Annotated in this window: 55 protein-coding genes and 2 pseudogenes (2 of these 57 running past the window's edge); 19 read left to right on the top strand and 38 right to left on the bottom strand. The window is 71.3% G+C overall.

Translation table 11 applies throughout. From position 1 onward, the window contains the following. The 7 genes from BM339_RS31860 to BM339_RS31830 all read right to left on the bottom strand — a co-directional run. Positions 1 to 95, bottom strand: the start of a protein-coding gene (locus tag BM339_RS31860; RefSeq protein ID WP_075023268.1) for an amidase. 1,339 nt of this gene lie to the left of the window's left edge; only the first 95 of its 1,434 coding nucleotides appear in the window; it begins with the start codon at positions 93 to 95; the stop codon falls past the left edge of the window. A 95-nt stretch (positions 96 to 190) separates the two neighbouring features. Beyond that, positions 191 to 1,525 carry a flavin monoamine oxidase family protein gene (locus tag BM339_RS31855; protein ID WP_143118683.1) on the bottom strand — a complete coding sequence of 445 codons (1,335 nt, stop codon included), beginning with the start codon at positions 1,523 to 1,525 and terminating at the stop codon, positions 191 to 193. After that, the gene (locus tag BM339_RS31850; protein WP_075023266.1) at positions 1,509 to 3,800 is read right to left on the bottom strand and encodes a N,N-dimethylformamidase beta subunit family domain-containing protein; all 2,292 of its coding nucleotides are present in this window, start codon (positions 3,798 to 3,800) and stop codon (positions 1,509 to 1,511) included. The genes BM339_RS31855 and BM339_RS31850 overlap by 17 nt, the downstream gene beginning before the upstream one ends. Before the next feature lie 13 nt (positions 3,801 to 3,813). Then, positions 3,814 to 4,653: a carbohydrate ABC transporter permease gene (locus tag BM339_RS31845; protein WP_075023265.1), complete on the bottom strand. Its 840-nt coding sequence runs from the start codon at positions 4,651 to 4,653 to the stop codon at positions 3,814 to 3,816. Beyond that, complete coding sequence (locus BM339_RS31840) at positions 4,653 to 5,588, bottom strand: carbohydrate ABC transporter permease (RefSeq protein WP_021592324.1); 936 nt, start codon at positions 5,586 to 5,588, stop codon at positions 4,653 to 4,655. The genes BM339_RS31845 and BM339_RS31840 overlap by 1 nt, the downstream gene beginning before the upstream one ends. Next, positions 5,567 to 6,847 carry an ABC transporter substrate-binding protein gene (locus BM339_RS31835; RefSeq protein ID WP_075023264.1) on the bottom strand — a complete coding sequence of 427 codons (1,281 nt, stop codon included), beginning with the start codon at positions 6,845 to 6,847 and terminating at the stop codon, positions 5,567 to 5,569. The genes BM339_RS31840 and BM339_RS31835 overlap by 22 nt, the downstream gene beginning before the upstream one ends. After that, entirely contained in the window at positions 6,844 to 9,618 is a 2,775-nt protein-coding gene (locus tag BM339_RS31830) for a family 78 glycoside hydrolase catalytic domain (RefSeq protein ID WP_075023263.1), read from the bottom strand. The genes BM339_RS31835 and BM339_RS31830 overlap by 4 nt, the downstream gene beginning before the upstream one ends. A 277-nt stretch (positions 9,619 to 9,895) precedes the next feature. On the opposite strand from BM339_RS31830, the gene BM339_RS31825 reads away from it, so the two are divergent. After that, complete coding sequence (locus BM339_RS31825; RefSeq protein WP_021592327.1) at positions 9,896 to 10,492, top strand: TetR/AcrR family transcriptional regulator; 597 nt, start codon at positions 9,896 to 9,898, stop codon at positions 10,490 to 10,492. Between the two features lie 115 nt (positions 10,493 to 10,607). Here BM339_RS31825 and BM339_RS31820 read toward each other — a convergent pair whose 3' ends face one another. Both BM339_RS31820 and BM339_RS31815 read right to left on the bottom strand, forming a co-directional pair. Beyond that, on the bottom strand, positions 10,608 to 11,600 hold the full coding sequence (locus BM339_RS31820; RefSeq protein WP_021592328.1) for a C-terminal binding protein: 993 nt from the start codon (positions 11,598 to 11,600) through the stop codon (positions 10,608 to 10,610). After that, complete coding sequence (locus BM339_RS31815; RefSeq protein ID WP_021592329.1) at positions 11,593 to 12,270, bottom strand: GntR family transcriptional regulator; 678 nt, start codon at positions 12,268 to 12,270, stop codon at positions 11,593 to 11,595. The genes BM339_RS31820 and BM339_RS31815 overlap by 8 nt, the downstream gene beginning before the upstream one ends. Before the next feature lie 107 nt (positions 12,271 to 12,377). On the opposite strand from BM339_RS31815, the gene BM339_RS31810 reads away from it, so the two are divergent. From BM339_RS31810 to BM339_RS48040, 5 genes are all read left to right on the top strand, one after another. Continuing rightward, the gene (locus tag BM339_RS31810; RefSeq protein WP_075023262.1) at positions 12,378 to 13,169 is read left to right on the top strand and encodes an SDR family NAD(P)-dependent oxidoreductase; all 792 of its coding nucleotides are present in this window, start codon (positions 12,378 to 12,380) and stop codon (positions 13,167 to 13,169) included. A 1-nt stretch (position 13,170) separates the two neighbouring features. Then, positions 13,171 to 14,064, top strand: coding sequence for an amidohydrolase family protein (locus BM339_RS31805; RefSeq protein ID WP_021592331.1), 894 nt, complete (start codon positions 13,171 to 13,173; stop codon positions 14,062 to 14,064). Beyond that, entirely contained in the window at positions 14,061 to 15,119 is a 1,059-nt protein-coding gene (locus BM339_RS31800) for a Gfo/Idh/MocA family protein (protein ID WP_075023261.1), read from the top strand. Before BM339_RS31805 ends, BM339_RS31800 begins: the two co-directional genes overlap by 4 nt. Positions 15,120 to 15,133: 14 nt before the next feature. Then, entirely contained in the window at positions 15,134 to 15,592 is a 459-nt protein-coding gene (locus BM339_RS31795) for a VOC family protein (protein ID WP_075023260.1), read from the top strand. A 176-nt stretch (positions 15,593 to 15,768) separates the two neighbouring features. Beyond that, positions 15,769 to 16,158 carry a cupin domain-containing protein gene (locus BM339_RS48040; RefSeq protein WP_177287832.1) on the top strand — a complete coding sequence of 130 codons (390 nt, stop codon included), beginning with the start codon at positions 15,769 to 15,771 and terminating at the stop codon, positions 16,156 to 16,158. Positions 16,159 to 16,232: 74 nt separating this feature from the next. On the opposite strand, the gene BM339_RS31785 is transcribed toward BM339_RS48040, so the two are convergent. From BM339_RS31785 to BM339_RS31735, 11 genes are all read right to left on the bottom strand, one after another. Beyond that, positions 16,233 to 17,675 (bottom strand): aldehyde dehydrogenase family protein, encoded by a 1,443-nt coding sequence (locus tag BM339_RS31785; protein WP_075023259.1) that lies wholly within the window; start codon positions 17,673 to 17,675, stop codon positions 16,233 to 16,235. A 34-nt stretch (positions 17,676 to 17,709) separates the two neighbouring features. Continuing rightward, positions 17,710 to 18,147, bottom strand: a complete 438-nt coding sequence (locus BM339_RS31780; protein WP_021592336.1) for a limonene-1,2-epoxide hydrolase family protein — start codon at positions 18,145 to 18,147, stop codon at positions 17,710 to 17,712. A 53-nt stretch (positions 18,148 to 18,200) separates the two neighbouring features. Then, entirely contained in the window at positions 18,201 to 19,412 is a 1,212-nt protein-coding gene (locus BM339_RS31775; RefSeq protein ID WP_075023258.1) for an amidohydrolase family protein, read from the bottom strand. A gap of 87 nt (positions 19,413 to 19,499) precedes the next feature. Next, entirely contained in the window at positions 19,500 to 19,913 is a 414-nt protein-coding gene (locus BM339_RS31770) for a Zn-ribbon domain-containing OB-fold protein (protein ID WP_021592338.1), read from the bottom strand. Then, positions 19,910 to 21,124, bottom strand: a complete 1,215-nt coding sequence (locus tag BM339_RS31765; protein ID WP_021592339.1) for an amidohydrolase family protein — start codon at positions 21,122 to 21,124, stop codon at positions 19,910 to 19,912. Before BM339_RS31765 ends, BM339_RS31770 begins: the two co-directional genes overlap by 4 nt. Positions 21,125 to 21,239: 115 nt before the next feature. Next, complete coding sequence (locus BM339_RS31760; protein WP_075023257.1) at positions 21,240 to 22,463, bottom strand: acetyl-CoA acetyltransferase; 1,224 nt, start codon at positions 22,461 to 22,463, stop codon at positions 21,240 to 21,242. A gap of 18 nt (positions 22,464 to 22,481) precedes the next feature. Continuing rightward, positions 22,482 to 23,660: a thiolase C-terminal domain-containing protein gene (locus BM339_RS31755; RefSeq protein WP_075023256.1), complete on the bottom strand. Its 1,179-nt coding sequence runs from the start codon at positions 23,658 to 23,660 to the stop codon at positions 22,482 to 22,484. Continuing rightward, entirely contained in the window at positions 23,657 to 25,270 is a 1,614-nt protein-coding gene (locus tag BM339_RS31750) for an AMP-binding protein (protein ID WP_075023255.1), read from the bottom strand. Before BM339_RS31750 ends, BM339_RS31755 begins: the two co-directional genes overlap by 4 nt. Positions 25,271 to 25,447: 177 nt before the next feature. Beyond that, positions 25,448 to 25,720, bottom strand: coding sequence for a hypothetical protein (locus tag BM339_RS31745; protein ID WP_143118682.1), 273 nt, complete (start codon positions 25,718 to 25,720; stop codon positions 25,448 to 25,450). 226 nt (positions 25,721 to 25,946) lie between these two features. Further along, a complete protein-coding gene (locus tag BM339_RS50210) occupies positions 25,947 to 26,756 on the bottom strand; it encodes an IclR family transcriptional regulator (RefSeq protein WP_075023254.1) in 810 nt (269 codons plus the stop codon). Continuing rightward, on the bottom strand, positions 26,744 to 27,025 hold the full coding sequence (locus tag BM339_RS31735; protein ID WP_235206245.1) for a helix-turn-helix domain-containing protein: 282 nt from the start codon (positions 27,023 to 27,025) through the stop codon (positions 26,744 to 26,746). Before BM339_RS31735 ends, BM339_RS50210 begins: the two co-directional genes overlap by 13 nt. Positions 27,026 to 27,194: 169 nt before the next feature. Between BM339_RS31735 and BM339_RS31730 the strand changes: the two genes are divergently transcribed. Both BM339_RS31730 and BM339_RS31725 read left to right on the top strand, forming a co-directional pair. Then, positions 27,195 to 27,926 (top strand): TetR/AcrR family transcriptional regulator, encoded by a 732-nt coding sequence (locus BM339_RS31730; RefSeq protein ID WP_024933978.1) that lies wholly within the window; start codon positions 27,195 to 27,197, stop codon positions 27,924 to 27,926. After that, positions 27,923 to 28,723: an SDR family NAD(P)-dependent oxidoreductase gene (locus BM339_RS31725; protein ID WP_021592347.1), complete on the top strand. Its 801-nt coding sequence runs from the start codon at positions 27,923 to 27,925 to the stop codon at positions 28,721 to 28,723. Before BM339_RS31730 ends, BM339_RS31725 begins: the two co-directional genes overlap by 4 nt. A 13-nt stretch (positions 28,724 to 28,736) precedes the next feature. Here BM339_RS31725 and BM339_RS31720 read toward each other — a convergent pair whose 3' ends face one another. The 9 genes from BM339_RS31720 to BM339_RS31680 form a co-directional block, all read right to left on the bottom strand. Next, the gene (locus tag BM339_RS31720; RefSeq protein WP_075023253.1) at positions 28,737 to 29,075 is read right to left on the bottom strand and encodes a 2Fe-2S iron-sulfur cluster-binding protein; all 339 of its coding nucleotides are present in this window, start codon (positions 29,073 to 29,075) and stop codon (positions 28,737 to 28,739) included. Between the two features lie 10 nt (positions 29,076 to 29,085). Continuing rightward, positions 29,086 to 30,414, bottom strand: coding sequence for an aromatic ring-hydroxylating oxygenase subunit alpha (locus BM339_RS31715; protein ID WP_075023252.1), 1,329 nt, complete (start codon positions 30,412 to 30,414; stop codon positions 29,086 to 29,088). A 157-nt stretch (positions 30,415 to 30,571) separates the two neighbouring features. Next, the gene (locus tag BM339_RS31710; RefSeq protein WP_021592350.1) at positions 30,572 to 32,101 is read right to left on the bottom strand and encodes an AMP-binding protein; all 1,530 of its coding nucleotides are present in this window, start codon (positions 32,099 to 32,101) and stop codon (positions 30,572 to 30,574) included. A 21-nt stretch (positions 32,102 to 32,122) separates the two neighbouring features. Beyond that, complete coding sequence (locus tag BM339_RS50205) at positions 32,123 to 34,732, bottom strand: flavin-containing monooxygenase (protein ID WP_075023251.1); 2,610 nt, start codon at positions 34,730 to 34,732, stop codon at positions 32,123 to 32,125. Positions 34,733 to 34,868: 136 nt separating this feature from the next. Then, positions 34,869 to 36,281, bottom strand: a complete 1,413-nt coding sequence (locus BM339_RS31700; protein WP_075023250.1) for an aldehyde dehydrogenase family protein — start codon at positions 36,279 to 36,281, stop codon at positions 34,869 to 34,871. Next, positions 36,278 to 37,753: an APC family permease gene (locus tag BM339_RS31695; protein WP_075023249.1), complete on the bottom strand. Its 1,476-nt coding sequence runs from the start codon at positions 37,751 to 37,753 to the stop codon at positions 36,278 to 36,280. Before BM339_RS31695 ends, BM339_RS31700 begins: the two co-directional genes overlap by 4 nt. Before the next feature lie 42 nt (positions 37,754 to 37,795). Next, positions 37,796 to 39,160, bottom strand: coding sequence for a glutamine synthetase family protein (locus BM339_RS31690; RefSeq protein WP_075023248.1), 1,365 nt, complete (start codon positions 39,158 to 39,160; stop codon positions 37,796 to 37,798). Continuing rightward, positions 39,157 to 39,927 (bottom strand): SDR family NAD(P)-dependent oxidoreductase, encoded by a 771-nt coding sequence (locus BM339_RS31685; protein ID WP_021592355.1) that lies wholly within the window; start codon positions 39,925 to 39,927, stop codon positions 39,157 to 39,159. Before BM339_RS31685 ends, BM339_RS31690 begins: the two co-directional genes overlap by 4 nt. Continuing rightward, positions 39,914 to 40,666: a gamma-glutamyl-gamma-aminobutyrate hydrolase family protein gene (locus BM339_RS31680; protein WP_075023247.1), complete on the bottom strand. Its 753-nt coding sequence runs from the start codon at positions 40,664 to 40,666 to the stop codon at positions 39,914 to 39,916. The genes BM339_RS31685 and BM339_RS31680 overlap by 14 nt, the downstream gene beginning before the upstream one ends. 132 nt (positions 40,667 to 40,798) lie before the next feature. Here BM339_RS31680 and BM339_RS31675 point away from each other — a divergent pair, with 132 nt between their 5' ends. Next, positions 40,799 to 41,482 carry a FadR/GntR family transcriptional regulator gene (locus tag BM339_RS31675; protein WP_075023246.1) on the top strand — a complete coding sequence of 228 codons (684 nt, stop codon included), beginning with the start codon at positions 40,799 to 40,801 and terminating at the stop codon, positions 41,480 to 41,482. A gap of 425 nt (positions 41,483 to 41,907) precedes the next feature. On the opposite strand, the gene BM339_RS31670 is transcribed toward BM339_RS31675, so the two are convergent. The 3 genes from BM339_RS31670 to BM339_RS31660 all read right to left on the bottom strand — a co-directional run bounded on the left by BM339_RS31670 (position 41,908) and on the right by BM339_RS31660 (position 44,476). Further along, positions 41,908 to 42,753, bottom strand: a complete 846-nt coding sequence (locus BM339_RS31670; protein WP_021592358.1) for a universal stress protein — start codon at positions 42,751 to 42,753, stop codon at positions 41,908 to 41,910. 153 nt (positions 42,754 to 42,906) lie between these two features. Continuing rightward, positions 42,907 to 43,470, bottom strand: coding sequence for a DoxX family membrane protein (locus BM339_RS31665; protein ID WP_075023245.1), 564 nt, complete (start codon positions 43,468 to 43,470; stop codon positions 42,907 to 42,909). Between the two features lie 139 nt (positions 43,471 to 43,609). Beyond that, a complete protein-coding gene (locus BM339_RS31660; RefSeq protein ID WP_021592360.1) occupies positions 43,610 to 44,476 on the bottom strand; it encodes a universal stress protein in 867 nt (288 codons plus the stop codon). Positions 44,477 to 44,541: 65 nt separating this feature from the next. Here BM339_RS31660 and BM339_RS48030 point away from each other — a divergent pair. From BM339_RS48030 to BM339_RS31635, 3 genes and pseudogenes are all read left to right on the top strand, one after another. Next, a pseudogene (locus BM339_RS48030) lies at positions 44,542 to 45,852 on the top strand (glycoside hydrolase family 65 protein); the annotation flags it as partial. Positions 45,853 to 45,964: 112 nt separating this feature from the next. Beyond that, a pseudogene (locus BM339_RS52715) lies at positions 45,965 to 46,156 on the top strand (hypothetical protein); the annotation flags it as partial. Between the two features lie 18 nt (positions 46,157 to 46,174). Next, the gene (locus BM339_RS31635; RefSeq protein ID WP_021592362.1) at positions 46,175 to 46,441 is read left to right on the top strand and encodes an Hsp20/alpha crystallin family protein; all 267 of its coding nucleotides are present in this window, start codon (positions 46,175 to 46,177) and stop codon (positions 46,439 to 46,441) included. Positions 46,442 to 46,515: 74 nt separating this feature from the next. Here BM339_RS31635 and BM339_RS31630 read toward each other — a convergent pair whose 3' ends face one another. Then, positions 46,516 to 47,379, bottom strand: coding sequence for a universal stress protein (locus BM339_RS31630; RefSeq protein WP_075023243.1), 864 nt, complete (start codon positions 47,377 to 47,379; stop codon positions 46,516 to 46,518). 238 nt (positions 47,380 to 47,617) lie between these two features. Beyond that, entirely contained in the window at positions 47,618 to 47,974 is a 357-nt protein-coding gene (locus BM339_RS31625; RefSeq protein WP_083598233.1) for an acetate--CoA ligase family protein, read from the bottom strand. Between the two features lie 252 nt (positions 47,975 to 48,226). Here BM339_RS31625 and BM339_RS31620 point away from each other — a divergent pair, with 252 nt between their 5' ends. The 6 genes from BM339_RS31620 (at position 48,227) to BM339_RS31595 (ending at position 51,899) form a co-directional block, all read left to right on the top strand. After that, positions 48,227 to 48,562 carry a hypothetical protein gene (locus BM339_RS31620; protein WP_075023241.1) on the top strand — a complete coding sequence of 112 codons (336 nt, stop codon included), beginning with the start codon at positions 48,227 to 48,229 and terminating at the stop codon, positions 48,560 to 48,562. Between the two features lie 129 nt (positions 48,563 to 48,691). After that, on the top strand, positions 48,692 to 48,913 hold the full coding sequence (locus BM339_RS31615) for a hypothetical protein (RefSeq protein WP_075023240.1): 222 nt from the start codon (positions 48,692 to 48,694) through the stop codon (positions 48,911 to 48,913). Between the two features lie 19 nt (positions 48,914 to 48,932). Next, complete coding sequence (locus BM339_RS31610; RefSeq protein ID WP_075023239.1) at positions 48,933 to 49,784, top strand: universal stress protein; 852 nt, start codon at positions 48,933 to 48,935, stop codon at positions 49,782 to 49,784. 202 nt (positions 49,785 to 49,986) lie between these two features. Then, a complete protein-coding gene (locus tag BM339_RS31605; protein WP_021592368.1) occupies positions 49,987 to 50,661 on the top strand; it encodes a CBS domain-containing protein in 675 nt (224 codons plus the stop codon). A 48-nt stretch (positions 50,662 to 50,709) separates the two neighbouring features. After that, entirely contained in the window at positions 50,710 to 51,318 is a 609-nt protein-coding gene (locus BM339_RS31600; RefSeq protein WP_021592369.1) for a CBS domain-containing protein, read from the top strand. Positions 51,319 to 51,374: 56 nt separating this feature from the next. Continuing rightward, entirely contained in the window at positions 51,375 to 51,899 is a 525-nt protein-coding gene (locus BM339_RS31595) for a CBS domain-containing protein (protein ID WP_075023238.1), read from the top strand. 58 nt (positions 51,900 to 51,957) lie between these two features. Here BM339_RS31595 and BM339_RS31590 read toward each other — a convergent pair whose 3' ends face one another. The 4 genes from BM339_RS31590 to BM339_RS31575 form a co-directional block, all read right to left on the bottom strand. Next, positions 51,958 to 52,818 (bottom strand): universal stress protein, encoded by an 861-nt coding sequence (locus BM339_RS31590; RefSeq protein ID WP_021592371.1) that lies wholly within the window; start codon positions 52,816 to 52,818, stop codon positions 51,958 to 51,960. Positions 52,819 to 52,873: 55 nt separating this feature from the next. Continuing rightward, positions 52,874 to 53,707 carry a universal stress protein gene (locus tag BM339_RS31585; protein WP_075023237.1) on the bottom strand — a complete coding sequence of 278 codons (834 nt, stop codon included), beginning with the start codon at positions 53,705 to 53,707 and terminating at the stop codon, positions 52,874 to 52,876. 113 nt (positions 53,708 to 53,820) lie between these two features. Next, entirely contained in the window at positions 53,821 to 54,810 is a 990-nt protein-coding gene (locus BM339_RS31580; RefSeq protein WP_021592373.1) for a transketolase family protein, read from the bottom strand. Next, the gene (locus BM339_RS31575) at positions 54,807 to 55,670 is read right to left on the bottom strand and encodes a transketolase (RefSeq protein WP_021592374.1); all 864 of its coding nucleotides are present in this window, start codon (positions 55,668 to 55,670) and stop codon (positions 54,807 to 54,809) included. Before BM339_RS31575 ends, BM339_RS31580 begins: the two co-directional genes overlap by 4 nt. A 90-nt stretch (positions 55,671 to 55,760) precedes the next feature. Here BM339_RS31575 and BM339_RS31570 point away from each other — a divergent pair, with 90 nt between their 5' ends. After that, on the top strand, positions 55,761 to 56,069 hold the beginning of the coding sequence (locus BM339_RS31570) for an IclR family transcriptional regulator (protein WP_024933975.1). The gene runs 483 nt beyond the window's last position; the window shows 309 of its 792 coding nt (coding positions 1–309); it begins with the start codon at positions 55,761 to 55,763; the stop codon falls past the right edge of the window.

Raw genomic sequence — 56,069 nt, 5'->3', positions numbered from 1 at the left:
CGGTCGAGCGTCTCCTCGACCAGCTCGCCCGGGGTGATCTCGTTCCGGCGAACGAGTTCTGCTAGGCCGGTTGCGTCGATGAATGCGTCAGGCATGAGGCCCTCCCGTGACCGATCTGAAGTGCTCCGAGCTATGTTCAAGTGACCTGGTCATATGTACAGATTCAGCATCGGGCGCCGCCCCTCGGCTGTCAAGAGGCGCCGAGGGCGGCGATGACCTCGGCCGCGGCCCGCTCCCCGGACCGCACCGCCCCCTCCATGTAGTTCATCCAGACCGCGGACGTCTCGGCCCCCGCCCAGTGGACGCGGCCGACCGGCTCGCGCAGATGCGGGCCGTACCGCGTCCACCCGCCCGGCCCGAAGTTGCCGCCGAAGCAGCCCCGCGTCCACGGCTCGCTCGTCCAGTCGGTCTCCACGTACCCCGACGGACGCACCGCGCGTTCGCCGAAGTACCGGCCCAGGACCTCCAGCACCGCCTCGCGGCGCGCCCCGGAGGGCAGCCGGGCCAGGGCCCTCGCGTCGTCTCCCTGCGAGAAGGCCACGAGCACTCCGTGAGCCCCGTCGGGGGGCGAGTTGTCGAACGTGACCGTGACGGGGCCCCGGTCGCGCATCAGGCCGCCGTTCAGTCCCTCGTCCCGCCAGAACGGGGCGTCGTAGAGGCAGCTGATCTTGATCGTCGATCCCGGCGTCATCCGCCGCTGGAGTTCGGCGCGCGCGGCCGGCAAGGGCGGGTCGTACTCGATCCGGCCGCCGAGCACGGGCGGGACGGCCACGATCGCGCGGCGGGCCCGCACCGTGAGGTCCCGGGCGGACACCTCCACGCCGTCCGGCGTCTGCCGGACACGGTCCGCCGGGGCGGCCAGGCGCACGGCGCGGGCGCCCAGCACGCCGGCCAGCCGTACCGCGAGTTCTTGCGCGCCGCCCGCGAACCTGCGTTCCTGCGCGCCGCCGGCCACCTCCGTCAGCAGGTCCACCGAACCGGCCGACCGGATGTAGGCCAGGACGTGCAGCAGCGACAGCTCGGCCGGCTCGGCCGCGAAGACCGCCGTGATCAGCATGCGCATGACGCCGTACGCGTCCGGCTCCCCGCTGTCCCGGAGCCAGTCCTCGAAGGTCGGCGCGTCCCATTCGACGGCGTGCGCCGCCGTCCAGGGCGCGTCCGGCGGCAGCTCCGACGCCATCCGTTCCAGCTCGGCGAGGAGCCGCTTGGCGCGCTTGTACGCGAGCCGGCCGCCCGCCAGGTCGATCCGCGTCCTCCCCGCGTGGTAGGTGGCGAACGTGGCGACGCCGAGATCGCCGGCCAGGGCCGCCAGGCGGTCCTGCGTGGGCCCGATGAACTGCCCGCCCGCCTCCACGGCGCCGCCCGGGGCGGGGCGGGTCCAGGTCCGGCCGCCCACCCGGTCGCGCGCCTCGATGACCAGTGGGCGCAGCCCCGCGCGCCGCAGGTCGCGGGCGGCCACCAGCCCCGCCAGCCCCGCCCCTATGACGGCCACGTCGGCCGTCTCGTCCCTACTCAGATCGTCCACCTCCACGAAGGGTGTCGTGATCGGACCCGCTCAGGGGCCTGCCGGAAACGAAGGCCCTGAGCACGTTGTCGGTGATGCGGGAGATGTCGTTGTCGTAGCCGTCGTGGGCGAGGGCGCCGCACCACGCGATGGAGCCCGTCGAGAAGACGGCGCCCCCGTTCGGATAGGGCACCAGCACCAGATCGGCCTTGACCGGCCAGTCGGTGGCACCGACCGGGATGTCCGCGGGGTCCGTCTCGTAGGACGAGGAGTGGTCCGAAGGCGACGACGAGGCCAGCACGACCGCGCCTTCGGGGGTGCCCAGGGCGATGTCCGCCCGATCGAGTTCGTATCCGGCGGCACCGTGCTCCTGCACGAGGGACGGGTGGTCTCCGATCAGATCGTGATCGTCGTCGATCCCCTCGAAGACGAACGCCACGCCGGGGTCGCGACTCCGGGCACTGCGGCGGTAGGGCGCCGCGCGGTCGTAGCCGGCGGCCGTGAACCCCACTCCCACGAGCCGCTGCGGCGGTCGCCCGCGGTGCCGCCAGATCCCGCCCGGCTCACCGGTCGTGCTGTGGTGTCCCTCGCCGGGACCCGCCGCCCACGCACGGGCTCCCGCGGTGCGGCGGACCTCGATGACGTGGGGCTCCTCCGGCGAGTACGACGTGACCCAGTAGAACCCGTTGCCCCCGAGGTACATGACCCGTCCGCCGGCCCTCAGATACGCCTCCAGGGCGTCGAGCATCCGTTCCGACCAGTACTCGGGGTGCGTGCCGACGATGACGACCTTGTAGGGCGACAGGAGTCTCGCGCCCTCGCGGTGCAGGATCTCGTCGGTGAGGACGTCGGTCCTGTGCCCCTTGTGGCCGAGCCAGTGCGTCAGGTGCAGATCGGCCGGGAGCAGGTGCGGATAGCTGGGGACGTCCTGCCATCGTCCCGGGACGTCGGGGAACTTGAGCCGCACCTTCGGCCGCATCGTGAGGTTCGGCCGCAGCCGCGACGAGTAGCACGTCCCGCTGCCGTCGTCGTGGACGTCGTACAGGCTGAGCAGCCTCATCTCGAGCTCGCCCGGCCTCAGCGGCTCGCCCCGGTCCTCCCAGAACTGGGTGGCCGCGAGGTTGGCGTAGGCGAGATAGGTCGTGGTGGGGACGAGGTAGGCGATCTCGGAATCCGCCGTGCCCGGCCTCGGGCGGACGAAGAACGGAACGTGGTCCTCGGCGGTGGACGTCCGCAGCCGGGCGGCGTAGACACCGCTCGGCAGGTCCGGCGGCACCACGAGTTCGACATCGGTCTCCCAGCCCGCGTCGGTGAGGTCGTCGTCGTGGAAGTGGATCGCGCCGTACTCCTCGGGGGCGCGGTGGAAGGCCGTCTCCCGGCCCGTCCAGTTCCACCCGGTCATCGCCCGGGCGGGCGTGTTCACCGTCCGGCCGTGGAACTGGTTCGGGGACAGGTCGATCACGTCCCGCGTGCCGGGCCGCGGCGAGAAGTCCCACGCGGCGACGAGGCCGTCCGCACGCGCTCCGGAGCCGCCGGCGCGCGCCGACGCCTCGATCGCCTCGGCGCCGAGCAGGACGCCGTAGAGCCGTGGTGCGTCGATCTTGCCGTTGAAGACCGCCGCGACCCGGGCGCCCGCGTCGTGACCCGCGATGATCAGGCGCGCCCGGCTCGGCGCCACCGTCGCCACCGGGTGTTCGGCCGCGGTCGTGGAACCGTCGTCCGGCCACCGCACCAGCGCGGTCTGGCTCACCCGGACCCGGCCGGTACGGGAGTCATAGGACGCCGAGACCAGGTACCACCGGCCGGCTCGCAGCGGCCGCCCGGTGCCGGCGCGCACGACGGTCTCCCCGTCACCGGCCCAGAACTGGACGTCGCCGCCCGCACCGAGGAAGAGCCCGTACCCCCGAGCACCGTCCCATTTGGTCAGGATGCCCTGGACGCCTTTGCCGGGCTGCGTCGGAAACACCCAGGCGTGGAGCGTGACGGCGTCGCTCAACCGCAGCAGGGGATGGTCGGCGACCTCGACGTACGACCCGAAGTCCAGCGGCTGTTCCCGGCCCGGGTACTCGGCGGCGGCCGGGCACTCCACCTCCTCCTCCAGGAAGCCGGGGCCGGCGGGATTCTCGTCGCCGTGCAGGAGCCGGACCAGGTCGAACCGGAACCTCGGGGCGGTGCAGCTGACCTTGAAGGCCACGGTCTCGCCCGGGGCGGCGGTCATGGGGTCGCTGTACCCGACGATCTCCGCGCCGCGCAGCTCACCGTCGAAGGTGATGCGGTCCCTCACCTCTTCGGACATGCCGTTCCTCTCCTCACCCGCGCAGGGTGCTGACGTAGCCCTTCATGACCGCGCGCTGCGCGAACGCGTAGCCGGCCAGCACCGGCGCGAGCGCGATCAGCGTGCTGGCGAAGATCAGCGGCCAGTCGGCGGAGAACCTGCCGACCAGGGAGTAGACCGCCACGGGGAGCGTCACCCGGTCGGTGCCGCCCACGACCACCAGCGCGACGAAGAAGTCGTTCCAGACGAACAGGCCGGTCAGCGCCGCCACGACCCCGGTGGCCGGACGGACCAGTGGGAAGACGATCCGCACCAGGATCAGCAGGGAGGAGGCACCGTCCACCCGGGCGGCCTCCTCGTAAGCCGCCGGCAACCCCCGGATGAACCCGGCGTACAAGAAGACGGCCAGCGGCGTCTGCAGGCCCAGATAGACCAGGATCAGGCCGGCGCGCGTGCCGGCCAGCCCCGTGTCCACGAGGAACACGTAGAGCGGGATGACGCCGAGTTGGATCGGCATGATCATCGCGAGCATGAACAGCCCCGACAGCAGTCCGGACAGCCGGGACGTCCGGCGGGCCAGCGCGTAGCCGGCGGGCGCGGCGGTGAGCACCAGCAGCAGCACCACGACCGCCGTCGTCAGGACGCTGTTGAACAGCGCCTGGCCGAACGAGACCGTGCCCCCGCCCGCCTGCTCCCATGCCTGGGCCAGGTTGGCGGTCGTCGGGCTCGACGGCGGCGCGAACGACGAGCCGGCCGCCTCCCCGGGCGTCTTGAACGCCGTCGCCACGACGAAGTAGACCGGCGCCAGCACGGGGACCGCCGCGATCCACAAGCCGGCCTCCCGGAACGCCGTCCATCGCGTGTATCCGTGCATCACCGACTCCTGGAGCGCAGCAGGCGGACCTGGACGAAGCAGACGGCGAACACCAGGGCGACCAGCAGCAGGGCGACCGCCGCGCTGTAGCCGTACCGGCCGGTCACGAAAGCCTGCTTGTAGACGTGGGTGCCGAGCGTCTCGCTGGCTCCGGACGGCCCGCCGCCGGTGAGGGCCATCACCTGGTCGAACGCCATGAACGCGAGGATCGTCGACAGGACCGTGCCCACCGTGACCGAGGGAAGCAGCAGCGGCAGCGTGACGTGGCGGAAGCTCCGCCAGGCCCCGGCGCCGTCCACCGCCGCAGCCTCCAGCACCTCGGTCTGGACACCCTGGAGACCGGCCAGGTAGATCAGCATGTGGAAGCCGGAGAACTGCCACACCATCACCAGGACGACCATCGGCAGCGCGGTCGAGGGGCTGCCCAGCCAGGGATGCGCGGCGGCACCGAGGCCGCCCGCCCGGAGCGCCTCGTTGAGCGGGCCGGCGGCGTCCAGGATGTACTTCCACACGTAGGCGACCACGAGCGGGCTCACGACCGCCGGGAGGAAGAACAGGGTCCGCAGCACGTTCCGCGTCCTGAGCGAGCGGGACAGCCCGAGTGCCAGGCCCAGCCCCACGGCGTTGACCCCTGTCACGTAGAGAACGGTCAGCACCACGGTGTGGAGCAGCACGCCCCGCCCCTCCGGCTCGGTCAGGAACTCGCGGAAGTTCCCGAGCCCGACCCAGGCGGGTGACGTCAGGCCGTCCCAGTCCGTGAACGCGTAGCCCGCGCCGACCAGCGACGGTCCGAGCAGCAGCCCGGAGCAGAGCAGGGTGGACGGCACGAGGAACAGCAGGGGCACCCGGCGGGCGGCGCGCCGTCCGCGGAGGCCCGCACCCCGCCGGGCAAGGCGCGCCCGGTGCCCGGCCCTCAGGGCGCCGTGGGCGTCCACGCCGAGTCCATTCCCTTGAGGACTCCCTCGGGGCCCTCCTGGCCGAGGAGCAGCTTGGTGATGCCGCTGTCCAGGCGTGTCCCGACCTCCGGGTTCGGCCAGTTCTGGTCCATGATCGGGGCGGTCCTGCCCGCGGTGAGGTAGGGGGTGAGCGCGGTGCCGTAGTCCGGCACGCCCGGATCGTCCTTGCCCGCCGGTATGCCGGGGACGCTGTCGTCGATCTCGCTGTACCTGACCCGGTTCTCGGCGTAGAAGTCGAGGAACCTGCGGGCGAGTTCGCGGTTCGCGGCCTTCCGCGGGACGGCCAGTCCGCTGACGGGGGCCGACGGCACGCGCACCGCGGACGAGTCGTCGCCGCCCGGGAAGGCGAACATCGCCAGGCGCGCCTTGGGGTCGCCGGCCGCGAACAGCGGCATCGTCGCCGTCGGCGCGATCGCCATGAGCGCCTTGCCCTGGCCGAGGGAACGGGCGGCGGCGTCCTGGGAGACACCGGTGGCGTTCCTGTCGAAGCAGCCTTCGTCCTTCATGGTCGCGAACCGTTCGATCGCCTGCCGCCAGCCCGGCGTGCCGGCGAACGTGATCTCGCCCTTCAGGCGCTGCTCCCCCGCCCGGGGGTTGTCGGCGAAGACGGTCGACGCGGCGAGCGCGAAGACCGCCCAGCGCGCCATGGCGGACCCCTGCTGGGCGCCGAAGGCGAAGGCCGCCGTGCCGCTTCCCGCGGTCTCGCGGCAGATCGCGAGCACGTCCCGGAACGTCTTGGGGACCCGCAGGTCCCGCTTCTCGAAGGTCTCCGGGTTGTGGAACACGCCGATGGAGGTCGCGTCGACCGGCAGCGCGTAGATCTTGTCCCCCTTCTTGGACACCGCCGCACCCGGACCGGTGACCAGGTTCGTCCACGGCGCCCCGCCGAGATCGGCCACCAGTCCCTTGTCCGCGAGCACGAGCACGTTGCCGGCGTCGCCGTAACCGAGGAGCATCCGCGCCACGTCCGGCACCTGGTTGCCGCTGAGCTGCCTGCGCAGGGTCTCCGAGTACTGGACGTACGGGGTCTTCTTCACGGTGACCTTGACGCCCGCGTTGGCCTTCTCGAATTCGGCGGCGGCCGTGTCGAGGGGATCCTTGCCCTGGCCGGTGTCCCAGGCGGCGACGACGAGTTCGCCGTCGCGGCCGGTCCCGGCCCCGGCACCCCCGCAGCCGGCCGCCAGGAGCAGCGACGCCGACAGGGCCAGGGGCACCAGCACACCGTCCGATCTCGTCATGACCGTGTTCCTTCCGAGGTGAGGTGGAGCCGGTGGGTGCCGCCGCCCACGGTCAGGACGAGCTCGTCGCCGTCGCGCCGCGGGCCGGTCGCGGGGACGCCGTCCCCGGTGAGCCGGGGGGCGTCGAGACCGCCGCAGGGCAGCCGGACCTCCGCCTCGGCGGACGGGGGGACCGTGAGCGTCACGTGGAGCCCGTCCGCGCCGGCCCGCCAGTCGATCGCCGCGTCCCCCCGGACGGTGCGCACGCGGGCGCCGGCGTGGGCGAGGCGGTGGGTGAGGCTGGGCCGGACGAGGATGCGCCGCCAGCCCGGAGCCGCCGGGGTCAGCCCGGCGACGTCGTTGTAGAGGAACGTCCCGATCATCGCCAGCAGCTTCATGTTGCGGCTGAACGTGGGGTCGCCGCCCCAGGTCTCCCAGACGGTGGTCGCGCCGCGTGCCACCTGGTCGCCCCAGCTGGGGAAGGTGGTCCGGGTGGCGATCCCGTACATCACGTCCGCCGGCTCGCCGGTCAGCACGTGCTGCAGCGCGGCGGTGCCCATCGTCCCGGTGGACAGGTGGCCGCCATCGCGCCCGATCTCCTCGACCAGCCCGGCCAGCGCGCGGTCCCGGTGCTCGGCGGGGACCAGGCCGAACCACAGCGGCATGGCGCGGGAGGTCTGCGACCCGGTGGCGTAGCTCGCCGTGGCTTCGTCGAAGAACCGCTCGTTGAAGGCACGGCGGATGTCCCCGGCCAGTTCCCGGTAGCGGGCGGCGTCGGCGCTCTCCCCGATCGCCTCGGCCGCGCGGGCGGTCATCGAGGTGACGGCGAAGAACCAGGCCGTGGAGGTCAGCTCGACCGGCGTGCGCTTGGGGAAGACGCTGCACGTGCCGTCCGGCTGCGGCTCCATGTGGTCGCCGAGCCCCTCGGTGAGGATGAGGCCGTCCGAGCGTGACCGGAGGAACTCCACGCCGCGCCGCATCCCCGGGTAGTGCCGTTCGAGGATGGTGCGGTCGCCGTAGAAGCGGTACAGGTTCCAGGCGACGCTCGGGTACGACGTCATGGCGAAGTCGGGCTGGGCCCCGTACGGCCAGTACATGACGTGCTCGAAGTCGTCGGGGACGTCGTAGCCCTCGGGCGCCTCCATGGTGATCTTGCCTCGCCAGTGGATCGGGCAGACCAGCGGGAAGCGGCCGTCCGGGAGCTGGGCGTCGGCCAGGTCGTCGAGCCATTTGAGCCAGAACCGGGCCGCGTCGAAGTCGTACAGGTAGTCCTCGACCGCCCAGCCCGGGTCGCCGACCCAGCCGACCCGCTCGTAGCGTTCGGCGGCGTCCTGCGGGAAACCCTGGAAACTGGTGCGCAGCGTCCACAGCACGTTGCGGTGGATCCGGTTCAGCAGCGGGTCGGAGCAGGAGAACTCGCCGGTGCCCGGCAGGCCGGAGTGGACGACCCGCCCCTCGACCTCGATCACCGCCGTTTCGGGCCCCGGCGTGGTGATCTCGACGTACCGGAAGCCGTGCAGGGTGAACCGGGGCTCCCAGACCTCCTCGCCCTCGCCCTTCAGGACGTAGGTGTCGGTCTGGCGCGCGGGGAGCCAGGCGTTCATGTTGGCGTCGTCGTCCGGCTCACCGTCGTCGCCGAGCTCCCCGAAATGCCGCAGGACGACTTCGGAGCCGGCCGGGCCGGACACCCTGATGCGGGTCCAGCCGGAGAAGTGCTGGCCGAAGTCGACGATCGAGGCACCGTCCCGGCCCGCCGGCACGCGCACCGGCGCGAGCGTCTCGATCACGCGGACCGGCTGGACGAGCTGGGCGGCGAGCCGGGCCTCGGGCGGGTCGGCGGCGGTGGCCGGGGACCAGGCGCCGGCGTCGAACCCGGGCGCGTCCCAGCCCGGGGTCTCGCGCCGGGCGTCGTAGTACTCGCCGTGGCCGTAGTCGTTGTAGGCGATGGGGCCGGGCCCCGTCCGCCAGCCCTCGCCGGTGGCGACGACCGATCGGCGGCCGTCCGCCGTCTCGATCTCGATCTGGAGCAGGGCCCGCGGGCGGTCGCCGTAGGGCGTGCGCGGCATCGGGCCGGGACCGATGTCCTCCTCGGCGCTGTACCAGCCGTGCCCGAGCATCAGCCCGGTCGCATTCGTCCCGGGCTTGAGCAGGCCGGTGATGTCGTGGACGGAGTAGAGCACCCGCGGACTCGGGATGCGCGCGGGTTTGCCGTCGCCGTCGTACAGGTCGGGGTCGTGGTCGTAGGTGGTGTTCGCCGGGTCGAGCACCCGGTCGCCGACGCGCTCGCCGTTCAGCCGGAGCTCGTAGTGACCGAGTGCGGCGACGTAGGCACGGGCCTGCCGAACCTCCCCCGGCACGTCGAACTCGGTGCGCAGCAGAGGAGAGGGGACGTCCTCGCCGCCGCAGATCCACACGGCCTCCCAGTCGGCCGGGTCGAGCAGGCCGGTCTCGAAGCTCGCCGCCGAGGCGAACGGGCCGGGTTCCTCACCGTCGCCCCAGAGCCGGACAGTCCACCAGTAGCGCCGCCGGGACGCGAGCGGGGCGCCCCGGTAGGCCACGCCGTTCACCTCGCCGGTCTCGACGCGTCCGGAGTCCCATGCGTCCCCGATGCCTCGGGCCGGCAGGTCCGGGTCCGTGGCGACCAGCACCTGGCAGGCCCGCTGGGGCCCGCTGGGCGTCCAGCCGAACGCCGGGTCGGCGATGTCGATGCCGAGCGGGTCGTCCAGGTGTTCGCATCGCAGCCGACCGGCGCGCGGGGGCGCCGCCGGCGGTTCGTCGCGGTGAAGGGACATCGGCAGGCTCCGATCTGGGTCGCGGAGGTGCGTCCGGCGTGGCGGCCGGCGGCCGCCGGGCCGGAGTCGCGGGCCGGACGACGTTCTGTTCATACGACCTGGATATATGACCTGGACGTATGACCAAGACTGTTCACCGAGTATCCGCACCCCCGTCACCTGTGTCAACAGGGACGCGAGGGCGGATTCGGCGACACCCCGCGCTACACTTGGTCAAGCGACCTGTTCACGCGGCCGCGCCCCGCCGGCGCGGCGCATCCAGCCCCGGGAGCTCCAGATGGCCTACCTGCCCGCCGAGGAACGCCGCCGCAGCATCATCGACGCCGCGGTGGTGGTGATCGCGTCACACGGGCTGGCGGGCGCCACCACCAGGCGTATCGCCGAACAGGCCGGGGCACCGCTGGGGGCGCTGCACTACTGCTTCCGCAACAAGGCCGAGCTGATCGACGTCGTCGCGGAGCGAGGCGCGACCATGCTGCGGGAGGCGTTCGACGACGTCGACCCCGACCGCGGCCTGGAGGCGACGATCCGCGACAGCGTCAGCGCCTACTGGCGGTGGGTCCAGGCGAATCTGGGGCTCCAGCTGGCCCTCCTCGAACTGGGCATGTGGCGGATCAGGCAGGCCGCCGAGGGCGAGAGCGTCTACTCGATGTACGACGCCTTCGGCACGGACCTGCTCAAGCAGAACCTCGACCGCGCGGTCAAGGCCGGCACCACCGCGCCCGCCATCACGGTCGAGGAGATCACCAGGTTCATCACCCACCGCTTCGACGGCATGATCCTGGAGTACGCGGCCTCCCATGACCGGGACGCCTGCCAACGCCAGGCCGACCTGCTGGCCGACGCACTGGTCCTGCTCGCCCTCCCCGTCTGATCGTCCCGCCCGAGCCGCCCAGCGGCACGGACGCGGCGAGCCCGGCGCGCATGGCCGGGGCGAGCGCGCCGGCCAGCGGCGTGCTCACCGGCCCCGGCGAGACGGCGCTCTCCGCTCACGCCTCGCCTCCCGCGCGTACGGCCGCGTATCCGGGGTTGACGATCGAGGGAACCGGCCTGCCCTGGAGGAAGTCGGCGATCTGGCGGGCCGCGAGGCGCGGCAGATCCGCCAGGGAGTCCGGCGAGTACCAGGCCGCGTGCGGCGTCAGCAGCACGCCCGGCGCGCCGCGCAGCGGGCTCCCGGCGGGCAGCGGCTCGGCCTCGAAAACGTCGAGCGCCGCCGCGCCGACATGGCCCGACGCCAGCGCGCCGGCCAACGCGGCCTCGTCGATCAGCCCGCCCCGGCAGGTGTTCACGATCAGCGCACCGGGCCGCATCCGGGCGATGGTCTCGCCGTTCAGCAGATGCCGGGTCCGGCCGGTCAGCGGCACGTGCAGGGTGACGATGTCGGCGGCGGCCAGCGCCCCGTCCAGGTCCGCGGGCGCATGACCGGCCGCCCGGACGGACGCCGCCGCCACGTTCGGGTCGTGGACCACCACGCGGAAGCCGAGGGCGGCGGCGTGCGCGGCGGCGAGCGAGCCGATCCGGCCGAAGCCGATGACGGCCACGGTGGCCCGCGAGGGGCGCAGCGCGCCGGCCCCGTCTCCGGTCGCCGACCAGCGCCCGTCCCGCACCGCCCGGTCGAGGACGGGCAGCCGCCGGGCCAGCGCCATGACCATGGCGATGGTGTGGGCCGCCACCTCCTCGACGCAGTAGCCGGGTGTGTTGGCCACCGCGACGCCCCGCGCCGTGGCGGCGGCGACGTCGATCATGTCGTGGCCGATGCCGAGGCGGCTGACGAACCGCAGCCGGTCCAGCCCGGCCAGCACGGGCGCGGTGACCGGCGCCCACTGCACCAGCAGCGCTGTCGCGTCCCGGGCCGCCTCGGCGACCTCCCCGGGCGTGCGGCAGGAGGCGCGGCGCACCCGCAGGCCGGCCGCCCCGAGGATCCGCTCCGGCTCGTCGCCCGGCAGGTCGGAGTCGGTGATGACCACCAGCGGCTCAGTCATCCGGATCCGCCTGGCCCAGCGTGCCGCGCAGCCGTTCGGTGGCCAGCTCGATGTGGCGGCTCATCTCCGCGCAGCCGGCTTCGGCGTCACCGCTGAGGATCGCGTCCAGCAGCTCGTCGTGAGTGGCGGCGTGCCGTTCGAGGGCCTCGGGCTCCAACGCCGCCGTCGCGGCGCGGAGGAACGCGCCGATCCGGCCCCGCAGGCCGGTGACGACCTCCCCGAGCATCTGGTGGTCGGCAAGTTCCCACAGCCGTTCATGGAAGCGCTGGTCGAGGTCGAGCACCCGGCGGTAGTCGCCGCGGGCCGCGGCCCGCCGCATCGATGCGACCATGCGCCGGAGCTTCTTCTCCTCCTCGGCGGTCAGCCTCTCCTGAACGCGCGTGACCACGAAGCGCTCCAGCACCGTGCGCAGCGAGGAGAGCTCTTCCAGCTCCCTGGGAGTGAGCGTGGCGACCCGGGCTCCGCGCCGGGGCGCGCGTTCGACCAGGCCCTCGTCGGTCAGCCGGGCCAGTGCCTCGCGGATCGGGATGTGGCTGACGCCGAGCTCGGCGGCCAGCCTCCGCTCGACCAGACGTTCGCCCGGCGGGTAGCGGCCCTCGTGGATCGCGTCGCGGATCCGCCCGGCCACCCGGTCGGCCAGGCTGTCGTCGGAAACGGGATCAAGCGCCATGAGGGAACGCTATAGCATCTAGCGTTCATTGACCATGCTCAGCTAGATGCTATAGCGTTTTGCGATCGGGGCGCGGAGCGTCCTAGCAGGTAGTGGAGGTAGTGGGCATGCGGATCGCTCAGGACCGCAAGGCGCTGGTCACCGGCGGCGGGTCCGGATTCGGCAGGCGGATCGCCCGGCTGCTGCACGAGGCCGGCGCCGCGGTGGCCGTCCTGGACGTCGACGCGGAGCGGGTCGGGGAGACGGCGGCCGATCTCGGCACCCGGACGCTCGGGATCACCGCCGACGTCCGTTCGGCGGCGGACATGCGCGCGGCCGTGGCCCGCGCGACCGGCGAGTTCGGCGGGCTGGACACGCTGGTCGTCTCGGCCGGGGTCTTCCACGCCGGCACGCTGGATGAGACCGGCGAGGAGGACTGGGACCGCACTCTGGACGTCAACCTGAAGGGCGCGTTCATGACCGTCAAGGCCGCCGCGCTCGCGCTGCGGGAGTCCGGCCGGGGACGGATCGTGACCATCGGCTCCGACTGCGGCCGGCGGGGATTCCCCGGCCAGGTCCCCTACGTCGCGTCCAAGTTCGGGCTCGTCGGGCTCACCGAGTCGGTGGCGGCGGAGCTGGCGCCCGCCGGTGTGACCGCCAACTGCGTGTGCCCGGTCGGCTGCCCCACCACCGAGATGGGGCGGCGGGTCGTCGAGTGGAAGACCGGGCGCACCGGCCTGCCGCCCGCGCAGATCATGGAGGCGACCGCCGCCGCCAACCCCCTCGGCCGCAACGCGACCGAGGACGACGTCGCCGACGCCGCCCTCTTCTTCCTCTCCGACCACGCGGGGTTCCTCACCGGCGTCACGCTCGACGTGGACGGCGGCGCCCGCCTCGCCGGCATCCCGGGGACGAGGTGACATGGCCGACCTGCCGTTCGTCGACACCCACGTCCACTTCCACGATCTCGGCCATCCCCGGCTCCGGTACGAGTGGCTGGAGCCGGACGCGCCCGAGGACCCGGTGACCGGCCCCGACGGAGCGATCCGGGCGCGCCGCTACTGGGCCGACGACTTCGTCGCCGAGACGCGCTTCCACAACGTCCGCAAGGTCGTGCACGTCCAGGCCGCCATCGGTACGGACGACCCCGTGGAGGAGACCCGCTGGCTGCAGGCGTTCGCCGACCGGCTCGGCGTCCCGCACGGCATCGTCGCCCACGCCGACCTCACCCGCCCCGACACCGCCGAGACACTGGCCAGGCACGCCGAGTTCCCCAACCTGCGCGGGATACGCGATCTGCGGTACGACGGATACCTCACCGACGAGTCCTGGCTCCGCGGCTACGCCCTCCTGGAGCGCCACCGGCTGGTCTGCTGCGATGATCCGCCCCTGGAACGGTTCCCCGACGCGCGGCGGCTGGCCGAACGCTTTCCCGGCATCACCCTGTGCATCGACCACGCGGGCTACCCGCGCCGGCGCGACCCTGAGTACTTTCGCCGGTGGCGGGACGCCATGCGCGACATCGCCGCGGCCCCGAACGTCGTCGTGAAGATCTCCGGCCTCGGCCAGGCCGACCACCGGTGGACGACGGCCGGCCTGCGCCCCTGGGTCCTGGAGTGCATCGACGCGTTCGGCCCTGGACGGGCCTTCTTCGGCTCCAACTGGCCGGTCGACCGGCTCTACAGCTCCTATGGCGACGTGGTGGACGCGTACGCCGAGATCATCTCTGGCTTCACGGAGGCCGAACGGCGGGCACTCTTCAGCGGCAGCGCCGAGCGGATCTTCCGGCTCGGCACCGAGGAGGCACGGACGTGAGCAAGGTCAGGGTCGCGGTGATCGGCTGCGGCTGGTGGACGACGTTCGCCCACCTCCCCGCGATCATCGGGCATCTCGACGCGGAGATCGCGGCGCTGGCCGATCCCGACGAGCGCAGGCTGGCGGCGGCGGCCGAGGCGTTCGAGGTGGACGCCTCGTTCGCCACCGCCGAGGAGCTGCTGGACTCGGTGAAGGCCGACGCGGCCGTGATCGCGGTCCCGCACGCGCTGCACTACCCGATCGCCCGCCTCACCCTCGACCACGGCCTGCCCACGCTTCTGGAGAAGCCCATGGTCATCGAGCCCCGGCACGGCCGGGAGCTGATCGCCCTGGCCGGCGAGCGCGGCGCCGCGCTGCTCGTCGACTACCCGTGGCACTACAACCCGCACGCCCTCACCCTCCGGAAGGAACTGGCCGACGGCGTGATCGGGCCCATCGAGCACGTGTCCTGCCTGTACGCCTCCGCCGTCCGCGAGCTGTACCGAGGCGACCCGGAGCCGTACCGTGACCTGTGGGGATATCCCGTGAACGCCCCCGGCCGGAGCACCTACAGCGACCCGGCGCTGTCGGGCGGCGGGCAGGGTCAGACCCAGATCACCCATGCCGCCGCCCTGATGCTGTGGCTCACCGGCCTGCGCCCGCGCGGGGTCAGCGCCTTCTCCTCGAACTTCGAACTCCCGGTCGACCTCGCCGACGGGGTGGCGATCCGGTTCGACGGCGGCGCGGTCGGCGTGCTCAGCTCGACCGGCGCCGTGCTGCCCGGCCACGACGAGATCGCCCGGTTCGAGATCTTCGGCCGGGACGGGCACGTCCTGTTCGACGTCAACCGCGGCACCGCCTCGATCCACGTCGCCGGCATGACGAGGAACCTGCTGGAACTGCCCGTCGTACAGCGCAATCCCGAGCACGCCCCTGCCCGCAACCTCATCGACGTGGTCCTCGGCCGCGCGGGCAACGGCTCGCCCGGCGAGATCGGGCTCGGGGCGGTGGAGTTCGTCGCCGCCATGTACCGGTCGGCGCACGAGGGCCGCGTCATCGACCCGGCCGACGTCTAGGAGGTCGCCGTACCATGCTCACCGGTGTCTCGCACATGGGCTTCACCGTCGCCGACGTCCGATCGGCGGCCGCCTTCTACGAGCGGTTGTTCGGCGCTCCCCCGGACGTCCGGCGAATCTACGACGCGCCGTACACCGCCGACCAGGTCGGCTATCCGGGCGCGCGCCTGGACATCGCGATCTTCCGCATCCCGGGCAGCGACGTCCGGCTGGAGCTGATCCAGTACCTCGAACCCACCGGAACCCCGGTCGACATCGAGACCAGGAACCCCGGAACCGCGCATCTCTGCCTGGTCACCGACGACCTCGCCGCCGAGTTCGCCCGGCTGGCCTCCCTGGGAGCCCGTCCCCGCAGCGCCGCCCCGGTGCTGATCACCTCGGGCCCCAACCGGGGACGCCATGTCGCCTACTTCCGTGATCCGCAGGGCCTGACCATCGAAATCGTCGAAGCCCGCCATGAGGAGCGGCAGTAGTGCCGTCCCGCCGCGCTGGTCCGCCGCCTCATGCGCGTTGGGTCGTCCAGCGAATGGCACGGGTTCCGCGCGACGGCCGTCCTCGTCGATTCACCGTTCTGAAAAGGTCTCTCTGTCTGCCGGCGGGCGTGGCGGATTCACTCGAATCGAGCATTCGCCGATGGACAGGAGCTGCTGTGCCAGCCGAGAACCTCTTCCAGATCACCCGCTGCGAGACGGACGAGACGGGCGGATCGCGCCTCGTGGACACCGTCATGCCGATGCAGTCCGCCGGGCTCGTCGAGGGTGAGGCGGCGTTGCTCTCCACCGCTCCCGAGCGGGCCGTCGCGGTGACCTTCGTCGAGGTACCGGCGGAGGCGCGCGAGAGCGGCTGGCACCGGGCGCCGTGCCGCCAGTACGTGGTGGTGCTCAGTGGCCAGGTCGAGATCGAGGCGCGCGACGGCAGCACCCGGCGCATGGGTCCTGGGGACGTCATCCTCGCCGCTGACACGGAGGGCAGCGGTCACCGGGCGACAGCGTCCGGCGGACGCGCCCGGCTGCTGTTCATCTCACTCGCAGACGACTGAACCGCACCCCGCTTGGACATGGCGCCGCCCTCGGCCCTTCGGTGGACGAAGGGCCGAGGGCGGCGGTTCCGGGGTCAGGCCGGCAGGGCGAGGGTCTTGGTTTCGAGGAACTCGGCGAAGCCCTCTTCGCCGAACTCGCGGCCGAGCCCGCTCTGCTTGTATCCGCCGAACGGGGTGTCGGGCGCGAGCCAGACACCGTCGTTGACGCTGATGGTTCCCGTGCGGATACGGCGCGCCACACCGGTGGCCCGGTCGAGGTCCGCGCTGTGGACAGCGCCGGAGAGGCCGTAGACGCTGTCGTTGGCGATCCTGACCGCGTCGTCGTCGTCCTCGTAGGGGATCAGCGACAGCACGGGGCCGAAGATCTCCTCTTGGGCGATGACCGCCCCCGGGTCGACGTCGGCGAACAGGGCGGGCTCGACGTAGTACCCCTTCGGCCGCGGCGACGGGGTGCCGCCGACGACGAGCCGCGCCTCGGACCTGCCCGTCTCGATGTAACCGAGCACGCGTTCACGTTGGGCCGCGTTGATCAGCGGCCCGACGATCACGGCCGGATCGGTGGGGTCGCCGGCGCTGACAGACTCGAACGAGGCCTTGGCGATGGACACGCCCTCCTCGTACCTGCTGCGAGGCAGCAGCATCCGGGTCGGCAGCGCGCAGCCCTGACCGGCATGTGCGCACATCGAGACCGCGGCGCCGACGACGGCGGGGAAGTCCGCGTCGTCCAGGACGATGTTCGCCGACTTGCCGCCCAGCTCCAGACACACCCGCTTGAGCTGCTCGGACGCGGAGGCCATGATCTTGCGGCCGGTGGCCGTCGAGCCGGTGAAGGAGACCATGTCGACCCGCGGATCGGCGACCAGGCCCGCACCGAGACCGGGGTCGCGCCCCGAGATCACGTTGACGACACCGGCCGGGATGTCGGTGTGCTCCGCGACCAGCCTCCCCAGTTCCGTCCCGGACCAGGGTGTGTCCGGAGCCGGCTTGAGCACCACGGTGCAGCCTGCCGCGAGCGCGCCGACCATCTTGAAGAGGTTCAGCGGCAGCGGGTAGTTCCAGGGCGTGATCGCGGCGACCACGCCGACCGGCTCCCGGAGGATCTTGCGCCGGGACGGCACACCGAGGAGGGTGTCCCCCGCGCCGAGGTCCCGTTCATAGGGATAGTTCAGCGCGAGGTCCGCCCAGTACGCCGGGGCGTCGAGAACCGTGTCGAGCCAGATCGAGTGCGTCAGCGCGACGGGCACACCGGCCTCCTGGACGGTGATCGTCCGCAGCGTCTCCCGCTCCTTGTGCAGGGCCTCCCGCAGCTGGCGGAGGCACTGCGCGCGGAACTCGGCGTTCGCCGACCAGTCCGTCGCGTCGAAGGCGCGCCGTGCCGCGCCGATGGCGGCGTCGAGATCCTCTGGCGCGGCGTCGGCGGCATCGCCGATCGGCTCCTCGGTCGCCGGGTTCACGTTGGGGTGGACGCGGCCTCCGGTCGCGCGCCGCAGTCGTCCGTCGATCAGCAGGTCACTCACTGGATCGCCTCCTCAGACCCGGTCCGCCGGCCGTTCAGGAGGCCGCGGCGGACTTGCCGGTGAAGTAGCTCTCGACGTCCGGGAGCGTGCCGAGGTGCTTGAGCAGGCCGGCCGGGTCGAAGTAGTCGGTCCAGCGCGCGATCTTGCCGTCGCGCACGGTGAAGACGCCGACGACGGGGACCGTGAGGAGCTCCTCGCCGGCCTGGGTCCGGCCGACATCGATCCGCTCGGTGAAGACGACGTCACCGTCGACGGCGATGTTGAGCAGCTGGATCTCCATCACGTAGTCGCCGAAGACCTGCTGGCTCGCTTCGTGCTTGCCGACGATGTCCTCGATGCCGACGGCCGGCGGGAAGCCGCTGTTGCCCCACTCGGCGTCCTCGGTCAAGGACGCGCGCAGGTGGTCGGGCACTTGCGAGATCGGCTTGTGCATGCCGTCGAGGAACGCCTTGACGATGTCGATGTTGCTCATGAGATCTCCATATCTGCCGGATCGAATGCGGAGGTGGGGTGATCGCGCCCTGGTCAGGACGCGGTGAGGAGGGCCCCCGCGGTCCCACCGAAGAACTTCGACTTCTGCTCCTCCGTGAGGTCGGCGACCACGGGCTGGAAGGTGTCGACCGCCTTGAGGAAGCCCTCGCTGTGCGGGTAGTCGCCACCGAAGAGGAGGTTGTCGCCCAGGCCCGACTCGACATAGCTGCCGAGCGGTTCCACGGGGTTCACCGTCGAACGGAAGTGCTCGTACAGGTACTCGCTGGGCGCCCTCTTCAGGGCCACCGTGTTACGGCGGAAGAAGCCCTCCACGCGGTACGACACGTCCAGGCCGGGGCCGTTCACCACGCCGCCGATGCTGCCGGGGATGCCGGTTCCGCCGGAGATCAGCGGGTTGATCCACCCGGCGGTCAGCTCGACGGTGACGAACTTCAGCGAAGGGAACCGGTCGAAGACGCCGCCCAGGATCAGATCGGCCACGGCGACCTGGACGCCGAGGTGGCTGAACACGAAGTCCAGCGGGCCGAACAGCGGGTCGCCGTCGGCCTCGAACCATCCCTCCGGCAGGCCGGAGGCGCGCACGTCGCCGTCCTGGATGTGGAACACGGGGATGATCCCGTTGTCGACGAACGCCTTCCAGGCACGGTCGTGGTCCGGGTGCGACATGCGCCGGCCGTCCACCAGCCCGTAGGAGATCAGCGCGAACCGGACGCCGCTGCGGGCCAGGTAGGCCAGTTCCCTCTCCAGCCAGGCCGGATCGCCGCCGCGCAGCGTGACGTGGCCGGTCGGCTCCAGCCGCTCGCCGCCGTCCTGCTTGACGCTGGCGGCCCACCTGTTCCACGCCGACAGGTTGGCCCGCATGATGTCGAGCCGGCCGCCGAGCTGGCGGCCCCAGAGGAAGCCGAAGTGCGGGAGCAGCAGCGCCTTGTCGACTCCCTGCTCGTCGAGCTTCCTCACCCGCGCGCCCGCGTACTGCAGATCCTCCGGGACATCGGCGAGATAGTCGGTCTCCGGCGACTGGTGGTCCTTCCAGCGCTGCCAGGGGGTGACATGGGAGGCGAAGCCGTCCTCCGGGACCGTCTTCGCGTAAATGTAGATCCGCTGATTGGTCGCGCGCGAGAAGACCCACGGGAATCCCAGCTCATCCCGCTCCACCGTCAGCGCCAGATCGCGCTCCTCCGGTGCGATGTGATCGACCCACATCCCCGGGTACTCGAACAGATGCTGGTCGAAATCGAAAATCATGACCTGCCCCAATCCATGCGACGATTTGCCGGCTAACCACTAGCGCTACTCAAGTGCCTGCCGCTCGTGCCGACAAGCGGCCCGAATTCAAATGGCGTCAGCCGCCTCGGGAGCCCAGTCGACCAGTGACACGCCCGGTGCGGCTTCGCGGAAGACGGCCCGCATCGGCATATCCGCCACCAGGGCGGGACGGCCGGGGAGGTGGCCGGCCAGCCGGACCTCCGGCACGTCCTGCAACTCCACGAGCACGACCGTGTAGGGCACCGGGAACGCCGGATGCACCTGGTGTTCGGCAACGGTCCACGCCACGAGCCGGGCTCGTGGCGTGACCGCCTCCCATTCGATGCGGGTGCCGTGGCACCGGTGGCAGATGCCGCGCGGCAAGTGGACGAGCTCACCGCACCGCGCGCAACGGCAGACCGCGACCTCGCCGCGCCGCGCCGCCGTCCAGAACCCGCCGGTGTCCGGATCATCGACCACCGGCAGCGGCGCGGACGTCACGGCGTGTTCAGCGCTTCGAGCTTGGCGACGTCGAGGTTGTACAGCGACGCGGCGTTGCGCCAGAGGACCTTCTCGCGATCCGCCTCGGGAAGACCGCTGAGGCTGGTGTCGATCGCCTCGGTGATCTCGTCGCCGGTCAGGCACGTCTGGTGCGGGTAGTCCGTCTCGAAGAGCAGGTTGTCCGTGCCTATCGCCTCCACGTGCCAGGGCTGCAGCTTCTCGTACCAGAAGTTCGCGAACACCTGCCGGCGGAAGTAGTCGCTGGGCAGAAGGTCGCTGGCCGCGAACTCCGGCCGCTCGACCCACGGCTCGTACTTCTTGAAGTGGAAATCGAGCGACTCCAGAAGGAAGGGGATCCATCCGATCGCACTCTCCACCGACACGAACCTCAGCCGGGGGAACCGGGCCAGCACGCCGGACATCAGCAGGTCGGCGACTCCGATCCCGCTCTCCAGGAAGAAGCTCGTCGTCAATCGCGCCAGCGTCCCGCGCCAGCCTTCCTTCTCGATGCGCTCCGGATTCATGTGCCGGCTCAGATCCCCGCCGCCCACGTGGAAGCTGATGGACAGGCCGGCGTCCTGAGCCGCCGCCCACATCCGGTCCCAGTAGGGGTCCACGAACAGCGGCTGGCCGTGCTCCTGCGGCTTGCCGGTCGAGACCAGGCCCTTGTGCCCGAGCGCCGCGCAGCGCTCGATCTCGGCGACCGCGGCGTCGACGTCCCAGTACGGGATCAGCGCCAGCGAGAGCAGGCGGTCCGGGTCCGCGCTGCACCATTCGAGCAGGAAGTCGTTGTACGCCTGCAGCGCGGCGGTCTGGAACTCGAGCGCGTCGGAGCCGGCGGCCGCGAAGATGTTCGGCCCCACGAAGCCCAGGTTCGGGAACAGCGCGGCGGCCTGGATCCCGTAGGAGTCCAGGACCTTCAGCCGCTCGGTCGCGACGTAGGCGGACGGGTGCATCTGCTCGTAGGTCTGCGCGTAGTCCGGAAACCTCGGCGAGCGGATCGGCCGCCCGTTCTCATCCGGCACCATGATGCAGGTGCCGACGGTGAACAACGGCTTTCCGGCCATGCACCAGTATTCGCCCTGCCGGTCGTCGATCCAGCGCACCTCGGGAATCAGGTCGCCCCATCGCTCCCGGGACATCCGGCTGGTCCACAGATCACGCGGCTCGTTCACATGCGTGTCGGTGTCGATAATCAGCGGCGTACTCATGACGACCTCCTCGATGAGAACTGCGCTTGCCTGCAATTCCTAGAATTCCTGGTGCCGTGGCATTTCACGAGACTCACGAATTCAGATGAAGCAACCGCCCGCCGGACTAGGCCCTTCAGACACCGACGACGAACGTGGCGACGGTGGTCGCGGAGCCGCCGAGGTTCAGCAGGCCGACCCGCCGGGCGCCGGGAACCTGGTAGTCGCCGGCCCGGCCGCCGACCTGCTTGGCGCCGTCGAGGAGCATGCGCACGCCGGTGGCGCCGACGGGATGTCCGAGTCCGAGGAGCCCGCCGCTGGGGTTGACGGGCAGGCGGCCGCCCGGCTCGATCGTGCCGTCCTCGACCGCCTGCCAGGCCTTGCCCGGAGAGGTGATCCCAAAGTGGTCGAGGGCGATGTACTCGGAGATCGAGAAGCAGTCGTGGGTCTCGATGGCGTCGAGTTCGTACGGACTGGAGATGCCGGCTCGGCGGAAGGAGTCGACGATCGCCGTGCGCAGGTGAGGGAAGACGTACTCCGCACGGGCGCCGGCCGCCAGTTTGTCCTCCAACAGCATCGTCCCGGTGCGGTGTCCCCAGCCCTGGATGCGCGGCACGGACTCCAGCGCGATGCCACGTGCCCGGGCCCACTCGCCTGCGACCTTCTCGGATGCCAGGACCACGCCGGCCGACCCGTCCGTGGTCCGGCTGCAGTCCTGCTTGCGCAGAATGGCGCCGACACCGGGATTCACCTCGTCGTCGGCGTGATAGGAGCCTTCTGGGATCTCCCACGACCGCGTCTGCGCGTTGCCGTTGCGCCGGGCGTTGCCCACGTTGATCTCGGCGATACGGCCGAGGTGCCGATGGTCGAGCCCGTACCGGCGCTCGTACTCGACCGCCATACGGTCGAACATGCTCGGCCAGGGGAACGGCTCGTCCACGACTTCGCGGCCCGTCCACGCGGCGCATCCCAGCCGAACGCCCGCTTCGGCCCCGGGGACGTTGCGGAGCACCTCGGCGCCGAGGACGAGCGCGGTGCCGTAGCGTCCGCTCTCCAGGTCCGACATCGCGGCGAGGACGGCCATACTGCCCGAGGCGCAGGCGGCCTCGTGCCGTGAGGCGGGTTTGCCGGCCAGGTCTCGATGGGCCGCGGCGACCAGGCCGCCCATCTGCCCCTGGAAGTTGAACAGCTCGCCCGCGAAGTTCCCGACGTGGACGACCTCGACGTCCGCGGGCGCGATTCCCGCGTCGTCGAGCGTCCCGAAGGTCGCGGACTCGATCAGCGGGTAGACGTCCCCGCCGGGTGCCTTCTGGGCGAAGTCCGACTGCCATCCGCCGAGGATGAAGACTGGAGTGGGCATGCTCGTCCCTTCTGGAGGTCAGCCCGCGCGCAGGATGAGCGCGCTCGAACCAGGGCCGGGGGTTCCCGATGTCACGAGGCAGGTCTCCGCACCAGGGACCGGTGCCGTGGATTCGCCTCGCAGTTGCCGCACCCCCTCGACGACGTGGCTCATGCCGTGGATGTAGCCGTCGGCGAGATTCCCGCCGGACGTGTTGAGCGGCAGCGATCCGCCGAGTTCCAGTGCTCCGTCGGCCGCGAACGGACCGCCTTCGCCCGCGGCGCAGAAGCCGTAGTCCTCCAACTGCATCAGGACGGTGATGGTGAAGCAGTCGTAGATCTGGGCGACGTCGATGTCCGCCGGTCCCAGGCCCGCGTCGCGATAGAGCCGCTGTGCCAGTGCGCTCCCTTGGTTGATCAGCGGGCCGCTCAGCAGATTCCCCCAGAGACCGCCCAGACGGGGTCGGGGCAGGTCGCCCTGCGTCACCGCGCGGATGAGCACTCCGCGCTTGGGGCCGTCCTGCGCCCGGTCGGCGGCGGTGACGATCACCGCCGCGGCGCCGTCGGTCTCCAGGCAGAAGTCGTACAGGCGCAGCGGGTCCGCGATCGTTCGCGCGCCGAGGTAGTCGGCCATCGTCAGCGGGCGGCCGTACCGCTGCGCGGCCGGGTTCTCGTTCGCGCGCGCGTGGCAGGCCAGGGCGATATGGCCCAGCTGCTCGGCGGTCGTCCCGAACTCGGTCATGTGACGGCGGGCGAACATCGCGTACGCCATGCCGGGCGAGGCCAGGCCGTAGGGCATCAGGTACTCCAGGTAGGTGCCGCCGCCGCCGACGCTGGCGTCGGCTGCCCAGCCCTGGCCGAATCGCCTGCCCGACCGTCCGTTCAGCGAACGGAACACCAGCACGTTGTTCGCCCGCCCCGCGAGTATCGCGTCAACGGCCAGCCCGACCATCCCGCAGGGCGCGGCGCCCGCCCAGCTGCCGGCCGCCCAGAACGCGACGTTGGTCATGCCCAGGGCGGCGGCGACGTCCGCGTGCAGGGCCTCGTCCATCTCGCAGCGCACGATGCCGTCGATGTCCGAGGGGGCCAGGCCGGCGTCCCGGATCGCGGCGAGCGACGCCTGCGCGGCGAGGGTGAGCACCGAGCGGCCGGACTCACGGCTGAAGTCCGTGGTGCCGACCCCCGTTATGGCGCACCGGTCGCGGACGGAGGCGGTCACCGCCGCTCCCAGGTCACGCCGGCGACCTCGCGGTCCCAGGTCGCGGGTGTGCGCCCCTGGTCACGCAGCAGGTGCTTCTGCACGTGCCCGGTCGGGCTGAGCGGGAGTTCGTCGCGGAACTCGATGTAGCGCGGGAGCGCGAAGTACGGCACGCGCTCCTTGGACCACTCGAAGAGCTCCTCGGCGCTGAGGTCCGATCCCGCCGCCCGCACCGCGGTGACCTTCAGGTCGTCCTCGGAGAGATCGGACCGGACGGCGTGCACCGCGACCTGCCGGATCTCCGGATGCGCGGCGTAGGCGGCCTCGACCTCCTTGCTGGAGATGTTCTCGCCGCGGCGGCGCAGGTAGTCGTGCTTGCGGTCGACGAAGTAGAAGTGGCCCTCCTCGTCGAACCTCCCCAGGTCACCGGAGTGGAACCACAGGTTCCTGGTGGCGTCGAGCGTGGCCCCCGGACGGCGCCAGTAGCCCTTGAACATCACGTTCGGGCGACGTGGCCGGCACACCACCTCGCCCACCTGACCCGCGGGCAGCTCGTTGTCGTTCTCATCGACGACGCGCACCTCGAAGTCGGTCTCGTTCGTGCGCCCGGCGCTCGCGGCGGGTGAGTCGTCCTCCGCGGACTGGAAGGTCATCGGGAAGACCTCGGTCATGCCGTACCCCTTCGACCCCGGGGTCTTGACGCCGAACCGCTCGCGCCAGACCTCCTGCAAGGCGGGCGGGAACGGGACGCAGTGGACCATGCGGATCTGCCCGTAGCACCGCTGCATCTCGGGGGTGTCGGGCTGCTGGGCGATCATCACGGGCATGGCGCCGATCAGGTTCACCACCCGCGCGCCGGTCCGTTCGATCTCCGGCCAGAACCTGGACACCGAGAAACGCGGGGCGAGCGCCGCCGTGCCCTGCACGAGCATCGTGGAGATGATCGTCATGGACAGGACGTTGAGGTGGAACATCGGCAGCGGGTTCCAGTTCACCTCCTCGGAGGTGCGCCGGGTCTGGACCAGGCCGCGCCGGGCGATGTTGACGGCGTATCCGTGGCTGATCATGCAGCCCTTGGACGGCCCGGTCGTCCCCCCGGTGTAGGTGAGACAGGTGAGATCGTCGGGGGTCGGGGCGTACACCGGCGTGGTGAGCGGCTGCAGGTGGTCGGCCAGGGGCTCGATGCGCAGGTCGTCCGACCGCCGGCCGAGCGGCTCGCCGCGGTGCAGCACCCGTGCCACCCCGGGGAGCCGGTCGGAGATCGCGGTGAACCGGTCGACGAAGTCCTGTTCGCAGATCACCACCGCGGAGCCGGCATCGGTCACGACGTGGCGGAGGAACTCACCGCGCAGGGCGGTGTTCGTGCCCACCCACACCGCGCCGAGCAGGTTGGCGCCGAACCACGACGCCACGGCGTCGATGTGCGTGTCCTGCATGCTGACGACGGTCTGTCCGGCGCTGACGCCGAGCGCGGCCAGCCCGCCGGCCATCTCCTGCGCGCGCCGCCAGACGTCGGCGTACGAGTAGGTCTCACCGTTGAGGTCGAGGAACGTTCGGTGAGGGTCGTGCTCCACGCATCGTCGTAGCAACTCGACGACCGTGACCCGGTCGTCGGTGGGACGTGCGCTCATCGTGATCCTCTCGTCAAGGCCGCTGGCACCAACCTCGCGCTGATGAGGTCGGCGTTCCAGCCTCGACATTTCAGATTCCTGCACGACGCCCGGTGCGCTTTCACGATGCTTTCCGATGTGGCTTCATCGGCTTTCGATATCCCGGAGTAATTCGGCGGGGGCGCCGAGGACTTCCTCTCAGGCGAAGCTGTGGTCTACCGAGGTGCTCGGGCGGACGAGCCGGCGGTATCCGAACTCGAACGGGCCCTTTCCGCTCCTGGTACAGCGCACCCTCAGCCCGGAGACCGGATCGGTGTACCAGGCGCCGGCGACCACCCCGTCCTCGGGCGTGGTGACCGGACGGACGCTGCAGGGAACCGGCCTCGCCACACGCATCCGCAGGCCGCAGCACACCAGCACGCCGTCCGCCCCCGCGGCGCCGATCACGACGACCATGGCGTCGCACGACACACACTCGAAGCTCTCACCTGACCGCATTCGCGCGTTCCCCTCTCAGGTCGTCCATCAGCACGGCGCGTATCGTGGTCGCCGCCGGGCTCGATGGCCGCGGCGACGGTCATTCGCTCCGCGACCAAGAGTGCGCCGCGCCGGCGAGGAGCGACAAGGGACCCGATCTCAGATGGCGATTAGTCGTCAACGTGGTCATGCTCCGCCTGGCCTGCACTGGTTACGGCGGTCACACCGCCTCCGGGCCCGACAGGCAGGTGAGGTCCTCGACGGTCTCCACCAGCGCCCTCTCAAGCCGCAGCCGGCGGCGCGGCGTCAGGCCGCTGTGGAAGCAGAGGGACAGCGCGGACGGCGATCGCAGACCGCGGAGCGGCACGGCGATGCATGAAATGCCGTAGAGGTACTGATCCCGGCTGTGGGCGATCGGCGAGCCGGCCAACTCCCGCATGAGCTGGAGCGGGTCCGCTATCGTCCGCGCGGTGTATCGGGCGAGCGGTTCGGCGGTGAGGAGTTCGTCGCGACGCGCCGGATCCAGTTGCCTCAGCACGGCCTTGCCGAGCGCCGTGGCGTGCATCGGCAGGCGCATGCCCACCCACAGGTCCGGAGCGGGCCCCTTCGGGCTCGGTGACAGGTGCGTCAGGAGGACGTCCCGGCCGTCCAGTTCGGCGACCGCGGCGGTGGCGTTGGTCAGGTCCCGCAGCTGCGAGGTCGTCTCCCGCAGCACACGCACGGTGCGGGCCTGCCGTTCGAGTTCCGCGGTGGAGTGGAACTGGGGGCCCAGCGCATAGAAGCCGCCGGCCCGTCGTTCCAGATAGCCCTCGTACACCAGTGTGCGCAGCAAGTGGTAGGTCGTGGGCATGCCGAGCCCGGTGGCCTTGCTCAAGGTCCGGGCCGTCATCGGCCCCTGCTCCACGACGGCCTCGACCAGGCGAAGCCCACGTTGGAGGCTCTGGATGAGGGTGAGGCCCCGCCCCGCGAGCCCGTCGGCATCGTCACCTGCCGTCGCGGGGGTCTCGGTCTCCAGGATCAGATCTCGCATCGTTTCGCATCCATGGCGGCGACCGCGTACCGGGTGCTGCCACCGTGGGCGGCGTGGAGCGCTGGGCCGAGCACGTACGAGCCGTCTCCGAGGCGCACGACGTATCGGTCGTGCAGCAGCGTGCGAAGCAGGTGATAGACGGTCGCCAGGGGCACGCCCGTGTGGCGCGCGAGTTGCTTGGCATGCACCGGACCCTGCTCCCCGACGGCGTTCATCAGCTGCAGCCCGCGCTGGAGAGAACGCACCATCGACTGCTTTTCACTCGCCATCGTCGCCTCCGACGCTCACCATGTTCGATGGTTCTCAGATTTGGTGTACATCGGAGTGTAAGAGTCATTTACATTACGTACAAGCTAAAGTTCCGGGTCCTCCGGCCCGGGTTTTCAGATGGATGAATCGAGCACGAGGGCGGCCACGGCGCGTCAGTAACATGGCCGGGTGGCCAAGTCAGGGAGAGCGCAACGCGCACCAGCCGGGTCCAAGCGCGGGGCCTATCACCATGGCAACCTGCGCGACGCCCTCATCGACGTCGCCGTCGAGATGATCGGGACATCCGGAGTATCCGGGTTCTCCATGGCGGAGGCGTGCCGGCGACTGAACGTGACGGTGGGCGCTCCCTACCGGCATTTCGCCGACCGCGGCGCGCTGCTCACCGCCGTCGCGGTGCGGGGTTGCGAAACCCTCGCCACGCTCCTGAGTCCGGCCGCCGTCGAGCAGGCGGATCCAGTCGAGCATCTCGCGCTGCTGGCCCGGGGATACGTGCGGTTCGCCGCCGAGTACCCGGCCCTGTTCGACACTCTGTACGCCAAGGAGGTCTTCTTCCCGGGCAACGTCGAACTCGCCGAGGCGATGCTCCCAGTGGTCGAGGCGTTCGTCGTTCCCGCGCGAACGCTCGAAGAGTCGTCCCCGGAACTGACTCTGCGACTGGTCGTCGGTGTCGCGGCGGTCACTCACGGATATGCCGCGTTCCTTCGGACGGGCTCCTTCACCGGCAGCGACGACCCGTTCCGCGCCGCCGCTGACAACGCGGCGTTCGCCACCCGGGCGCTGATCGCCGGACGGGAAGAACTGAAGGTCGAACAGAGGGCACCGGAAATGATGCTTGCCGGGTTGTCGGCGGATCTGTGGGTCAGGACCGCGGCACGTGTGCTCACCGGGGCCGCCCGGTGACCGCCGCCGCACACGACACCGTCGCCGACGAGAAGGTCCCGGGCCCGGCGGAGCTCTTCGATCTGACAGGCAGGACCGCTCTCGTCACCGGAGCGTCGAGCGGCCTCGGCGTGAACTTCGCGATCGCGCTGCGGAACGCCGGGGCATCGGTCTACGTCGCGGCACGCCGCGTGGACAGGCTGAACGACCTGTGCGCCCGGCATCCGGGCCTCACCGCGGTCGCGTGCGACGTCTCCGACGAGGACTCCGTCGCCGAAGCGGCGGCCCGGATCAACGGCGAGGCCGGCGCCTTGGACGTCCTGGTGAACAACGCGGGCACGAGCGTGCCGGGTCGCGCCGAGGACGAATCGATGTCCGACTTCGGATACGTCATGAACGTCAATGTGCACGGCACCTTCAGGCTCACCCAGCTGCTCGCCCGGCCGATGCTCGACGCAGGCCGGGGCAGCATCATCAACGTCGCGTCCATCCTGGGACTGGTGGCCGCGAGCCCCAACCGGCAGGCGAGCTACTGCGCGTCCAAAGGCGCCCTCATCAGCCTCACCCGCGAACTGGCCGTCCAGTGGGCGCGGCGCGGCGTCCGGGTCAACGCGATCGCGCCCGGGTTCTTCCCCAGCGAGCTGACCACCGAGCTCATGGACGGGCCGGGCAACGACTACGTCACGCGCAACACGCCGATGGCGCGCACCGGCGACCCGAACGAGCTGCTGGGAGCGCTGCTGCTGCTCGCCGGCGACGCCGGCACGTTCATCACCGGTCAGGTGATCGCCGTCGACGGCGGCTGGACCGCTCGCTGACCAGCCGCCGTTCTCACCGCCTGGCCCCTCCCGGGGTGTCCAGCGGCCGGACGCCCTTCTTGCGGACGACGACGTCGCCGAGCACCCGGGCCTGGCAGGCGAGCCGCAGCTCGCCCGCACACCACTGCGATGCCCCGCAGTTCCGCAGGGAATCGCTCTCGGCCGACGAGGGAGGCGCCAGCCCCGCCGCCTCGCCGATCACCTCGAAGTGGCAGATCGTGCAGCTTCCCTCGCCGTGGCACAGCGTCGGCCATCGGTAGCCCTGGCGCACGGCGGCGTGCATGACGGCCTCGCCGGGCTCCGCCTCGAAGACGATGCCGGAGGGCTCCACCCGAACGGTCGGCGAGGCCATCGGCGGCGCGTCAGCGCTCCTTCGCAAGGTACTCGCCCAAGACCCGGTGCATGTTCGCGACGTTGCCGTCGGGGCGCCCCCAGATCGGGCCGGAGAATCCTCGCGTCCGGACGCCCAGCTGCCAGATCGGGAGGTTGGTCAGGTCCTGCTCCAGGACGACGCCCCAGTGCCGGTAGTCGCGCCAGTCGTCGACCTGAACGAAATTGGGCTCGGGTGCCTCCTGGCCCTGACCGACGAACTTGAGCTCGTACTTGTCCCAGTAGCACGACTCCGGGTTCAGGCCGTCCGGGCGCCATCTGAAGACCAGGATGTTGCCCGCGTTGCAGGGGATCGTGATGTTCGGGAACAGGTTCCACAGCGGTCCCAGTGCGATGTCGCGGTCGCTGTACGCCGAGAGATCGACGCCGTTGGCCTTCGCCTCCTCGCGACGCAGGTTCGCGAAGAACTCGGTCATCGAGGCGTCCTCGGGCAGTGCGTTCACGACGGGGACCAGCGCCCGCATCGCCTCGACTTCCTCGTCACGGTAGAGGTTGGCGGAAGCGAGTTCCGCCACTGCCGCGAGGAGGATGTCCCCGCGGTCGAGGTCGTCGGCGTCGAGGCGCTTGCTGGGCGACCCCATCGCCTGCGGCCCGAAGCGGTGCATGCCGTGGATGCCGTGCTGCTCGTATTCGAGCGACGTGTCGTCCACGTAGCGAAGCGCCTGCGGGTGCGTGCCTATCGCGTGATAGGTCTCGACGAAGGCCTCGTGCGCCAGCTTCCAGTTGCAGGCGATCTTGGTCGTGACCTTCGAGAGCAGCCGCATGTCCCCCATCCGGAAATGCGCGACCCTGTCCGGTACGACGCCCAGGAAGTCCTGCAAGGGCGGTGCGGCCGCGTCCATGTTGACGAAGACGAGCCCGGACCAGGTGTCGATCTGGACCTCCGGCAGTCCGAGCCGGTCGGGGTCGATGGCGGCCGGGTCGAAGTCCTGCGGGTCGATGACCTCCTTCAGCGAGCCGTCGAGGTTCCAGCACCACGCGTGGGAGCGGCAGCGCAGTTCGGTCGCGTTGCCGCGGCCCGTCTTGAGCCGCATCCCGCGGTGCTGGCAGGCGTTGTGGAACGCCTTGAGCCGGCCGTCGGCGAGCCGGACGATCAGGATCGACTCGCGGCCGATCTCGTACTCGAGGTAGTCCCCGCCGTTCGGGATCTCGTCGACGTGGCAGGCGATCTGCCAGACGTACGGCCAGAGCCGCTCGTACTCCAGAGCCAGGTATTCCGGCGAGGTGTACCGCTCAGCGACCCCCACCTCCGGCGAGGGACTGCGGTAGTACCCGGTGGTGGACTTCGTGGGCTGAGTCATCTCGGTCGGTCCTCTCTGTCGAAATCACCCGCTGAGACCGAGAATCGCCTCCCAACTGCGAGGATGCGAGACTCAGGTCTTCAGATGAAGCAACGGCGGATGGTCGTTCAGGCAGCGGCGGGCGCGGACACCGCCGGTGTCCGCGCCCGCCGCCGGTTCAGTTGACCTTGCGGGTGTGCCCGGCCCAGTAGGGCTCGCGCAGCTTGAACTTCTGCAGCTTGCCGGTGGCGGTCCGCGCGAGGTGCTCGACGAAGTCGACCCGCTTCGGGCACTTGTAGCCGGCGAGCCGAGTACGGCAGTGCGCGATCAGATCGTCCGCCGTCGCCTCCGAGCCGTCGGTCACCACGAGTGCCGTGACCAGCTCGCCCCATGTGTCGTCCGGGATACCGATGACGGCGACCTCCCGTACGGCGGGGTGCGACATCAGCGCGTCCTCGACCTCGATCGAGCTGACGTTCTCGCCGCCGCTGATGATGACGTCCTTCTTCCGGTCGCTGATGACGACGTAGCCCTCGTCGTCGACGACTCCCCCGTCGCCGGTGTGGAACCAGCCGCCGGCCTGTGCCCGCGCGGTCTCCTCCGGCTGGTTCCAGTAGCCGTCCAGGTTGTGGTTCGTGGCGGCGAGCAGCTCCCCGGTCGAGTCGACCTTGATCTGCACGCCCAGCGCCGGAACGCCCGCGCGGGAGAGCCTCCTGGCCCGCTCGATCGACGGCAGCCCGTCCCACTCGGCCCGGCCGCGGTTGATCGTGAGCAGGGGCGACGTCTCGGTCAGGCCGTAGATCTGGATGAACTCCCAGCCGAGGTCATCGATGACCCGTTGGATGGTCCTGCTCGGCGGCGGCGCCCCGGCGCAGACGACCCTGACCCGGTCACGTCCTGGAACCTCGCCCTGCCAGGACGGAAGCGCGTCGAGTACCGCGTTCAGCACCGCGGGGGCGGCGCACATGAGGGTCACGCCGTGCTCGTCGACGCGGCGCAGGATCTCGCCGCCGTCGATTTGCCGCAGCACGATGTGCTGGGCTCCGACGCCCGTCATGGCGAACGGCATGCCCCATCCGTTGCAGTGGAACATCGGCAGCGTGTGCAGGTACACATCGCGATCGCTGATGGTCGTGTGCATGCCGAACACCACGGCGTTCAGCCACAGGTTCCGATGGGTCAGCTGGACGCCCTTGGGCCGGGCCGTGGTGCCCGACGTGTAGTTGATCGAGGCGGTGGCCGCTTCGTCGGGCCTGTCCCAGGGCCGTGGTTCGACGCCGTGCAGGAACATCGACTCGTCGTCGCCCAGCAGGAACCTGTGCTTGACGTCCAGCGTGGCGAGCGCGTCCTTCAGGGACGGGTCGGCGTAGACGACGTCCGCCCCGCTGTGACTCACGATGTACTCGATCTCCGGTCGCGCCAGGCGGAAGTTGATCGGCACGAGGATGCGCCCGTACGCCGGCACGCCGAAGAACGACGTGAACAGCCGCGATGAGTTCTGCGAGATGACGGCGACCCGTCCGCCGACCGGCACGTCCAGCGAGTCGAGGAACGCCGCCTGCGCGCGAGCGTGCTCGGCGATCTCCCGGTACGTGAGCGCGGGCAGCGGCGGCGCGGGCTGATCGGGTTCGTCCACGATCCCGGTCCGGTCCGGGTAGACGTGCTCGGCTCGGTCGAGGAAGTCCTGGACCGTCAGGGGGTAGTACACGCGCGTACCTCCGGTGGCGAGTCAGACGGGCGAGGCGGCGCCGGCGGCCGACGGCCGGGCGGGCGCGAGATGGGCCACCAGGAATTCCGCCGCGGCGGCGCGCTGTTCCACGCTGCGGGAAACGGCCAGGGATGTCCAGTAAACGCCGTGCGCGAGGCCGTCGAACCGCCGTACCGTCGCATCCACGCCCGCCTTGGTCAGCAGCTTGCCGAGCAGCTCGGCCTCGTCCCGCAGGGTGTCGAGCTCGTTGGTGATGACGAACGTCGGCGGCAGCCCGGCCAGATCGGCCGTGTCGAGCGCCAGCCGCGGGTCGGCGAGGTCGTCGGCGCCGCTCACATACTGCTCGCCGCACCAGGCCAGATCGTCGAGCTCGATCAGGTAACCGGTGGCGAACCGCTCGCGTGAGGGCGTCGCGATGGCGGCGTTCACCAGCGGGTAGATCAGCAGCAGCGCGCTCAGCGGCACGGCGTCCTGGACCGCGCGCAGCGCCGCTCCGGCCGCGAGATTGCCGCCGGCGGAGTCTCCCGCCAGCGCGATGCGCGCGGGATCGCCTCCGTGCTCGGCGATGGTGCCGGCCGTCCAGCGCAGTGCCGCGTAGACGTCGTCGTGCGCGGCGGGGAAGCGGTGTTCCGGCGCGCGCCGGTAGGTCGCCGACACGACGACGGCACCGGTGCGGACGGCGAGGTCGCGGGCCACCTCGTCCGCGACGTCGAGGCTGCCGCCGACGAAGCCGCCGCCGTGGACGTAGACGACCACGGGAAGGCCCGTCGCCCCGGGCTCCGGGCGGTAGATCCGCAGCCGGTGCGCGGGATCGGGACCATAGGCGTGGTCGGAGATCTCGGCGACCTCCTTCTTCGGCGCCTGTAGATCGGCGAAGGACTCCACCACCGCTCGCGTGCCGTCGACACCCGCGTCGCGGAATCCGGCGTAGCCCTGCTGTTTGAGGGCCTCCACGAGGAATGCCACCGACGGGTCGAGCGCGGGCGCGCTGCCGGCGGAGTCCAGGCCGCCGCTCGTGGCGGCGAACCGGAACCCGCGATAGCCGTTCTGCTCGATGTTGTCGCTGATCGCCCGGTAGCGGGGGGCACCGCCGCCGTACGGCAGGATCTTGCGGGGTTTGCCGGGGATGTTCGCACCCATGTAGTACGACGAAGGGGTCTCGGGCACGAGGGTCATGGCCCCGATCGCGTCGGTCTCGGTCACCCACTGCTCCTGTGCCTGCAGCGTCGGGTCGACGACCGTGTGGCCGTGTTCGCGCATGCGCCCGATGATCCGGCCGATGTAGTCGATGTGGTCCTCGATGCCGAGGGGTGCGTTGTACAGCACCGAAGGGCTCTGCGGGCCGGTGACCGTGAACAGGTTCGGGAAGTCGTGGACGGTCAGGCCGAGGTAGGTCCGGGGCCCCTCTGCCCAGGCGTCGGCCAGGCGCAGGCCCCGGCGACCGGTGATGTTCAGGGCCAGCAGCGGCCCGGTGAGGACGTCGAAGCCCGTGGCGAGGATGAGCACGTCGAGCGGGTGGACCGTGCCGTCGGCCAGCCGGACGCCTTCCGGGACGACCGAGTCGATCGGGTTCGCCTTGACGTCGACGATGTGCACGTCGTCCCGGTTGAAGGCCTCGTAGTAGTCGATCTCCAGCGGCGGTCGCTTGGTGCCGTACGGGTAGTCCGTGGGCGTCAGCACGGCGGCCTTCTCCGGGTCCGTGACCTTCTCCCGGATCTTGGCGCGGATGAACTCGGCGGCCAGTTCGTTGGACTCGGCGTCCACCAGCAGGTCGCCGAAGCTGTCGATGAAGAACCGCAGCCCGCCCCGGTCCCAGCGGTCGTTGAAGATCGCCTCCCGCTCCTCGGGGGTGGCCGCCTTCGCCGACGGCTGCACCTCGTCGTAGGGGACGCCGAGGAAGTGGTTGCGGGCCGCTTCCCGGATCTCGGCGTACCTCGCCTTCTCGTCCGCCTCCTCCGCCGGGTCGGTCGGGTAGTTCCCGACCGGCGTGATGTAGTTGGGAGTGCGCTGGAAGACGGTGAGGTCGCCGGCGTACTTGGCGACGTCCTGAATCACCTGGATACCGGTCGAGCCGGTACCGATGACACCGATGCGTTTGCCGGCGAGGTCGACGTCCTCGGTCCAGTTGCCCGTCAGCAGCGCCTGCCCGGCGAACGTCTCGATCCCGGGGAAGTCCGGCTTCTTGGGCACGGAGAGGGTGCCGGCGCCCGAGACGAAGTACCGCGCGGTGGCGGTCCGGCCGTCGTCGGTCACGACGCGCCAGAGGTCCGCCTGCTCATCCCACGTCACCGAGACGATCCGCGTGTTGAAGCTGATGTCCCTGCGTACGTCGAACCGATCCGCGACGTGCTGCAGGTAGCGCAGAATCTCGGCCTGAGCGGGGTATCGCTCGGTCCAGTGCCACTCCTGCTGCAATTCGTCCGAGAAGGAGTAGGAGTAGTGCACGCTCTCGATGTCGACCCTGGCTCCGGGGTACCGGTTCCAGTACCACGTTCCGCCGACGTCGGCCGCGACGTCATAGGCGTGGACCCGCAGGCCCAACTGGTCGCGGAACTTGTGGATCGCGTAGATACCAGCGAAGCCGGCGCCGACCACGATGACGTCGTAATCGGGCTGGTCCGTGTTGGGCATGTTCACTCCTCGGAGGTCCGTACCGCCGCCAGTCTGAGTGCCATGCCAGGGGTGAGAAACGGTCTGAATTTCGGATAGTGCAACTACACGCGGGCGCCCGTCCCCCGTTCACTCTTCTGAAATAGTTCGCCCGGTCTCAGAGCGGCGCGTCGGCGATGTCCTCGCCGACGATGCGTGCTCCGGTGAAGAACAGCAGCAGCTCGCGGTCGCCGTGTCCACCGACCCCGGAGCCGTACCAGAACGCCTGGGCGGAGCGGTCGCTCATGTCGAGCAGGCTCGTGCCGTTGAGCTTCACCTCGCCTACCGGCAGCTGCGCCCCGATGCGCTGCCCGGCTTCGGCGTCGGTCGTGAAGACATAGCCCGCCAGACCCGTGTCGAGGTGAAACGCGGCGTCGACGGCCTTCTCGCGGGTCTCGCAGGTCCGGATGACGAGGACCGGACCGAACACCTCCGCTCGGCCGAGGCCGGCCGGCGGGTCGACGACGAGTGTCGGGACGACCCACGTTCCGCCGGGCGGTGCGGTGCCGACCTCGATCACGCGGGCGCCGCTCGCGGAGAACTCGGCGACCCGGGCGCGCACCTCCTCGGCCTGCTCCGCGAATGCCTGCGGCCCGAAGGTCGTCGCCTCGTCGAACGGGTCGCCGAGGGTGAGCCGGCCGAGCTCGTCGACGAGCGCGTCGACGAGCGCGTCGCGCAGCTCTTCGGGCACGAACACGGTGCCGGGGCTCTCGCACCACGCGCCGTTGAGCTTGGTCATCCCGGCGGCGAGCGCCTCCGCGGTGCGCGCGACGTCGGCGTCGTCCAGCACGATGGCGGGATTGTTGCTGCCGAGTTCGAGCTGCGCCGCGGCCACCTCCCCGGCGGCCGCCGCGGCGACGGCCCGCCCGCCCGACCGGCTGCCGGTGAAGCTGATCGCCCGGGCCAGCGGGGACCGGACGAGGCGCTGCCCGGCTCCCGGGCCGCCGAACACGAGCTGGATCGACGCCGTCGGCAGGCCGGCGGCCTCCGCGGCCTCGTGCAGCGCCGCGACGAGCAGCGTCGTGCCGTGCGGCGACCATGGTGACGGCTTGACGATGACCGGGCAGCCGGCCGCCCAGGCGAACGCCGCCTTCTTCGCCGCCACCGCCGTCGGCGCGTTCCAGGGCGCGAGCACGACCGCCGGCCCCAGGGGCAGGCGGTGCAGCCGCACCGTCCGCCCGTCGGTGCCGAGGTCCTCCGGGATCAGCGCGCCGATGCGGTCGGCCGCGCCGCGGAGCGTGTCCCCCAGCGAGCCGGCGAACAGCCGGGTGATCGAGATCGGCACGCCCGAGTCGCCGGTGTCCTGCCCGGCGATCTCGGGGGCCAGCTCGTCCAGCCGGTCGGCCGCCGCCCGCAGCGCGGAGGCCCGCTGTTCCGGAGAGCCGAGACCGCCGGTCGCCGCGCGGTGGTCGCGCCAGGCCGCGGCGAGCGCCCGGTCGACCAGGTCGTTCGGGGTCTCGGTGCCGTCGGGTTCGGCCCATACGCCGTCGATCAGCTGTGCGGGACGGACGGGCCGCGGGCGGGCGGTCATGCGCGCGCTCCAGGATCATCGGCCTCGGCCGTATCGTCGCTGAACATCAGCTGTGCCGCCTGGTCGAGCGCGTCGCGCCTGGTCTTGCCGAGGGCGAAGGCGAGCAGGACGCCGAGGCAGAGCCAGCAGGCGACGATGATCACCGCGAGGTTGAGCGGCCAGTCCGGCCACGGCACGAGGGAGTAGTAGAGCCCGACCACCAGCACCGCCGAGGCGAGCAGCGGGACGAGCACGTGCTTGAGCGGATTGAACTCCGCCCGGAAGCGGGTCCAGAAGAGCCGGACCACGGCGATGTTGCCCATCACGTAGAGGACGATCACGCCGAGGGTCACGAAGAGACCGATGAACGAGAACGCGGCCACCGGTCCGAGCCACCCGCCCAGCGCGAACGACAGGGCGAGGTTGAGGACGTAGATCAGGGTGAGGGCCAGGGCGGGCGTGCGGTAGGTGCGGTGCACCCGGCCGAGCGCGGCCGGAAAAACGTTCGCGCGTCCGAGCGCGTACAGCACGCGCGCGCCGGCGTTCTGCCCGGCGAGGGCGCCCGCGATCGCCGAGTTCAGCAGTGCCAGGGCCAGCACGATCCACGCCCATCCGGCGAGGTCGTCGGCGATGACGAAGAACGGGTTGTCCCCGGTGCCCATGGCCGCGATGTCGCCCTCCCAGCCGACGACGGCTGAGTAGCCGCTGAACGCCCACACCAGCCCGACGACGACGATCGAGACCAGCACGGTGCGCGGGATCGCGCGCCGCGGGTCGCGGGTCTCCTCGGCCAGCGGCGCCGCGGATTCGAAACCGGTGAACAGCAGGACCCCGAAGGCGAAGGCCAGGAAGACCGGATGCAGGTCACCGCCGGTGTCCGGCCATTCGAAGGGCCCGGCGGCGAACGCGGCGCCACCGGTGTGGATCATCGTCCAGATCCCGAACACGACCATGATCACGCACTCGGCGGCGCCGAGCGCCATCGTGACGTTCGCCGAGAGCTTCACCCCGCGCAGGGTCATCACGTAGACCAGCGTCATGAGCACGGTCATGATCAGCCACCAGGGGATGTCGATGCCCCACCCGGACTTGATGGCCGGCTGCAGGATCCCCGATGTGATCAGGATGAGCAGGGTGGGGATGAGCGGGTCGTACAGGAAGTACGCCCACGAGGTGACGAACCCGCTGCGCTTGCCCAGCCCGTGCGAGACGTAGGAGTAGTAGCCGCCCGCCGAGGGCAGCTTCGCCGCGAGCATCGCCACGCCCGCGCCGGTGAGCAGGACGGCGGCCATCGCGAGGAGCATGAGCAGCGGCATGCTCGCGCCGACCAGCCCGGCGATGACCGGCGCGACGATGATCACGCCGATCGCGGGGCCGAGATGGCTGATCGCTTGGAATACGACTTCGGGCGTCCCGAGCGCGGCCTGGTTCAGGCCGACCGCGGGCCGGCTCTCTTGGGCGGTGGCGCGTGTGTTCGGCGTGTGCTGGGTCATGGGGGCCTCGCAAGGCAAGGAGCCGCCGCGGCGGCGTGGGGGTCAGATGCTGTCGAGGTACCGGTCGCGATCCCAGTCCGAGACCGCGTCGAGGAAGGTGGTCCATTCGTGCTCGCCGACGGCGGCGTAGTGCTCGACCACGTCGTCGCCGAGGACCTCGCGGGCGGTGCGGCTGGCGCGGAAGGCGGCCGCCGCGTCGCCGAGGGTGAGCGGCAGCCCGGCCGGCGACGATCCGGCGTAGCCGTTGCCGACCAGGGGCGGGCCGGGGTCGAGCTCGCGGTCGATACCGAGGCCCACCGAGGCGAGCACGCCGGCGATCGCCAGGTAGGGGTTGGTGTCCGCCCCCGGCAGGCGCATCTCGATGCGGTTGGCCGCCGGCGCCCCGGTGATCAGGCGGCAGGTGGTCGTGCGGTTGTCGTAGCCCCACGTGATGCCGTTCCCGGCGAAGTCCTGCGTGCGCAGCCGCCGCATCGCGTTGACCGTCGGCGCGTACAGGAGCATCAGATCGCCGGCCAGGTGCAGGACGCCGCCGACCGCCTGCCGCATCGTCGCCGAGACCGTGCGGTCGGCGCCGGGGTCGTGGAAGAGGGGCCGCCCGGCCAGGTCCTGCAACGAGACGTGGACGTGGCACGAGCTGCCCATGCCGCCGGTCAGGGGCCGCGGCATGAAGGTCGCGGTCATCCCGTCGCGCGCGGCGACCGCGCGGACGACGTGCTTGAACAGCGCGTGCCGGTCGGCCATCTCCAGCGGGTCGGCGTACTCGAGGTTGATCTCCCACTGGCCGTGGCCGTACTCGACCTGCGCCACCTCGACCGGCACCCCCGACGCCTCGAGCACGGCGCGCAGCCGCCCGAAGAACGGCTCGTACAGGTCGCCCTCGATGATGTTGTAGTCGGAGTGCACGTCGGTGGTCGGGACGAGGTCGCGGTGCCCCCGGGCACGCAGCTCGGACGGCGTGCCCTTGTAGAGGTGGAATTCCAGTTCGGTGGCGACGAACGCCCGCCGTCCGGCCGCGGTGGTGCGGTCGAGCGCCGCACGCAGGATCGACCGGGGGGCGACCGGCACCAGGGCGTCGCCGTGCTCCTCGACGGAGTCGGCCAGCACGATGGCGGTCCGGTCCAGCCAGGCGGCGCGTCTCAGCGTGGTGACGTCCGGGACGAGCCGGAAGTCGTGCCAGCCGGTATGGTCGCCGGCGTAGTCGACCCGCAGGGCGCCCAGGTCCTGGGCGAAGTCCCACGCGTACACGCAGGTGCAGATGTGCAGCCCCTCGGCCGCCGTCTCCTTCCATCTCCGCACCGGGATCCGCTTGCCGGTGAGCCGCCCGTACATGTCGATGCCGGCGATGACCACCGTGTCGAACTCGCCGCCGGACAGGTCCGCGACGTCGAGCCGCTCCTCCCCCGTCATCGCACGAGCCAGCCGCCGTCGACGGGCAGCTGCACGCCGGTGATGAACGACGCGTCGGCCGACAGCAGGAAGCTCACCGCTCCCGCGATGTCGGCCGGTGTGGCCGAGCGCTTGATCAGCAGGCGTTCGTCCATGAACGCGCGGGCGTCCGGGTCGTCGTGGCTCATGCCGGGGACGAACCCGGTCGCGACCGGTCCCGGAGCGACCGCGTTGACCCGGATGCCGTAGCGGGACAGCTCGGCCGCCAGAGCCTTGGTGAGCATCTTCACGCCGCCCTTGGACGCGTTGTAGTGCACCTGGCAGCTCCCGCCGGAGGACACGACGACCTCGGCCTCGACGGTCGACAGGTTCACCACCGCGGCGGCATCTCCGGCCTCGCGCAGGTGAGGAAGGGCCTCCTGGGTGACGACGAACATGCCCTTGCAGTTGACGTCCATGACAAGGTCCCACTCGTCGTCGGTCGTCTCCTCGAACGGGCTCATCGTGACGAGCCCGGCGTTGTTGACCAGCAGGTCGAGCCCGCCGAGGGCCTGGGCGGCGGCGGAGACCGCGGCCCGGACCGCGGCGCGGTCGCGGACGTCGGCGGTGATCGCGACCGCCTTGCCGTCCGCCGACTCGATCTCGTCCACGACCGCGGCGGCGGCCTCGGCGTTGACGTCGACGACGGCGACGGCCGCGCCCTCGGCGGCGAGGCGGTGCGCGATGCCGCGGCCGATGCCCGAACCGGCGCCGGTGACGAGGGCGCGGTGATTGTCATGCGATGGCACGGTGGATCTCCGATCCGTCGTAGGTCTGGTCGCCGGTCGAGCAGCGTCCGACGAGCCAGTCGAAGACCGGGTCCGGTCCGTCGAGCATCTCGGGATGCCACTGCACGCCGAGCAGGTCGGTGCCCGGCCGCTCGACGCCCTCGATCACTCCGTCGGGTGCGTGGGCGGTGGCGACGAGGCCCGCGCCCAGCTTGTCGACGCTCTGGTGGTGGTAGCTGTTCACCGCGGCGGCCGGGCCGAGCAACCGGGCGAGCAGGCTGCCCTCGGCCAGCGTGACCGCATGGCTGCGGTGGGCCGCAGGGTAGCCGAGGAAGCCGTGGGATTCTCCGACACCCAGTGCGAGGTCACCTCGCAGGGTGCCTCCGAAGGCCACGTTGATCACCTCGTTGCCGCGGCAGATGCCGAGCACCGGACGGCCCGCGTGCACGGCGGCCCGGACCAGCTCGCACTCGAACTCGTCGCGCGCGGGGTCGAGGACCGTCGAGTGCCGGTCCGGTACCGACCCGTAGAGGCGGGGGTCCACGTCCTGCCCACCCCCGATCACGAACCCGTCCAGCGCGGCGGCCAGGGCCGCCGGGTCGGCCGTGCGGCTCAGCCACAGGGGGATGCCGCCGGCGACGGTGACGCAGTCCGCGTACGCGGTGATGAACACATCACTGCGCAGGTGGCCGAGCGTCTCGGGGAACTCGTCCCGCACGTTGGTCTGTCGGCCGGTGATGCCGATCACAGGGGTTCTCATAGGTCTGGTATTAGAACCATTGGTGTTTCACCATGTCAAGGGCCACGCCGCGCCGCGTGCCATAATGAGGGCGTGTCCGCCCGACCCGCGCCCACCTCCGGGCCGGAGATCCCCCGTGGCCTGGGACGCTCGATGCCCGAGGATCTCGCGGGCAAGCTGCGGTCACAGATCCACGGCGGACAGCTCGGTCCGGGAGACCGCCTGCCCAACGAACGCGAACTCGCGGCATCGCTCGGCGTCGGGCGCATCACGGTCCGCGAGGCGATCCGGCAACTCGTCGCGGAGGGCTATCTCGTCTCGAAGCGCGGCAATGCCGGCGGCACGTACGTCACCGATCTCACCCAGCCGCACCGAGCGTGGATCGAGCGGGCGCGGCGCGAACCGGGGTGGGTGGTCGACCTCATCGAGTACCGCACCGCGGTCGAGACACGGGCGGCGGAACTGGCCGCCGGGCGCCGGACCGGCGACCACCTGGCCGAGATGAAGGCGGCGATCGACGAGGGCACGTCGCCCGCCTCACGACCGGCGTTCCGCCAGGCCGACCACCGCTTCCATGTGGCGATCGCCGAGGCGTCGGGCAGCCCACGGCTGCGCGACGCCATCGTCTCGGCCCGCGGCGAGATGTTCCTTCCCGTCGACCAGCTCGTGTTCGAGGATCACTTCCTCCAGAACCGCGAGGAGCACACCGCGATCATGGAGGCGATCCGAGCCCGCGACGCCGATGCCGCACGGACAGCCGCCGAACAGCACCTCAAGGCATCGCTACACGACTTCCTCCACGTCATCGGCCTCACAGAATATGCGCCGAGGCCATAATCGGGTGTTGTTGACATAGCCTGGTCGCTTCCGGGGTCGGCTATTGATGCTGTCACAGCACAAAGTCGCGAGCGTTATCGGGGCCGAGGTCGGTGGACGGCAGCGCGGGAGCCGCGAACCCAGGATCAAAATACCGACGCCTCGCGTGTAGGCGATCGCTTGCCCCCGTGGTATCCGTCCATTCTCTCGGGCGGCGCTCAGGAGCTCGACGGGTCCAGCGGTCATCAAGTCTGGGCGGACGTAGAGCGGCGGAGGCCGGACGCTGATGTGACCGGCTGAGGCGATGATCCCCCTTCGGATCCGGTGCCGGAAGGCGGACGGCGGGGATGCCCCGCGGATCCCGGCCGATCAGAGGTCCGAAAACCGAAGGTGAAACGGATTTTCGGAGAAAAGAACCCTGACGACCGAGCGCGACTGTTTGTGCGTTATGGGGTAAGGGGTGGGACGATGGCGACTGTGCAGGGGGCGTGTTTGAGTACCGCGTCGCTGGTTGCGCCGAGGGTCAGTGCCTCGACGACGCCCGTGCCGCGAGTGCCTGTCACGAGCAGCGTGGCGTCCTGTGCCGCCTCAAGCAGTGCCTCTCGCGGGGACTTCAGCACCAAGGACGTCGTGGCCGAAACCGCCGGGTACTTCACCAGCCATGGCGCGACCGTCCGTTCCAGCACCGACCCGCAGACGCGGCGGAGTGCGTCCTCGTCGGCGAACAGCGACAGGTCACCGTCGGGCGCCGCGCCGGGCTCCCAGCATCCGTACACCGCTCGCAGCCGCCAGCCGCGCAGCGCCGCCTCCTCGAACCCGAACGCCAGCGCGGCGTCCGCGCCCGCCGAGCCGTCCACGCCCACGACCAGCAGCCCGTCGCGCGTGGCGGCCGACCGCACGACCACGACCGGACGATCCGCCTGGGCGGGCAGCCGCAGGGCCGTTGATCCCACCGGCATCTCCTCGGGCGCATGGGAGCCGACCACGATGAGGTCGGACTCCCGCCCCTCGCTGATCAGCGCGGCGTAGGCGCTCCCGGTCTCCAGCCGCTTGCGCACCTTCAGGCCGGGGGCCCACTCCTGCGCCAGTGCCACACCTTGATCGAGAAGGTGCTCACCCATCCTGCGGACGATCGCCACGCCCTCGTTGTCGATATAGGTGATGGGAAACGGCCAGCGCCAGACATGGCAGACCGTCAGCGGCAGCCGTCGCAGCCGGGCCTCCTGCACCGCCCACCGCAGCGCCCGCTCGCTCTCGCTCGTCCCGTCGTAACCGACGACCACATGGCTCATGGCGTCCTCCTCGATCCGTCTCCATCCCACCGTCCGGCAGGTCCGGCCTCCGCGGGTAGAGCCGAAGGTCCTGGCGGGAGGGCGAGATGTCCCACGTCCTCCGGCGTGTCGAAGGGACGCCCGGCATGGGCGTCCCTTCGGGGTCGCGGTCGGCTACTTGAGGATGGGGAGGCGCTTGGCCAGGCGGGTGTTGCCCCACCAGCGGCCCAGCCCCAGGGTGTCGCCCGCGCTGACCAGCGCCAACCCGACGATCAGGATCGCGTAGATCAGGTGGTCGTCCATGAACACGTTGTTCTCCGGAGGCAGCACCGCCGTCCACATCATCACCAGCAGCACCGCGCCCGCGGCCGCCGCGATCCGAATCCCGACGCCCAGGACCAGCGCGGCGCCGATCCCGCCCAGCCCGATCATGAACAACCAGTCCGCCCACGCCGCACCCGCGAGGTCGTGGTAGAAACCGGCGAACGGACCCGTCGGGGAGTTCTTCAGGAACCCCCCGGTCGGGCTGCCGCCCTCGATCCACGCCTTGGCGGCCGGAGTCGCATGTCCCAGCCCGAACAGCTTGTCCAGGAACGCCCACACGAACACCCAGCCCAGCGACAGCCGGGCCAGCGCCCAGACATAGCGGGCCGCGGGCGACTCGGTCAGTGGCTTGGGGGTCACCACCCGCACCAAGGTGTCCCTCCGGACGTGCGTCTTGTGCTCGGAGAGTGCCATCGCCACTCACCTTCCATCCCATCGCTGATCTCTTCACCCCTCACTCAACGCCACCCCGACGCCGGGCCCCAGATCCGTTCGGCCCACGATCATCGGGACGGAGGTCCCCCGTTCCCCCCGCGTCGGCGCGCGGGACGGCTCAGCCGGGCGGTGGGACGATCGCGACCGTGCATGGCGCGTGGTGCAGCATCGCCGAACTGGTCGCGCCGAGCAGCAGCGGGTCCAGACCGCCGGTACCGCGATCTCCGACCACGAGCATGTCGGCGTCGGCGGCAGCGTCGAGCAGTGCCTCCCGAGGCCGCTGCAACGACACGGACATCTGCACGGGGACCTTCGGGTAGCGCCGGCGCCAGGGATGAACGGCCTTCTCCAACGTGGCGGTTCTGGCCTCGTAGAGCCGGTGCTTGTCGGCGAATAGAGGCAGTTCCCAGTCCGGTACCGAGCCGGGTTCCCAGGTCCCGTAGACCACCCGCAGGCCGGCTTCGCGCAGTGCGGCCTCCTCGATGGCGAAGCCGAGGGCGGCGTCCGCGGCGCCGGATCCGTCCACCCCGGCCACGACGAGCCCCCGCGTCCCGCCCGTGTGCCGGACGGCGATCACCGGACGGTGCGTGCGCGCCGGGAGCTCGACCGCCGTCGACCCGGCCGGCAGCCGGTGCCGCTCGTGCGAGCCGATCACGATCAGCTCCGCGTCGTCGGACTCGCGGACCAGCGTCTCGCTGACGGGCTCCCGCCTCAGCAGCGTGCGCACCTCCCCCGGCATCCCCAGGGACCGCGCCCGGCGGGCGCCCTCCTGCAGGAGGTTCTCCCCCGCGCGCTTGAGGATCACCTGGACGCTCTCGTCCACGTGGCCCTCCGGGTAGGGCCAATGCCAGCAGTAGCACATCGTCAGATCGAGCCCCCGTAGCCGGGCTTCCTCCACCGCCCAGCACAGTGCGGGCTCGTTCTCCTCGGTCCCGTCGTAGCCGAGGAGGATGTTCGGCCGCTGGGGCCTGAGCAGTTCGGCCATGGACCAACCCCCCTTTCCCCGGTGATGCCCCGCTTCCAGTCTCGGATGCGCGGGACCCCTGCTCGATGGGTCGAAGGCCCCGGACGTGTCAGGCCGTCCGGCACTCCCCGGCGCGATCAACCGGTGAGAACGTGGCGACGCCGGGAACCCCAGACGACAGGACGAGACCGCAGGGAGACCCGATGACCCCGTGGATCCTGGCCTATGACGGCTATGACCCCGCAGCGGAGGGGCTGCGGGAAGCTCTCTGCACCCTTGGGAACGGCTACTTCGCCACCCGAGGAGCCGCCCCCGAATCGTCCGCGGACGACGTCCACTATCCGGGGACCTACATCGCGGGCTGCTACGACCGCCTGACGGCCGAGATCGGCGGGCGGCGCTTCGGCAACGCCGACCTGGTGAACATGCCGAACTGGCTTCCCCTGACGTTCCGGGCCGCCGACGGCGAGTGGTTCGACCCCGACCGCGCCCTCCAGGAGGACCGGCTGCTCTCCTACCACCAAGAACTCGATCTCCGGCGCGGCGTCCTGACCCGCCTCGTGCGTTCGCGTGATCGGGCGGGACGGACGTTCCGCGTGGCCCAGCGCCGCATGATGTCCATGGACGATCCGCACCTGGCCGCGCTGGAGACCACGATCGTCGCCGAGAACTGGTCCGGTGCGCTCCAGATCCGGTCCGCACTGGACGGACGGGTCGTCAACGCGGGTGTGGAGCGGTACCGGAACCTGCCGGGAGTACATCTGAGCCGCGAGAAGCCTCCGCCCACGGCCGACCCGGAAACGCTGCTCCTGCGCGCCACGACGGTCTCGTCGAAAATCGGGGTCGCGGTGGCGGCCCGCACTCGGATGTCGGTCCCGGCCGAACACGCTCCTCTGACCGAGCCGGGCTGGGCCGGACAGGACCTCACCGTCGACGCTCAGGAGAACGTCCCGGTCACCGTCGAGAAAATCGCCGCCGTCTTCACCTCCCGCGACCGCGCCGTCGAGGAATGGGGGGAGGCCGCGCTGGCGGCCGTCACCCAGGCCGGGGGCTTCGACGCCCTGCTGGAGCGGCACACGCTGGCGTGGACCCGGCTGTGGCGGCGCTGCCAGCTCAGCGTCGACCACTCCGAGGTACAGCGCATCCTCAACCTGCACGTCTTCCACCTGCTGCAGACGGTGTCAGAGCACAGCGTGGAACTGGACGTGGGCGTCCCCGCCCGCGGCCTGCACGGCGAGGCGTACCGCGGTCACGTCTTCTGGGACGAGCTGTTCATCCTGCCGTTCCTGACCATGCGGTTCCCCGAGATCGCGCGGGCCTTGCTGATGTACCGGTGGCGGCGGCTGCCGGCGGCCCGGCGCGCGGCGGACGACGCCGGGCACCGCGGCGCGATGTACCCCTGGCAGAGCGCCGCGGACGGGCGCGAGGAGACCCAGCGCGTCCATCTGAACCCGCGATGGCGGCCTTCGCCTCGAACCCCGCCTTCCCGCCGCGGTCGACCGGCTCCGGCTCGGCCTCCGCTTCCGGGGCCACTGGGGCATCGACCTGACCTGCCGCCGGGACCTCGTCCGGGTCGCGCTCCGTCCCGGCGCCGCCTCCCCCATCCGCATCTCCTACGCCGCCGAGGACATCGAGATCGCCCCCGGCGGGGCGTGGGAAGCCCCCCTCCACGACGGCAGGCCCGCCCCGTCGACGGGCTGACCGGACGACGGCGACCACGTGATCCGCGCCGAGCTGCCCGGCATCGACCCCGACAGGGACGTCGAGATCACCGTCGCCGGCGGCGTCCTGCGCATCCACGCCGTGCGCCACGAGGAGAAGAAGGACGTGCACCGGTCGGAGTTCCACCACGGCTCCTTCACCCTCCCCGCGGACACCAAGGTCGACGACATCAAGGCGTCCTACGACAAGGGCATCCTCACCGTCCGCGTGCCGATGCCCAAGGCCGCCAGGGCCGAGGCCAAGCGGATCGCCATCGAGAAGTAGACCGGGACGTCCCGGCGAGGGCATCGGATCGAGCACTCGATCCGATGCCCTCGGCCGCCTCCGGGACGGCGGAGTCAGCGCGCGTGGACGACCGCCACCGGGCAAGGGGCATGGTGGACCAGGGCGTGACTGACCGATCCGAGGAGCAGGCCGCGGAAGCCGCCCAGGCCTCGTGAGCCGACGACCAGCAGGCGTGCCTCGTCGGCCGCGTTCATGAGCACGTCGCGCGGCGGCCCGGGGACGATGTCGATCTGAACCTTCACCTCGGGGTGGAGTTCCCGGGCCGGGATCATCAGCCTCGCCAGGTGAGCCCGCGCGGCGTCACGCATGCCGGCCTCGTCCACCAGCGGGGGGATCTCCCGCACGGGCACCTCTTCCCAGGCGACGACCGCGCGCACGTCCCAGCCGTGCGCGTCGGCCTCGGTGAAGGCCATCGCCAGCGCCTCCCGGGAGGCCGGTGAACCGTCCACGCCCACCACGACTCGTCCGTCCCCCCGTTCCGGCGGCGGGACGGGCTCACCCCTGACGATCACGACGGGGCATGGGGCGTGCGCGGCCACCTGGGCGCCGACCGACCCCAGCACGAGTCCGACGAACCCGCCCAGCCCCCGCGGGCCGAGCACGATCAGGTCCGCGCCGTCCCCGGCCTCGATCAGCCGGGCGGCCGCCTGCCCCCGTGCCAGCACTCCCCGCACGCTCAGCTCCGGCGCCGCCTTCCGTACGTGCTCGACGCCGGTGTTGAGGGTCTCCTCCGCCAAGGCACGCAGGTCGACGACCGGCATGGCGACCGGGCCTCCGACGTAGACGTCCCAGACGTGGAGCACGGTCAGGGCAAGGCCGCGGGTCCGGGCCTCGTCAGCCGCCCACGCCAGGGCCTGCTCGCCACCGGTCGAGCCGTCGTAACCAACGACCACACCGGTGATCGGCTCATCGTTCATGGGGCACTCCCCTCTCAAAGACCTGGTCACTTCGAGCTTCGCCCGCCGGAGCCGTGTCGTGAGAGGGGCGAGAGTCCAGAAGAACAGGGACCTTCGGCCCTCCGGGGCAGCGTTGACGGCTCACCCCCCACTTTGGTCGGCGGTGAGGGACCGAACGTCCTCGGCAGACGGGACCTTCGCGTCTGACCCGTCCGACCGGCCGGCGCAAGCCTGGAGATGAGCCCGTTCAGGCCTCCCGTCAGCGGAGGCGGCGTAGGTAGGGGTCCCATGCCCGGCCGGGTGCGAGGCGGACGCGGGCGTCGACGGCCACGACGCCGTCCGGGCGGACGATGGTGGGGTTGAGGTCGAGTTCGGCGATCTCGGGGTGATCGGCCACCAGCCTGGACATCCGCAGCAGGGCGTCGCGCAGGCCCGGTACGTCGCCGGCCGGGCGGGCGGGATGGCCGAGGAGCAGCGCGGACAGGCTCTTCTCGCTCAGCCCGCGGTGCAGGTCGCGGACCGCGTCCCGGTCCGCCTCGCCCAGCCGCTTGATCTCGACCTGCGTTCCATCGGTCAGCAACGCGAACACGCGCGCGGGGGAAGGGCTCTCAGTCATGCCCCCGGCGTCGACCGGGGCGGTCTGCGTCCCAAGGTCACCGATCACCGGGACCTTCGTCCCCCAACCGGCAAACCCCCCGCACCCTGCGGGATCGGCGGTCGACGCGCCCCTGGAGGCACTCGGCGTCCACGCCTACGCGGGCCGGCGGCAGGTCGTATGGCCCACGCCAAGGGGACCAAGGTCTCTGGGGCGGTTTCCGCGCAAGGTCAATTCTGACGCCACCGGCCCATGGCACAAGGGAGGCCCACGTTGTCCGGCGCGACTCCGAACGAACTCGACATCCAGGTCACGACCACCAAGGACGTCCCTCAAGAGGACGTGCGGCGGGCACGCGAGAGCGTCACCCGGGCGCTGGCCCATGCTCCGAGGCCCGTCCTGTACGCCAAGGTCACGCTCAGCGTCCTCTACGATCCCGCCGTGCCCCGGCCCAATCTGGCGTCGGTCCGGGTCGACCTCAACGGCCGGCCGGTCAACGCCCACGCCGCGGCGGCCTCGATGCCGGAGGCCATCAGCCTGGCCGGCACCCGCCTGCGCGCCCGCGTGGAGAACACCACCCGGTACCGCAAGACCCATCGGCCTGCTTGACGCCTGTGCGGGACGGGTGCCGACGACACCGGGACGAAGGTCCCTAGGGGCGCGCCGGCGATGCGGCGGACAGTGAAATCGGCACCGTCGCCGCCACCGGACGGCGCGCCGACACGAAGGAGCTCCGCCATGGCCAGGCAGATCACCCATGGTTCGACAGTCCCGGCCCTGGAGCACCGCGTCGCGGTGCTGGAGCGGCAGGTCGCCGCGCTGACCGAAGCCGCCCGTCTGCTGGCCGCCGCGCTGGAGGGCACGCCGCTGGACCCCGCGGGCGACGCCGCCGCCCCGACGGCGCGACGCGCGCACGAGCTGCTTCTCCTGCCGCCGCTGACGTCCACCAGCCCCCATTGACCCCCCGAAGGAGAAGGACATGTCCACGCAACGAAGAACGATCCTCCTCGGAGCCGATGGCTCGGTTCCGTCCGATCGCGCCATCGGCTGGGCCGCGGACGAGGCAGCACGGACCGGCAAGGCCCTGCTCATCCTCCACGTCGTGGAGACCGCCACCCTGGACCTCCCGGGGCGCACGACCGACGGCATCTCCGAGGCGCTCGCCGAAGCGGGAGACCGGATCCTGCGAGAAGGCCGGGCGCTGGCGTCGAAGCGGCAGCCGGAGCTCGCCGTCGAGACCATGCTCGTCCACGAGCGGAACGTGCCGGCCGGGCTGCGGCAGTACGCCGGCCAGGCCGCCGAGGTCGTGATCGGTCACCGCGGCCGCGGTGGCTTCGCCGGGCTGCTGCTCGGCTCCACGGGCCTGCGCCTGGCCGGGCACCACCCGGGCCCGGTGATCGTGGTCCGCGATCAGGACGGCACCGCGACGGGCGAGGTCGTGGTCGGCCTCGACCTGGCCGAGGACCCCGGACCCGTCCTCGACCACGCCTTCACCACGGCCACCGTCCGGGGCGCCCAGCTGCGGGTGCTGCACGCCTGGCATCCGACGGCGCTCGCCGTCGAGTCCGGCGTCGACCTGCAGATCACCGCCGAGACCTTCCGCGGTCATCTGGCCGCCGCCCTGGCACCCTGGCGTGACCGTTACCCGGACGTCAAGGTCGTCGAGGACGTCGCCCTCGGCCACCCGGTCGACATGCTCGCCACGGCGTCGGCGCACGCCGACCTGGTCGTCGTCGGGTCCCGGGGACGCTCGTTCCCGCTCGGGTCGGTAAGCCACGGCGTCATCCACCACGCCCACTGCCCCGTCGCCGTCGTCCGCCCCTACGACTGACGGACGGCCGCCGGGCCGTGTGTCCGGGTCGGGACCGGCGGGCCGTGGATGGCGTCGGCCCTGGTAGTCGGGCCGAAGGTCCCGGCTCTAGGGGACGCTCGGCACTGACCCGCGAACCCTGTCGGGCGGGATGGTGGAGGTGACCGAGGGAGATCACCGTTGTGGATCACTCCCGAAGCACGGTCCGAGTCCGGGAGGAGCCATGAAACGCCGTACCGTCGAGGACGTCATGACCAGGAACGTCGTGACGGTGACCGAGGACACCCCGTTCGCCGAGATCGCCGGCGCGATGGCCGAGCACCGTGTCAGCGCGGTGCCCGTCCTGGACGAGGACGGCCGCCTCGCCGGCATCGTCACCGAGGCCGACCTCCTGCGCAAGGAGGAGTACAGGGGCGGCGCGGAGCCGCGCCGGCTCACGCTGCGGCGGCACGCCAAGGCGGAGGCCAAGGCCGGGGCCGTCGACGCCCGCGGGCTGATGAGCCGCCCGGTCGTCACCGTCCCGCCGCACACCTCCATCGCCCAGGCCGCGCGGTTGCTGAACACGCACGGATTCAAGGCCGTGCCCGTCGTCAAGAACGGCCACCTCGCCGGGATCGTGGCCCGCCGCGACCTGCTCCAGGTGTTCCACCGCTCCGACACCGACATCCGCGACGAGATCATCAACGACGTCCTGATCTGCAGGCTCTGGCAGGACCCCGCCGACGTGCACGTCCGCGTCCAGGAAGGCGTCGTCCACCTCACCGGGCGCGTCGAGCAGAAGAGCCTCATCCCGATCATCGTGCGCATGACCGCCGCCACCGAAGGCGTCGTCGACGTCGTCCACACCCTCGGCTTCGATCACGACGACACCCGCCCCACCCCCTACCCGAGGGCGTGAGGCACCTCTCGGGGTAGGGGGCCACGAAGGGGCTGAGAGGGGAGAGCCATGCTGGTCCGCGAAGCGATGACCTCACCGGTGGTGACGACTGCTCCGTCGGCCACCGTCCGGCAGGCCATCCGTGTCCTCCACGAGCGGGACGTCACCGCGCTTCCCGTGGTGGACGCCGAAGGCCGGCTCGTGGGGATCGTCAGCGAGATGGATCTGCTGCGCGGTGAGTTCGAAGCCGACCCCCGTGCCTTCGCCCGGCCCCGGACGGCCCCGTCCGCGCCGGCTCCCCGGCATGTCGAGGACGTCATGACCCGCGATGTCCGGACCGCGCGGCCGACCACCGACGTCGCCGAGCTCGCCGAGATGATGGTCCGCACCCGGATCAAGAGCGTCCCCGTGGTGGACGCCCGCGCCGTCGTCGGCGTCATCAGCCGCCGCGATCTCATCGCGATGCTGGCCCGCGGCGACGCACGCATCCGCGACGACGTGGTGGCCGCCATCAGCGAGATCGCGCCGGGAGGCCCGCCGTGGGAGGTCTCCGTCGAGGACGGCGTCGTGGAACTGCGAGGTCCCCACGACGAGCAGGCACAGCGGATCGTCGAAGTGCTCGCTCGTACCGTCCCCGGAGTCACCCGTGTCCGCGTACGGCCGGCCGTCCAGCCCTGACGTCCACCGCACCGCTGGCACCAGGGCCTTTGCCCGGCCGCCCGCGAGGAGGAGCCATGACCACGAACCCACCGCTTGAACAGCGCACCGTCGCCGAACTGATGACCCGTGACCTGCTCACCATCGCTGCCGACGAGTCCGTCCTGATGGCCTGGGAGCTGATGTGCAGGGCCGAGGTCCACCATCTGCCGGTCACCGATGTCGAAGGCGGATTCCTCGGCGTCATCGACGCCCACACGCTCACCGCAGCCTGGAACGCCACCACTCCCCGCGACGCCCGGCGTCCCGTCACGACCCTTCTGCCTTCCCGCTCCCCCTCAGCGGTGCGCCCCATGGCCACCGTCCCGGAGGCGGCACGGGCCATGCTGGAGGCGGACACGGACTACGCACCGGTGACGGACGAGCACGGCGCCCTGGTCGGCCTGATCACCGCCCGAGACCTGATCGGCGCCCTCGCGGGCTTCCACCGTGAGATCCCCGAACGCGCCGGAGGCATGCCGTCTCTCTACAGGATCGAGCCTGTTCTCCCCCGTGAGCCCCCGGCTCACCATGCGGGTGGCAGCGGCCTCGACCCCGACTGATCCCGCCGCCTCATCGTGAAAAGGCCCGGCAGGCGCCGGGCCTTTGACTCGCCGCCTCTCACGGTGCGGCGGGCGTGGGGACGACGGCCACCGGGCAGTGCGCTTGATGGAGAAGCGCGTGGGTCACCGCGCGGGCACGCGGCACGGTCAAGCCCTCGCGCGGATGCGAACCCGCGATCACCAGGTCGGTGTCACGGGACGCGGCGACGAGCGCGGCGGCGGGGTTGTCCTGGACGATGTCCTCCACGACCTGCACACCAGGGAAGCGTTTGCGCATCGGTGCGTGGGCCTCGATGACACGCCACCGGGCCCGCTCCTCGATGCGGCGGATGTCGGCGCCCGCTCCAGGCTCGTCCAGTGCCTTGGGGAACGGCCAGGCGTGCACGACGCGGAGCCTGGCCTCCCGCGCGGCGGCGGCCCGGAAAGCGTACTCCAGGGCGGCGGAGTCGTCGCCGAGGCCGACGCCCACTGCGATCTCGCCGCGCTCGCCGTTCGGTTCGCCGCGCACCACCACGACCGGGCAGGCGGCATGGCGGACCGCGCCCAGCCCGACCGACCCGAGTACCAGGCCCGTGAACCCGCCGAGGCCGCGGTTCCCCACCACGAGCTCGAACGCCTTCTCCGAGCGCTCCGCCAGGGCCCGGACGGTGCGCGCGGACGTCAACTCCCCGCTGACGGTCAGCTGGGGTCGCCGGGCGCGGGCGACGCGCTCGGCGTCCGCCAGCACCTGTTTCCCTTCCCGCGTCAGCGACCTGGCCTCGCCGGGGGCGGTGTCGAGCGGGATGTCGAAGGGCCATTTCTCCACAGCGTGCACGATGGTCAGGGCACGCCCGTAGCGGGCGGCCTCGTCGGCGGCCCAGGCCACGGCACGTTCGGACGGCACCGAGCCGTCGGCTCCCACGATGATCGGATCGGACATGGTCAACACCTCTCTCGATTCCTCCCCCGGCAGATCTCCCGCCGGGGCGGGCCGGTCAACCGTCCAGGGGCATGACGACCACGGGGCAGCTCGCGTGGTGCAGAACCGCGTGGTTGACCCGGCCCAGCGCCATCCCGATCAGGCCGGTCCGGCGGGCCGCTCCGACGACCACCAGCGCGGCGGTCCGCGAGGCCTCGACCAGGGCCTGGGACGCCGTGCGGTCGGAGACCAGCTCCTCGACCTGGACGTCCGGCTGGTGCTCGCGGAGACCCGCGAGGGACTCCGACAGCTCCATGTCCTCGATCACCCGCCTGCGCGGGGAGCCGAGGTCGCCGCCCACGGCGTGCAGCGCCAGGATCCCCGCGCCCCGCGAAGCGGCCTCCTCGAAGGCCCAGCCGAGCATGGCGCTCTCACCGGGCCGGCCCTCGACCCCGACCACGATCCGTGCCGGCGCATCGGCCGGATAGGGCGCCTCTCGCGGCACCACCAGCACCGGGCACCGGGCATGCGCGGCCGTGTAGAGCCCGACCGAGCCGAACAGCAGCCCCTCGAAACCGCCCAGCCCCCGCGACCCCACGGCCACCATCGCCGCCTGCCCGCTGCCTTCCACCAGCGCACTTCCCGGATCGGTCCGCGCCAGCCGCGTGCCGATGCCGACATCGGGGTGCAGCTTCAGCGTGTACTGCCGCGCCTCGGCGAGCAGGTCCTCCCGTTCGGCGACCAGCCGGCGCAGCGCGTCGGGCGGGATCGTGCCGTCCTCCACCAGTGCGCGGGACGCGTGCACCAGGTCCAGGGACAGCCGGTGCCGGACGGCGTAGTCGGCGGCCCAGTCCAGAGCACGCCAAGCGTGCGCTGACCCATCGATGCCCACGATGACCTGATTCGGCATTGGGCTCCCCTCCAGAACCTGGCGGCGTGATGTCCACTTCGACGCTAGATCGCCTCGCTGCGGCGGTCCCGGGCCGAAGGTCCCGAATGCCAGGGCCGAGGGGCCAGTCGCCGCTACCTGCCGAGCGCTCGCAGCGCCGCCGCCTCGATGCCCTCGGCGTCGAGGCCGTAGTGGCGGTAGAGGTGCGTCGGGGGGCCGATGAGCGCGTACTCGTCCGCGATGCCGTGCCGGACGACCCGGGCGCCGAGCCCCGCCCCCGCGACGGTCTCGGCGACCGCGCCGCCGAGACCGCCGAGGACGCTGTGCTCCTCCACGGTGAGCAGGAGCCCCGACCGTCGCGCGGCGTCCAGCACCGCGGTCTCGTCGAGGGGTTTGACGGTGTGCATGTCCAGGACGCCCGCCGACACCCCGGCGGCGTTCAGCTTCGCGGCGGCGCCGAGCGCCGGATGCACCATCGAACCCGTCGCGACGATGGTCAGGTCGTCTCCGCGCCCGTGCTCGATCGCCTTGCCGATCTCGAACCGCGGATCGCCTTCCCGGTACACGTCGGGATCCTGGCCGCGTCCGATGCGGAAGTAGACGGGGCCGGGGCAGGCCGTGGCGGCGCGGAGGGCGGATCCGAGCTGCGCGGCGTCGGCCGGCGCGATGACGGTCAGTCCCGCGATGCTCCGCGTGATCGCCAGGTCCTCGGTCGCGTGGTGGGACGTGCCGTAGAAGCCGAGGGTGATCCCGGCATGGTGGCCGATCAGCCGGACCGGCAGCCGCGTGTACGCGGTGTCGGTGCGGATCTGCTCGCACGCGAGCAGCGCGAGGAACGAGGCGAAGGTCGCGACGTACGGCTGGAGCCCGGTGGCGGCCAGGCCGGCGGCGGCCGAGACCATGTGCTGCTCGGAGATGCCGAACTGGACGTACCGCCCGGGGTGCCGCTCCTGGAAGCGGACCAGGCCGTTAGAGTACTTGAGGTCGGCCGTGCCGACGACGAGGGGATGCCCCTCGTCCACGAGGTCGGCCAGGGTCCCGGCCAGGACGTGCAGGCCGGGCGCGCGGTCCAGGAGGTCCGTGAGCTGCCAGGATTCCGGTCCCAGGGCGGGGGCGGAGGTCATCGGGCGCTCCTCAGCTCGTCGATGGCGTTGATCTCGTCCGGCTCGGCGAGCCAGCCGAGGTGCCAGCCGAAGTCGCGTTCCATGTAGGAGATCCCCTTGCCCTTGACGGTGTGCGCGATCACGGCCGCCGGGCGGGCGCGGTCCGGGTCCGCGGCGAGGGAGCGGAGCAGGGTGAGCAGCGCCCCGGCATCGTGCCCGTCCACCTCGTGGACCTCCCAGCCGAACGCCCGCCACTTGCCGGCGAGCGGCTCGATGCCGGTGACGTCGTCGACCCGGCCGTCCAGCGAGTACCCGTTCCGGTCGACGATCGCCACGAGGTTGGACACGCGGTGGTGCGCGGCGGCGAGCGCCGCCTCCCAGATCTGCCCCTCGTGCAGCTCGCCGTCGCCGAGCAGGACGTACACGTTCGACGGTCGCCCCTGCATGCGCAGGCCGAGCGCCATCCCGGTGCCGGTGGACAGGGCGTGCCCGAGCGATCCGCTGCTGAAGTCGATGCCCGGGATCCGCGTCATGTCGGGATGGTCGCCGAAGGCGCTGCCCAGCCGGGTGTAGCCGTCGAGCTCGGACGGGTCGAAGAAGCCCCAGTCGGCGAGCAGCGGGTAGAGGGTCGCGGCGGCGTGCCCCTTGCCGAACAGGAAGCGGTCGCGGTCGGGCCAGTCGGGCTCGCCGCGCCGCAGGTCCATGACGCCGTAGTAGAGGGTGGCGAGGATCTCGGCGCACGAGAATCCCGAGGCGTAGTGGCCGGTCTTCGCGATCGATATGAGCCGGACCGTCTCCAGCCGGGCGAACAGCGCCCGTTCCCGGATCAGGTCCACGAGCTGGGCGTCCGCCGCGGCGGGCGGACGAAACTGATCTACCATGCGGCCGAAAGTACTATCCAGCGGACAGCATGTCCATAGAGTAAGACGAACTGGTTGGACGGGTTGTCCGCTGAGCGATAACTTTGGTGCGTGGCGACTGAAAACAACCTCATGCTGGTGCGCAAGGTGTCCGGGCTGCTGGACCACCTCGCGAACGGAGAATCATCCGCGGCCGACATCGCGGACGCGATCGGCGAGCCGCGCAGCTCGATCTACCGGCTGCTGTCCAGCCTGCAGGCCGAAGGGCTGGTCGAGCCCGGCAGCCGCCGGGGCAAGTACCGCCTCGGCTTCAAGCTGCTGCCCCTCGCCACCGCCGTGGTCGCGCGCTTCGACGAGCGGACGTTCGCGCGGCCGACGATGGAGCGCATCCACGAGCTGACCGGCGAGACGGTCTTCCTG

Origin of the sequence: Actinomadura madurae, assembly GCF_900115095.1 — a bacterium.
Lineage (GTDB): Bacteria > Actinomycetota > Actinomycetes > Streptosporangiales > Streptosporangiaceae > Spirillospora > Spirillospora madurae.
Note: the sequence above shows the minus strand (reverse complement) of the source record. Positions and strands in the feature narration are given on the sequence as shown.

Bases quoted from the DNA above. Each gene is read 5' to 3' on its own strand.
- BM339_RS31845 (WP_075023265.1), bottom strand. From the start codon at position 4,653: ATGCACGGATACACGCGATGGACGGCGTTCCGGGAGGCCGGCTTGTGG.
- BM339_RS31585 (WP_075023237.1), bottom strand. From the start codon at position 53,707: ATGCCGAATCAGGTCATCGTGGGCATCGATGGGTCAGCGCACGCTTGG.
- BM339_RS31795 (WP_075023260.1), top strand. From the start codon at position 15,134: ATGCTCACCGGTGTCTCGCACATGGGCTTCACCGTCGCCGACGTCCGA.
- BM339_RS31575 (WP_021592374.1), bottom strand. From the start codon at position 55,670: ATGGTAGATCAGTTTCGTCCGCCCGCCGCGGCGGACGCCCAGCTCGTG.
- BM339_RS31615 (WP_075023240.1), top strand. From the start codon at position 48,692: ATGGCCAGGCAGATCACCCATGGTTCGACAGTCCCGGCCCTGGAGCAC.
- BM339_RS31690 (WP_075023248.1), bottom strand. From the start codon at position 39,160: ATGACGGGGGAGGAGCGGCTCGACGTCGCGGACCTGTCCGGCGGCGAG.
- BM339_RS31665 (WP_075023245.1), bottom strand. From the start codon at position 43,470: ATGGCACTCTCCGAGCACAAGACGCACGTCCGGAGGGACACCTTGGTG.
- BM339_RS31670 (WP_021592358.1), bottom strand. From the start codon at position 42,753: ATGAGCCATGTGGTCGTCGGTTACGACGGGACGAGCGAGAGCGAGCGG.
- BM339_RS31695 (WP_075023249.1), bottom strand. From the start codon at position 37,753: ATGACCCAGCACACGCCGAACACACGCGCCACCGCCCAAGAGAGCCGG.
- BM339_RS31580 (WP_021592373.1), bottom strand. From the start codon at position 54,810: ATGACCTCCGCCCCCGCCCTGGGACCGGAATCCTGGCAGCTCACGGAC.
- BM339_RS31820 (WP_021592328.1), bottom strand. From the start codon at position 11,600: ATGACTGAGCCGCTGGTGGTCATCACCGACTCCGACCTGCCGGGCGAC.
- BM339_RS31660 (WP_021592360.1), bottom strand. From the start codon at position 44,476: ATGGCCGAACTGCTCAGGCCCCAGCGGCCGAACATCCTCCTCGGCTAC.
- BM339_RS50205 (WP_075023251.1), bottom strand. From the start codon at position 34,732: ATGCCCAACACGGACCAGCCCGATTACGACGTCATCGTGGTCGGCGCC.
- BM339_RS31715 (WP_075023252.1), bottom strand. From the start codon at position 30,414: ATGACTCAGCCCACGAAGTCCACCACCGGGTACTACCGCAGTCCCTCG.
- BM339_RS31590 (WP_021592371.1), bottom strand. From the start codon at position 52,818: ATGTCCGATCCGATCATCGTGGGAGCCGACGGCTCGGTGCCGTCCGAA.
- BM339_RS31825 (WP_021592327.1), top strand. From the start codon at position 9,896: ATGGCCTACCTGCCCGCCGAGGAACGCCGCCGCAGCATCATCGACGCC.
- BM339_RS31735 (WP_235206245.1), bottom strand. From the start codon at position 27,025: ATGGCGAGTGAAAAGCAGTCGATGGTGCGTTCTCTCCAGCGCGGGCTG.
- BM339_RS31630 (WP_075023243.1), bottom strand. From the start codon at position 47,379: ATGAACGATGAGCCGATCACCGGTGTGGTCGTTGGTTACGACGGCTCG.
- BM339_RS31830 (WP_075023263.1), bottom strand. From the start codon at position 9,618: ATGTCCCTTCACCGCGACGAACCGCCGGCGGCGCCCCCGCGCGCCGGT.
- BM339_RS50210 (WP_075023254.1), bottom strand. From the start codon at position 26,756: ATGCGAGATCTGATCCTGGAGACCGAGACCCCCGCGACGGCAGGTGAC.
- BM339_RS31760 (WP_075023257.1), bottom strand. From the start codon at position 22,463: ATGCCCACTCCAGTCTTCATCCTCGGCGGATGGCAGTCGGACTTCGCC.
- BM339_RS31780 (WP_021592336.1), bottom strand. From the start codon at position 18,147: ATGAGCAACATCGACATCGTCAAGGCGTTCCTCGACGGCATGCACAAG.
- BM339_RS31680 (WP_075023247.1), bottom strand. From the start codon at position 40,666: ATGAGAACCCCTGTGATCGGCATCACCGGCCGACAGACCAACGTGCGG.
- BM339_RS31610 (WP_075023239.1), top strand. From the start codon at position 48,933: ATGTCCACGCAACGAAGAACGATCCTCCTCGGAGCCGATGGCTCGGTT.
- BM339_RS31600 (WP_021592369.1), top strand. From the start codon at position 50,710: ATGCTGGTCCGCGAAGCGATGACCTCACCGGTGGTGACGACTGCTCCG.
- BM339_RS31775 (WP_075023258.1), bottom strand. From the start codon at position 19,412: ATGATTTTCGATTTCGACCAGCATCTGTTCGAGTACCCGGGGATGTGG.
- BM339_RS31675 (WP_075023246.1), top strand. From the start codon at position 40,799: ATGCCCGAGGATCTCGCGGGCAAGCTGCGGTCACAGATCCACGGCGGA.
- BM339_RS31850 (WP_075023266.1), bottom strand. From the start codon at position 3,800: ATGTCCGAAGAGGTGAGGGACCGCATCACCTTCGACGGTGAGCTGCGC.
- BM339_RS31750 (WP_075023255.1), bottom strand. From the start codon at position 25,270: ATGAGCGCACGTCCCACCGACGACCGGGTCACGGTCGTCGAGTTGCTA.
- BM339_RS31625 (WP_083598233.1), bottom strand. From the start codon at position 47,974: ATGACTGAGAGCCCTTCCCCCGCGCGCGTGTTCGCGTTGCTGACCGAT.
- BM339_RS31605 (WP_021592368.1), top strand. From the start codon at position 49,987: ATGAAACGCCGTACCGTCGAGGACGTCATGACCAGGAACGTCGTGACG.
- BM339_RS31835 (WP_075023264.1), bottom strand. From the start codon at position 6,847: ATGACGAGATCGGACGGTGTGCTGGTGCCCCTGGCCCTGTCGGCGTCG.
- BM339_RS31595 (WP_075023238.1), top strand. From the start codon at position 51,375: ATGACCACGAACCCACCGCTTGAACAGCGCACCGTCGCCGAACTGATG.
- BM339_RS31700 (WP_075023250.1), bottom strand. From the start codon at position 36,281: ATGACCGCCCGCCCGCGGCCCGTCCGTCCCGCACAGCTGATCGACGGC.
- BM339_RS31720 (WP_075023253.1), bottom strand. From the start codon at position 29,075: ATGGCCTCGCCGACCGTTCGGGTGGAGCCCTCCGGCATCGTCTTCGAG.
- BM339_RS31805 (WP_021592331.1), top strand. From the start codon at position 13,171: ATGGCCGACCTGCCGTTCGTCGACACCCACGTCCACTTCCACGATCTC.
- BM339_RS31810 (WP_075023262.1), top strand. From the start codon at position 12,378: ATGCGGATCGCTCAGGACCGCAAGGCGCTGGTCACCGGCGGCGGGTCC.
- BM339_RS31765 (WP_021592339.1), bottom strand. From the start codon at position 21,124: ATGAGTACGCCGCTGATTATCGACACCGACACGCATGTGAACGAGCCG.
- BM339_RS31815 (WP_021592329.1), bottom strand. From the start codon at position 12,270: ATGGCGCTTGATCCCGTTTCCGACGACAGCCTGGCCGACCGGGTGGCC.